The organism is Geomesophilobacter sediminis (assembly GCF_016458275.1).
In the GTDB taxonomy this organism is placed as follows: domain Bacteria; phylum Desulfobacterota; class Desulfuromonadia; order Geobacterales; family Geobacteraceae; genus Geomesophilobacter; species Geomesophilobacter sediminis.
On sequence record NZ_JAEMHM010000026.1, the window covers coordinates 1 to 57,671 of the forward strand.

At 61.8% G+C, this 57,671-nt stretch carries 51 protein-coding genes (1 of these 51 running past the window's edge); 44 read left to right on the forward strand and 7 right to left on the reverse strand.

Going from position 1 to position 57,671, the window contains the following annotated elements; genetic code table 11:
* The 9 genes from JFN93_RS25380 to JFN93_RS23005 form a co-directional block, all read left to right on the forward strand.
* A partial coding sequence (locus JFN93_RS25380; protein WP_215907849.1) for a hypothetical protein occupies positions 1-212 on the forward strand: 212 nt, incomplete at its 5' end.
* Positions 196-534, forward strand: a complete 339-nt coding sequence (locus tag JFN93_RS22970; protein ID WP_199386728.1) for a YbbC/YhhH family protein — start codon at positions 196-198, stop codon at positions 532-534. The genes JFN93_RS25380 and JFN93_RS22970, both read left to right, overlap by 17 nt.
* A gap of 182 nt (positions 535-716) precedes the next feature.
* Positions 717-1,019: a hypothetical protein gene (locus JFN93_RS22975; RefSeq protein WP_199386729.1), complete on the forward strand. Its 303-nt coding sequence runs from the start codon at positions 717-719 to the stop codon at positions 1,017-1,019.
* A 417-nt stretch (positions 1,020-1,436) separates the two neighbouring features.
* A complete protein-coding gene (locus JFN93_RS22980) occupies positions 1,437-1,658 on the forward strand; it encodes a hypothetical protein (protein ID WP_199386730.1) in 222 nt (73 codons plus the stop codon).
* A gap of 957 nt (positions 1,659-2,615) precedes the next feature.
* Complete coding sequence (locus JFN93_RS22985) at positions 2,616-3,725, forward strand: substrate-binding domain-containing protein (protein ID WP_199386731.1); 1,110 nt, start codon at positions 2,616-2,618, stop codon at positions 3,723-3,725.
* A 21-nt stretch (positions 3,726-3,746) separates the two neighbouring features.
* Positions 3,747-6,665, forward strand: coding sequence for a PAS domain S-box protein (locus tag JFN93_RS22990; RefSeq protein ID WP_199386732.1), 2,919 nt, complete (start codon positions 3,747-3,749; stop codon positions 6,663-6,665).
* Between the two features lie 379 nt (positions 6,666-7,044).
* Positions 7,045-7,620: a hypothetical protein gene (locus JFN93_RS22995; protein ID WP_199386733.1), complete on the forward strand. Its 576-nt coding sequence runs from the start codon at positions 7,045-7,047 to the stop codon at positions 7,618-7,620.
* A gap of 193 nt (positions 7,621-7,813) precedes the next feature.
* Positions 7,814-8,470: a hypothetical protein gene (locus JFN93_RS23000; RefSeq protein WP_199386734.1), complete on the forward strand. Its 657-nt coding sequence runs from the start codon at positions 7,814-7,816 to the stop codon at positions 8,468-8,470.
* A gap of 460 nt (positions 8,471-8,930) precedes the next feature.
* Positions 8,931-9,797, forward strand: a complete 867-nt coding sequence (locus JFN93_RS23005) for a Rossmann-like and DUF2520 domain-containing protein (RefSeq protein WP_199386735.1) — start codon at positions 8,931-8,933, stop codon at positions 9,795-9,797.
* A 669-nt stretch (positions 9,798-10,466) separates the two neighbouring features.
* On the opposite strand, the gene JFN93_RS23010 is transcribed toward JFN93_RS23005, so the two are convergent.
* Positions 10,467-12,812 carry a methyl-accepting chemotaxis protein gene (locus JFN93_RS23010; RefSeq protein WP_199386736.1) on the reverse strand — a complete coding sequence of 782 codons (2,346 nt, stop codon included), beginning with the start codon at positions 12,810-12,812 and terminating at the stop codon, positions 10,467-10,469.
* 330 nt (positions 12,813-13,142) lie between these two features.
* Between JFN93_RS23010 and JFN93_RS23015 the strand changes: the two genes are divergently transcribed.
* The 3 genes from JFN93_RS23015 to JFN93_RS23025 all read left to right on the forward strand — a co-directional run bounded on the left by JFN93_RS23015 (position 13,143) and on the right by JFN93_RS23025 (position 16,924).
* Positions 13,143-13,922 (forward strand): glycerophosphodiester phosphodiesterase, encoded by a 780-nt coding sequence (locus tag JFN93_RS23015; RefSeq protein ID WP_199386737.1) that lies wholly within the window; start codon positions 13,143-13,145, stop codon positions 13,920-13,922.
* Positions 13,919-16,090 (forward strand): alpha/beta fold hydrolase, encoded by a 2,172-nt coding sequence (locus JFN93_RS23020; protein ID WP_199386738.1) that lies wholly within the window; start codon positions 13,919-13,921, stop codon positions 16,088-16,090. Before JFN93_RS23015 ends, JFN93_RS23020 begins: the two co-directional genes overlap by 4 nt.
* A gap of 165 nt (positions 16,091-16,255) precedes the next feature.
* Positions 16,256-16,924, forward strand: coding sequence for an HAD family hydrolase (locus tag JFN93_RS23025; protein ID WP_199386739.1), 669 nt, complete (start codon positions 16,256-16,258; stop codon positions 16,922-16,924).
* Here JFN93_RS23025 and JFN93_RS23030 read toward each other — a convergent pair.
* A complete protein-coding gene (locus JFN93_RS23030; RefSeq protein WP_199386740.1) occupies positions 16,884-17,324 on the reverse strand; it encodes a GSU0071 family protein in 441 nt (146 codons plus the stop codon). The genes JFN93_RS23025 and JFN93_RS23030 overlap by 41 nt on opposite strands.
* 236 nt (positions 17,325-17,560) lie before the next feature.
* Here JFN93_RS23030 and rsgA point away from each other — a divergent pair, with 236 nt between their 5' ends.
* The 6 genes from rsgA (at position 17,561) to hypF (ending at position 26,134) form a co-directional block, all read left to right on the forward strand.
* Positions 17,561-18,472 (forward strand): ribosome small subunit-dependent GTPase A, encoded by a 912-nt coding sequence (gene rsgA / locus JFN93_RS23035; protein WP_328754564.1) that lies wholly within the window; start codon positions 17,561-17,563, stop codon positions 18,470-18,472.
* A 47-nt stretch (positions 18,473-18,519) separates the two neighbouring features.
* Positions 18,520-19,215: a spermidine synthase gene (locus JFN93_RS23040; protein ID WP_199386741.1), complete on the forward strand. Its 696-nt coding sequence runs from the start codon at positions 18,520-18,522 to the stop codon at positions 19,213-19,215.
* A gap of 263 nt (positions 19,216-19,478) precedes the next feature.
* Positions 19,479-21,326, forward strand: coding sequence for an MEDS domain-containing protein (locus tag JFN93_RS23045; RefSeq protein WP_199386742.1), 1,848 nt, complete (start codon positions 19,479-19,481; stop codon positions 21,324-21,326).
* Positions 21,327-21,436: 110 nt separating this feature from the next.
* A complete protein-coding gene (locus JFN93_RS23050) occupies positions 21,437-22,351 on the forward strand; it encodes a sensor histidine kinase (protein ID WP_199386743.1) in 915 nt (304 codons plus the stop codon).
* 57 nt (positions 22,352-22,408) lie between these two features.
* Positions 22,409-23,650: a sensor domain-containing diguanylate cyclase gene (locus tag JFN93_RS23055; protein ID WP_199386744.1), complete on the forward strand. Its 1,242-nt coding sequence runs from the start codon at positions 22,409-22,411 to the stop codon at positions 23,648-23,650.
* Positions 23,651-23,845: 195 nt separating this feature from the next.
* Positions 23,846-26,134, forward strand: coding sequence for a carbamoyltransferase HypF (gene hypF, locus JFN93_RS23060; RefSeq protein WP_199386745.1), 2,289 nt, complete (start codon positions 23,846-23,848; stop codon positions 26,132-26,134).
* 114 nt (positions 26,135-26,248) lie between these two features.
* Here hypF and JFN93_RS23065 read toward each other — a convergent pair whose 3' ends face one another.
* Positions 26,249-26,521, reverse strand: a complete 273-nt coding sequence (locus tag JFN93_RS23065) for a PilZ domain-containing protein (protein ID WP_199386746.1) — start codon at positions 26,519-26,521, stop codon at positions 26,249-26,251.
* 200 nt (positions 26,522-26,721) lie between these two features.
* On the opposite strand from JFN93_RS23065, the gene JFN93_RS23070 reads away from it, so the two are divergent.
* The gene (locus JFN93_RS23070; protein ID WP_199386747.1) at positions 26,722-28,050 is read left to right on the forward strand and encodes an aspartate aminotransferase family protein; all 1,329 of its coding nucleotides are present in this window, start codon (positions 26,722-26,724) and stop codon (positions 28,048-28,050) included.
* 125 nt (positions 28,051-28,175) lie between these two features.
* Positions 28,176-29,021 carry a J domain-containing protein gene (locus JFN93_RS23075; RefSeq protein ID WP_199386748.1) on the forward strand — a complete coding sequence of 282 codons (846 nt, stop codon included), beginning with the start codon at positions 28,176-28,178 and terminating at the stop codon, positions 29,019-29,021.
* A 142-nt stretch (positions 29,022-29,163) separates the two neighbouring features.
* Here JFN93_RS23075 and JFN93_RS23080 read toward each other — a convergent pair whose 3' ends face one another.
* Positions 29,164-29,997 (reverse strand): response regulator, encoded by an 834-nt coding sequence (locus JFN93_RS23080; protein ID WP_199386749.1) that lies wholly within the window; start codon positions 29,995-29,997, stop codon positions 29,164-29,166.
* 136 nt (positions 29,998-30,133) lie between these two features.
* Positions 30,134-31,342, reverse strand: coding sequence for an ammonium transporter (locus JFN93_RS23085; protein ID WP_236021931.1), 1,209 nt, complete (start codon positions 31,340-31,342; stop codon positions 30,134-30,136).
* Positions 31,343-31,642: 300 nt separating this feature from the next.
* Between JFN93_RS23085 and JFN93_RS23090 the strand changes: the two genes are divergently transcribed.
* From JFN93_RS23090 to JFN93_RS23130, 9 genes are all read left to right on the forward strand, one after another.
* Positions 31,643-32,563, forward strand: coding sequence for a hypothetical protein (locus tag JFN93_RS23090; protein WP_199386750.1), 921 nt, complete (start codon positions 31,643-31,645; stop codon positions 32,561-32,563).
* Between the two features lie 283 nt (positions 32,564-32,846).
* Positions 32,847-33,245: a CoA-binding protein gene (locus JFN93_RS23095; RefSeq protein WP_236021932.1), complete on the forward strand. Its 399-nt coding sequence runs from the start codon at positions 32,847-32,849 to the stop codon at positions 33,243-33,245.
* 21 nt (positions 33,246-33,266) lie between these two features.
* Positions 33,267-33,698 (forward strand): hypothetical protein, encoded by a 432-nt coding sequence (locus tag JFN93_RS23100; RefSeq protein ID WP_199386752.1) that lies wholly within the window; start codon positions 33,267-33,269, stop codon positions 33,696-33,698.
* Between the two features lie 286 nt (positions 33,699-33,984).
* Complete coding sequence (locus JFN93_RS23105; protein WP_199386753.1) at positions 33,985-34,809, forward strand: ABC transporter ATP-binding protein; 825 nt, start codon at positions 33,985-33,987, stop codon at positions 34,807-34,809.
* Positions 34,810-35,814: a DmsE family decaheme c-type cytochrome gene (locus JFN93_RS23110; RefSeq protein WP_199386754.1), complete on the forward strand. Its 1,005-nt coding sequence runs from the start codon at positions 34,810-34,812 to the stop codon at positions 35,812-35,814.
* 20 nt (positions 35,815-35,834) lie between these two features.
* Entirely contained in the window at positions 35,835-37,946 is a 2,112-nt protein-coding gene (locus tag JFN93_RS23115; protein ID WP_199386755.1) for a hypothetical protein, read from the forward strand.
* Positions 37,940-38,920, forward strand: coding sequence for an ABC transporter substrate-binding protein (locus tag JFN93_RS23120; RefSeq protein WP_328754565.1), 981 nt, complete (start codon positions 37,940-37,942; stop codon positions 38,918-38,920). Before JFN93_RS23115 ends, JFN93_RS23120 begins: the two co-directional genes overlap by 7 nt.
* 16 nt (positions 38,921-38,936) lie before the next feature.
* Positions 38,937-39,323, forward strand: coding sequence for a response regulator transcription factor (locus JFN93_RS23125; protein ID WP_199386756.1), 387 nt, complete (start codon positions 38,937-38,939; stop codon positions 39,321-39,323).
* 23 nt (positions 39,324-39,346) lie between these two features.
* The gene (locus JFN93_RS23130) at positions 39,347-39,736 is read left to right on the forward strand and encodes a hypothetical protein (RefSeq protein ID WP_199386757.1); all 390 of its coding nucleotides are present in this window, start codon (positions 39,347-39,349) and stop codon (positions 39,734-39,736) included.
* A 4-nt stretch (positions 39,737-39,740) separates the two neighbouring features.
* Here the strand turns inward: JFN93_RS23130 and JFN93_RS23135 are convergent, their stop codons facing one another.
* Positions 39,741-40,205 (reverse strand): metallophosphoesterase family protein, encoded by a 465-nt coding sequence (locus tag JFN93_RS23135; RefSeq protein ID WP_199386758.1) that lies wholly within the window; start codon positions 40,203-40,205, stop codon positions 39,741-39,743.
* 114 nt (positions 40,206-40,319) lie between these two features.
* On the opposite strand from JFN93_RS23135, the gene sppA reads away from it, so the two are divergent.
* The 13 genes from sppA (at position 40,320) to JFN93_RS23200 (ending at position 52,739) form a co-directional block, all read left to right on the forward strand.
* On the forward strand, positions 40,320-41,210 hold the full coding sequence (gene sppA, locus JFN93_RS23140; protein ID WP_199386759.1) for a signal peptide peptidase SppA: 891 nt from the start codon (positions 40,320-40,322) through the stop codon (positions 41,208-41,210).
* Positions 41,211-41,430: 220 nt separating this feature from the next.
* Entirely contained in the window at positions 41,431-41,967 is a 537-nt protein-coding gene (locus JFN93_RS23145; RefSeq protein WP_199386760.1) for a YceD family protein, read from the forward strand.
* A 14-nt stretch (positions 41,968-41,981) separates the two neighbouring features.
* On the forward strand, positions 41,982-42,164 hold the full coding sequence (gene rpmF / locus JFN93_RS23150; protein WP_199386761.1) for a 50S ribosomal protein L32: 183 nt from the start codon (positions 41,982-41,984) through the stop codon (positions 42,162-42,164).
* Between the two features lie 33 nt (positions 42,165-42,197).
* On the forward strand, positions 42,198-43,223 hold the full coding sequence (plsX, locus tag JFN93_RS23155; RefSeq protein ID WP_199386762.1) for a phosphate acyltransferase PlsX: 1,026 nt from the start codon (positions 42,198-42,200) through the stop codon (positions 43,221-43,223).
* A 77-nt stretch (positions 43,224-43,300) separates the two neighbouring features.
* Positions 43,301-44,236: an ACP S-malonyltransferase gene (fabD, locus tag JFN93_RS23160; protein ID WP_199386763.1), complete on the forward strand. Its 936-nt coding sequence runs from the start codon at positions 43,301-43,303 to the stop codon at positions 44,234-44,236.
* Positions 44,233-44,973: a 3-oxoacyl-[acyl-carrier-protein] reductase gene (fabG, locus tag JFN93_RS23165; RefSeq protein WP_199386764.1), complete on the forward strand. Its 741-nt coding sequence runs from the start codon at positions 44,233-44,235 to the stop codon at positions 44,971-44,973. Before fabD ends, fabG begins: the two co-directional genes overlap by 4 nt.
* Positions 44,974-45,085: 112 nt before the next feature.
* A complete protein-coding gene (gene acpP / locus JFN93_RS23170) occupies positions 45,086-45,319 on the forward strand; it encodes an acyl carrier protein (RefSeq protein ID WP_012531540.1) in 234 nt (77 codons plus the stop codon).
* 135 nt (positions 45,320-45,454) lie between these two features.
* Complete coding sequence (fabF, locus tag JFN93_RS23175; protein ID WP_199386765.1) at positions 45,455-46,687, forward strand: beta-ketoacyl-ACP synthase II; 1,233 nt, start codon at positions 45,455-45,457, stop codon at positions 46,685-46,687.
* 1 nt (position 46,688) lies between these two features.
* Entirely contained in the window at positions 46,689-47,141 is a 453-nt protein-coding gene (rpiB, locus tag JFN93_RS23180) for a ribose 5-phosphate isomerase B (protein ID WP_199386766.1), read from the forward strand.
* A 97-nt stretch (positions 47,142-47,238) separates the two neighbouring features.
* Positions 47,239-48,486: a serine hydroxymethyltransferase gene (gene glyA, locus JFN93_RS23185; protein ID WP_199386767.1), complete on the forward strand. Its 1,248-nt coding sequence runs from the start codon at positions 47,239-47,241 to the stop codon at positions 48,484-48,486.
* Positions 48,487-49,092: 606 nt separating this feature from the next.
* Positions 49,093-49,365, forward strand: coding sequence for a hypothetical protein (locus JFN93_RS23190; RefSeq protein WP_199386768.1), 273 nt, complete (start codon positions 49,093-49,095; stop codon positions 49,363-49,365).
* 319 nt (positions 49,366-49,684) lie between these two features.
* Entirely contained in the window at positions 49,685-51,721 is a 2,037-nt protein-coding gene (gene acs / locus JFN93_RS23195; RefSeq protein WP_199386769.1) for an acetate--CoA ligase, read from the forward strand.
* Positions 51,722-51,854: 133 nt separating this feature from the next.
* Positions 51,855-52,739 carry a radical SAM protein gene (locus JFN93_RS23200; RefSeq protein ID WP_199386770.1) on the forward strand — a complete coding sequence of 295 codons (885 nt, stop codon included), beginning with the start codon at positions 51,855-51,857 and terminating at the stop codon, positions 52,737-52,739.
* 459 nt (positions 52,740-53,198) lie between these two features.
* Here the strand turns inward: JFN93_RS23200 and JFN93_RS23205 are convergent, their stop codons facing one another.
* Positions 53,199-53,660 carry a hypothetical protein gene (locus JFN93_RS23205; protein WP_199386771.1) on the reverse strand — a complete coding sequence of 154 codons (462 nt, stop codon included), beginning with the start codon at positions 53,658-53,660 and terminating at the stop codon, positions 53,199-53,201.
* 347 nt (positions 53,661-54,007) lie between these two features.
* Between JFN93_RS23205 and JFN93_RS23210 the strand changes: the two genes are divergently transcribed.
* Together JFN93_RS23210 and JFN93_RS23215 are read left to right on the forward strand one after the other, a co-directional pair.
* Entirely contained in the window at positions 54,008-56,401 is a 2,394-nt protein-coding gene (locus JFN93_RS23210; RefSeq protein ID WP_199386772.1) for a DNA internalization-related competence protein ComEC/Rec2, read from the forward strand.
* A 64-nt stretch (positions 56,402-56,465) separates the two neighbouring features.
* Positions 56,466-57,671, forward strand: partial view of a GGDEF domain-containing response regulator gene (locus JFN93_RS23215; protein WP_199386773.1) — the 5' portion only. Its footprint extends 159 nt past the window's final position; the window shows 1,206 of its 1,365 coding nt (coding positions 1-1,206); its start codon is at positions 56,466-56,468; the stop codon falls past the right edge of the window.

Below are 57,671 nucleotides of genomic sequence, written 5' to 3' on the forward strand. Positions count from 1 at the left end.
GAGCACCTATTTCGACCACCCAAAAATACGCCAAATCCACAGCTGGCGCTACTTTAGAGTCTATGGGACAGCAGTGGGGACAGGCTGAATTTTATAATCAACCAACGAGAAAGGAAAGCAGCCTGCCCCCTTTTCTTAGCCTGGGAGGAGGCTTTGACTCAGGCTTGTCCCCCCCCAGTGATTGGAGTATCGCTCATGGTTATAAGATATAATTTGTTGCTAATACCTTTTACAATTTTCTTCTTCTACATTGTGACATTTGCGTCAGAGAAAGAACCAGGATATGTTCCGCCAGCAGGCTTTGTGCCCGACAATGATACAGCCGTAAAAATTGCTGAGGCAGTTGCGATCCCTATTTATGGAAAAGCGAAGATTGAAAAAGAGAAACCGTTATCTGCTGAACTTAAAGGAGATGTGTGGACGGTTACAGGTACATTTCATGGAAATATGTTCTTTGGGGCGCGTGGAGGAGTAGTGATTGTAGAGATTAGTAAGAGGGATGGCAGGATAATTTCTGTCATCCACGAAAAGTAAAAGAGTAGAGGACAGTAAGTACGGCTTTACTGGAAGGGAACCGGATGAGACGGGACTTGTCTACTAGAGGAGAGGGGACGCTGGTTACTTCGTTAAGTTACTGTGGGAACTTAATCAAATGACCAACGGCCCCTGCTGGCTGGCGGAGGCTATGTCAACGTTTATCCTGGAGGAAGGAAGAGATGAAGTCTGAAACGGTAATTCTTGAAGCCCAAGGTGTTGTGTTTTTTTCCCAACATGATGAAGCCGCTTTTTTTGAGTGGTTGGGTAAGCTGGATTGCGTAACTAACTATGAGGGGGCAGGCATCGCTATTGATATTTCAGTAGAGAAGGACAAAGTTGACGAAGTCCAAATGAGAGAGCTGCTTTCGCTATTCAATAGGTACAAAATTAATATGAATGAATTGGCAGTCCTCGACTGCCCTGAGTTTTCAACGTGGCTGCACGATGAAGGCGGGTACTGGTACAAATCAATGTTCGGATAGCGGGAGCGGTGGCGCCGTACCAAAATGGCTCCGCTGCTAGATGAAATGTTCCGTGCAAAATGATTTGATCCAAGAGGGCCTGACCTGCGTATTCCGCGGCAAGCCCGCCACCGATTCCGACAGGAACCGGTAGGTCACGGGTACCGAGAAGGACCTTTGCTTCGGAAAAGACGTGGCCCCGCCCTCCTCTTTTGCCACATTATTTTTTGCTCACGTGACCCTCTCCCACTATAGTTGGTGGCAAAGCAAAGCCTTTCGGCCAGCAACGATGCTCGGCGCACCCTTCGGGGGGGCCGGGCATTTTTGTTTGCAGGGGGGGGCACCGCGCCGGTGGCGCCGGGCCCGCCCACCCCGGTAGCGGCCAACTGGCTCGGCTGGGACCTTGGTCCCTATCACTGACACTGGAGGTAGGCGGTTATGTCATGGACTCAGGAAAAGCCGGTTGCCGCCGGCAAGTACTGGTACGTTGCCGGCGGTACCCACCACAGCGATCCCCGGCAGCCGGCGATCACTATCGTGGCGATTCGGCCGGACGCCAACGGAAACCTGGTCGCGTTGCAGCACGGCGTGGAGGGGAGCATTCCCATCGAGACCCTCAACGGCAAATGGTACGGCCCCTTGGAGCCCCCGCGGGGGTAGGGGGGGCTTCCGGCGATATCGACCAAAAGAAAGGCACCCGGTGGGAACCGGGTGCCTTTCCTCAGCCAGGATCGGAGGTGCGGCTGCCGGACGATAGGGGGACGCCCAGGACGATAGGGGGACGCCCATGGAATTATGCGTTCCTCGTGAACTCGTAATACACCGCCATCACCGGTATCCTTCTGAGTCAGTGCCAGGGTGAAAAAGAAGCCCGGAACGCAGCTTGCTGCGCTCCGGGCTTTGTTTTCTGTGTAGATGTTACTGCGCGAATCGGTTGTGGCGTTTCGTTCCTCAACTTGACGTACGACTTTGCCCCTCAAGAAGATGCCCTCCATTACCGCCGGCACTGCATGCCGTCTTTCCCAGCCACAATGAGCCCCTGTTGCACCACGACGCAATTCCCCCTCAGAACCCAATGCTTCTCGGTGTGATCCACCCCCTTACTATTGATCAGAAGGTGCCTTCTTCAGAGAACCCCCTTCTCTCGCCGTAGAGCTTCTTTCTTCTGGCGAAGAAACCACTCTTTGGCTTGAGTCATTGGGTCCTCCTGACTGTCCTTGTTCAAGGACCAAGGCCAGTCCCCCCAGCCCACCTTTGTCAAAGGGGCAGTAAGCAGGGCCGGTTTGCCATTCCCGGGTTACCAATGAGACAGTTGTGTGGCATTTTATGAGTAGTATGTTATGATCCTAACTTGCCATTGGCACTCACAAATTTTCCCTGATACATTAATTTTAGAATATAAAATTTGTTAATTGTTTTTCGTGTAAGAACCGGGGTCCAGGCTGGCAAAGTGGTAATCTCCCCCAACCTCGGAAGAGACTTTGCAACTTGCCAAGCCTGACCAGTTAGTTCCAGCGGTTAGTTCCCGACAGTTCCACTGGACCCCCGTTAGTTCCCCCGTTTGTCCCTCCAACCGCGTAGTAGATTCGGATGATTGCCGAGTTAAAGGGGGTGACGATGAAAAACAAGTCGTTCTTAATAGGGACGGTCGGGGTCGCTGCCACACTGCTGTACAGCGTGGCGGTTGCCCAGGATTCATTCGTTGCCGAGGCGAAGCGCTATACAGACCTCGTTTCCAAGCCCAATCTACCCTGGAACGGGCCGACCACCGGACCGTCCGCCCAACGCAACAAGTCCGTCATTTATGTCAGCGCTGACCAGCGCAATGGCGGGGCCCGCGGAGTCGGCAAGGCTGCAGCGGAAGCGGCAAAGGTCATAGGCTGGCATTTTCGCCTGATCGACGGTCAAGGCACGGTGTCTGGTAGAAGGAATGCCTTGAGGCAGGCGGCCAGTCTCAAGCCGGACGGCATCATACTCGGCACTGTCGACGCTCAGGAGCAGGCCGATGAGATCAGAGACATCGCGGCAAAGGGTATCAAGATAGTGGGGTGGCATGCCTTGGGTAAGCCGGGGCCTGACCGTAGCATGCCGATCTTCACCAATCTCGCCACGGAACCGACTGATGTCGGCAAGGCCGCCGCGATGTATGCCGTGGCTGACTCCAATGGCACGGCAGGAGTGATCATCTTCAACGATCCCATCTACGCAATTGCCAACGAAAAGACCAACGCAGCAATCAACACTCTGCGCAAGTGCGCGGGATGCAGGGTGCTGATTGTTGACACTACCCCTTTGAAAAATACCGCAACAGCCATGCCGCAGCGTACTGCATGGCTGTTGCGGAGCTATAGCGGGAAATGGACGTATTCAATTGCCGTCAATGATCTCTACTTTGATGCCATGCCACCCACGTTTATTGCCGCCGCGATTCCCGGCAACGGTTATCCAAGGAACATATCCGCTGGGGATGGCAGCGAGCTTGCGTTCGAGCGGATTCGCAAGAACCGCTACCAGATCGGCACGGTCGCCGAACCGCTCCGACTTCATGGCTGGCAGGCCATTGACGAACTTAACCGCGCCTTTGCCGGGCAGAAGGATAGTGGCTATTCGGCCCCGGTTCACCTGGTGACTCCTGCCAATATCAAATTCGACGGCGGCAAGTACAACGAGTTCGACCCGGATAACGGTTACCGGGAGAGATACCGAAAAATCTGGGGAGTGAAATAAGGGGTGGGAAAAAGGATCAGCATGTCCATCGACAGCGTGCTCCAGCATGCCGGGCGCACCATCTCGGGCTCCAAATTCATCAGGAGTGGCATTCTGCAAATTCTTGCATGGCCTCTGCTGTGTCTCGCGCTGGCCGCGGCGCTCTGGTATTGGACCCTCTCGAAAATTGATGCGGAGAAGCGGGTGTGCGAGAAGAAAGCGCTCGCGGAAGCCTCGGAGCTGTGCAAGGACTACGTGCAGTATCTCACCCAGGCAATCGAACGGGCAAATCAGATCACCTTGCAGATGCAGTACGCCTGGGAACGGTCCCAAGGAAATCTGAATCTGCGGGAGTTGTCGCAGGGGGGGCTCTTTCGCGATCCCCAGATCATCAATGTGATCATCGTCAACCGGGAAGGGAGACCGGTAACAGCTATCCTCGGCAACCTGGCGAACGTCTCGTTTGCCGACAGGGATTACTTTACCTACCATAAAAACGATGACTCGAAAGCGCTTCTGATCGGGAAGCCGATCGTGTCACGAACGACAGGGAACCCTGTCATCTCGTTTACGCGCCGGTTGAACACGCCGCAAGGGATGTTTGATGGGATCGCGATTGTTGGCTTTGACCTCCACTACCTTACCGCCTTCTATGCCGGGGCCTTCCCGGGCAAAACGGGACTGCTGATGGCGGCCGGTCTGGACGGGACCCTGCGTTCAGCGAAATTCGGAAGTTCGACGCAAGATTCAAATGCTGCCATGCTGCGTGCCGTGCCGCTTTTCAATTTACCTGAAGGCACCTCGTATTTAAACGGTGAGCAATGGTTTGGCGACAAGCTGTCGCGCTATGTCGCCTGGAAAACGCTGGCGGAGTATCCGCTGGTCGCCATGGTGGGACTCTCCGAACAGGATTATCTTGCTCCCCATCAGAAAGTCTGGGCAGCCGACCGGAGAATGGCGACCTCGGGAAGCGTTATCCTGTTCCTGTTTGCACTGGCGGCCGCAAGAATGTCAAGAAACCTGGTCAGGAAAAAGCATCAGGAGGAGGAGGTGCGCAGGGCCTATCGTATCGCCACGGAAGGAGGGAGTGAGGCCTATTATATGTATGAGGCCCTGTACGACAAGAGCGGCGCCATCGTCGACTTTGTCGTGGTCGATTGCAACAAGCGCGGCGCGGAGTTCTACGGCATCCCGCAAAGGGAGCTCCTGCAGATGAAACTCTCCAGTCTCCACCCGGCGACGTATTTCAATGAGTTGATGGACATTTTCCGCGGGGCGATGGCATCGGGCTTCTATGAAGATGAGACACGAACGCCGCTGGAAAGCAGCTTGCACATCGAGTGGGAAAAGAGAAGGCTCGTGCGCTCCGGCAACGGACTGGCCGTGACGGTGCAGGACATCACCGAGCGCAAGCGGTCAGAGGAGGATTTGCGGCAAGCTCTAAAGTTGAATCAGCTTATTATCAACAGTGCACAGGAAGGTATCGTCGTTCACGACCGTGATCTTTATTATCGGGTTTGGAATCCCTATATGGAGAAGATGACCGGGAAAAAATCCGCTGAAGTAATAGGGCGATTGCCTCAGGATGTTTTCCCGGTTCTGGCAGAAATTGGTGTGTTGGAGAGGCTGCACAAAGTTATTGCTGGAGAGTCGGTTGATACTGCCGAAGTCCAAATTCAGTTTCCGAATAACGGGAAAACCCTCTGGGCGTCTTATATCTGCTCGCCAATACTTGACAGCGAAGGAAATATCATCGGCATTATCCAGACGGTGCGGGATATCACCGAACATCGAAAGACCGAAGTTAAGTTTCAGCAAGCTCAGAAGATGGAGTCAGTTGGCCGACTCGCCGGAGGAGTAGCCCACGATTTCAATAATATGCTCACTATTATTGTTGGCAATGCCCAACTTGGGCTTATGAAAGCAGATCAAACAAATCCAGTTTATCATCACTTGGAGGAAATCCTTAACGCTGCAGAGCGTTCCGCTGAAGTCACCAGACAATTGCTGACATTTTCCCGCCAACAGGTAGTAGAACCAAAAATACTTGATCTCAACGATGCCGTTTCCAGTATGTTGAAAATGCTTCAGCGACTCATGGGTGAGGATATTGATCTTGTCTGGAAGCCCGGCAAAAAACTTCTAAGGATAAAAATCGATCCATCCCAACTGGATCAGATAATGGCAAATCTTTGTGTCAATGCACGGGATGCCATTTCAGGTGTAGGGAAGGTTGATATCAAAACGGAAAATTTTACTATCGACAACACTGGGTGGGATGAGCGCACCGATGTCTCACCGGGCGAATACGTAGTACTTTCTGTGTCCGATAATGGATGTGGCATACCAAAAGAGGCTATCGCACATATTTTCGAACCATTTTATACCACCAAGGAAGTTGGGAAAGGAACCGGACTAGGCTTGGCAACGGTCTATGGCATCGTTAAGCAGAATGGTGGGCAAATCAAAGTGTACAGCGAACCGGGGCAGGGGACTATTTTCAGAATTTATCTTCCTGGTGTAACAGATGTAGTTACCGAGTCAAATGACAAGCCAGCTCTCGTTGGGGGCAACGAAACAATTCTACTGGTAGAAGATGAAGCTGCAATTATGAACCTAGGCACTACGATGCTTTCCAAGTTGGGATATAAGGTATTGTCAGCCAATTCGCCCGAAGAGGCAAAGGAACTTGCCGAGAAGAATCAGGGAAGAATAGATCTATTGGTTACCGACATCATCATGCCTGGAATGAATGGACGTGATCTGTCGAGAAATTTGCTTCAGTCCAATCCCAACATGAAATGTTTGTTCATGTCCGGTTATACTGCCGATGTTATGGCTGATCGAGGTAACATAGATAAAAACATGATTTTTTTGCAAAAGCCGTTCAATATTGACTCTCTATCGGTAAAGGTTAGGGAAGCATTAATAGGCAGGAAAGAGTCAGATCCCAATGGGTAAATCCAGGGGGCTACCCGGCGACTTTGATAGGTTCCGCAAGCCAAACGAGATGCCCTCCATTACCGCCGGCACTGCATGCCGTCTTTACCAGCCACAATAAGTCCCTGTTGCACCACGACGCAACTCCCCCCAGAACTAAATGCTTTTCGGTGTGAATCACCCCGTTGTTCACCATAAGTACATCCTTCAGGGACCCCCCCCCCTCTCTCGCCGAAGAGCTTCCTTCTTCGGGCGAAGGAAGCCACTCTTAGGCTTGAGACGCCTCTTCCCCGGGCGGAGAGCCCCCTCCTTTAGCTGGAGAGAGGTCTTCTCCGACTGAAGAGCCTCCTTCGGCGACTTCAGAGCCTCCCTCTGCGGCTTCGGAGCTACCCTTTGCGGCTTGAGAGCCTCCCTCTGCGGCTTCGGAGCCACCCTCTGCGGCTTCAGAGCCTCCCTCTGCGGTTTCGGAGCCTCCCTCTGCGGTTTCGGAGCCTCCCTCTGCGGTTTCGGAGCCTCCCTCCGCGGCTTCGGAGCCACCCTCTGCGGCTTCGTAGCCACCCTCTGCGGCTTCGTAGCCACCCTCTGCGGCTTCAGAGCCACCCTCTGCGGCTTCGTAGCCACCCTCTGCGGCTTCGTAGCCACCCTCTGCGGCTTCGGAGCCACCCTCTGCGGCTTCGGAGCTACCCTCTGCGGCTTCAGAGCCACCCTCCGCGGCTTCGTAGCCACCCTCTGCGGCTTCAGAGCCACCCTCTGCGGTTTCGGAACCTCCCTCTGCGGCTTCGGAGCCACCCTCCGCGGCTTCGGAGCCTCCTCTGCGGCTTCGGAGCCTCTCTCCGCGGCTTCGGAGCCACCCTCTGCGGCTTTCCGAGCCACCCTCTGCGGCTTCCAAGCCACCCGCTCCGACTTGAGAGCCACCCTCCTCGGCTTGAGAGCCACCTCTTCGGCTGAAGGGCCTTCTTTCTTTTTCTTCGGCTGAGGAGGACGGTCATCCAATCTTGGAGGGATGGCCCTCCGTTTGATGAGAAGGTTTCAGACTTCGTACTGGCAGGGTTAGAGGGGATGCCTGACCAAATTAATATCGCGGGACCCTTGAGTGGTTTTTCGGCGGAGCTATACTTCGCAATCGATGGGGGGGGGTGAGAGTCCACTAATTATGATGGAGGGCTGCTATGATCGATTTACTCGACCTAAGGTTTTACGATCTAAACAACGACAATCTTGTTTTGCGTGGTGGAAATATCGCGGATCTCCTGATTGAGCATCCATTTTTCCGCAATTACCAATGGTCTACGGATGTTGCTCCGGATCCGCAAGAGTTGAAAGGGCTGGTGACCACGCTCTGGGAGAAGGTAAGGGCGGCGAATACCGGTCATCGGAACTGGATTACCGAGCGAAACCAAGCCCGGGAAGATTTGATCACTGGCCTTACCCTTATCGGGACGTACATACAAATGGTGGCAGTCCGGAAGAAAGATTTAAGTATTCTGGAAAACACCGGATTCCGGTTGAAGAGCAGGGCGGCGACACGCGTCGTCGTTGCGCAGCCGGAATATCCCCCGGTCATCAAGAGTATCAAGCGTGGAGGTAAGCCAGGCTCCGCAGTGATCAGGGTGAAAGCTCATCCCGGCAAGGTCAGCTACGTCCTGTCCATGTGCAAAGGGGACCCGGTCGACGAATCGTCTTACAACGTAGTCGTGCAGTTCGTTACCAGCACGAAGGAGCTACAAGACCTGGAGCTGGCCACCAAGCTGACTTTTCGACTCCAGTACGACGTCGACGGCAACCGCAGCGACTGGTCCGCCCCAGTATCCTACATCGTCACCTGATCCCACGGCTCTCGGATTCCCCGGGCGCCTGGCTTACGCATTCGACAAGACTAGGTGTGGGTTATCTCGAAAGGGTTGAACCCTAGAAGCAAATCCCCCTAAATCCCCCTTCGCAAAGGGGGACTTCATCGGGCTTGGGACGCCCTGAGCGCCTAGCTTACCCACTTGAAAAAATTAGGTGGAATATGGAAAGCGGCAAGGGTATCTTCACGCACCTTGCCGCTTTTTTTTCATCCTGGAATTCTGGGGAGTCAAGGTGGTGTTCATTCGAAGGACGAGACGAGGCGCTACGTTCCCCCCTTCGCAAAGGGGGGAACGCGAGTTCTCAAGCAGCGCTTGGTGGAAATATACTGTAGGTTCCCCGGAATTCTCGGAAGCTCCGTTTTTTTGATTCATCGCTTTTGAACTGTCTACTGATGGGAATTTACATAGCTGGGAGGGAGGTCAGGGAGTGCTTGGCATGAAAAGGGTTACCATCATCGGCTGTGGCAAGGTCGGCAAAACGCTGGGAAGGCTCTGGCATCGGAATGGCGTCTTTGCCATTGGGGAGATCCTGAACCGCTCGCCGGAAAGCGCCGCGGACGCTGCCGCGTTCATCGGCGCGGGGACTCCCGTCGCTGACTTTTCGGAGCTCGGTCCGGCGGACGTTTTTCTCATCGCCGCCGCCGATGGCGCTCTTGCTTCCTGCGCCGAGAGCCTCGGCCGCACTGGCTTGGTCTCTGGTGGAAGCGTCGTCTGCCATCTCTCCGGCGCGCTCCCCAGCTCCGTCTTGCTCCCGGCGGTTATTTCCGGGGGAGCCGTCGCCAGTGTCCATCCGGTGCGGAGCTTCGCCGATCCCGCGGTTTCGGCGGAAAGCTTTGCCGGCACGTGGTGCGGCATGGAAGCCGACCCCCGCGCGCTTCCCCTCTTGGAGGAAGCCTTCGCCGCCATCGGCGGCATGCCTTTCTCGATCGACCCGCAATACAAGACGCTCTACCACTGCGGTTCGGTCATGGTCTGCAACTACCTCAACGCGCTGATAGAAGCCGGCCTTCGCGCCTACGGCAAAGGTGGGCTGTCCCGGGAAACGGCATTGCAGGTGATGGAGCCGCTGGTGCGGGGGACACTGGATAACGTATTTCGGGTCGGTCCGGCCGAGGCGCTAACCGGACCGATCTCGCGGGGGGATGCCGAGGTGGTCGGGCGGCAGATCGCGGCGCTCGACGGGTGGGAGCCGGAGCTGGGGCGCCTCTACCGGGATCTGGGAATGGTGGCGCTGGAACTGGCTGCAGAACGGCAGGGGGCACCGGAGTTGGAGGCGGTGCGGGAGGTTCTTTCGACCAGTTAGAACCTCAAAACCAAATCCCCCCTGACCCCCCTTTGCCAAAGGGGGGGATCAAAGGACGGAACTTCTTTTGGGGGATAATCCCGTTCAGTTAAGAGAGCGCCATTCCTGGCGCGATCCGCCGGAGGCGGTGGCAACGGTTGCCGTTAATCGCGCCTGAAAAGGCGCTCCCACAAGGGAAATTCGGATTCCATTATGTTGAGAAAAAGGGGGCATTCCTGTGCGATACCGGTCGGGAAATCGCGACAAGAATGTCGCTCCTACAGGGGGGCGCTCCTCAACCTAACTCACAAGAGGGGGGGCTTGGGCAACGGTTGCCGTTAATCGCGCCTGGAAAGGTGCTCCCACAGGACAGGGGAGGGAACAGGGTGGTTATTTGAGGACCGACGGAGAAGCGGAGATTTGATCGCGAAAAGAATGGCGCTCCCTGTATAACTGGCATGGAGCTGCCATTTCTGTGGGAGCGCCATTCCTGGCGCGAACCGCCGGAGGCGGAGACAACGGTTGGGGGCATTCGCGCCTGGAAAGGCGCTCCCACAATGTACGCAGCAATTAGACTCCATCGCGACAAGAATGTCGCTCCTACCGGGGGCTTCTAAAAACAAGGGCGCCGGACCACTCCGCTTTGCGGGTGGCCCGGCGCCCTTGTTTTGTTACCGTCGGTGCCTTCTTCTAGAACCGCTCGAACTCTCCGAGTGCCTCCTCCTGCAGGGCGAGATCCACGCCGGCTCCGTTGCTGGCAAGCAGCTGCTTCGCGTTGCTGCCCCGCGGCTCTTTCTGCGCGGACTTGCGGGGGAGGCTCCGCTGCGGGGAGCTGCCCCGCGCTTTTCCTGATCTCGCCTGGTCGCCGACCGAGAAGAACGAGATGGCATCCTGCAGCTGTTCCGCCTGGCTGGAAAGTTCCTCGGCGGTGGACGCCATCTCCTCGGCAACCGCTGCGTTTTGCTGGATTACCTGGTCGAGCTGCTGGATCGCCCGGTTGATCTGGTCGGCACCGGAATCCTGCTCGCGGCAGGCGGCGGAGATCTCCTGGACCAGGTCCGCCGTCTTGTTGATCTTGGGCACCATCCCGTCCAGCATGATACCGGCCTTCTCAGCCACCTCGACACTCGATGCCGAAAGTTGGGAAATCTGCCCGGCCGCCTTCTGGCTCCGCTCCGCGAGCTTGCGCACCTCGGAGGCCACCACGGCAAATCCCTTGCCGTGCTCCCCGGCCCGGGCCGCCTCGATGGCCGCATTGAGCGCGAGCAGGTTGGTCTGGCGCGCGATCTCCTCGATGATCCCGATGGTCCCGGCGATCTCCTTCATCGCCGCGACCGTCTTGCCTACCGCGTTCCCGCCGTCCTGCGCCTCGACCGCCGACGTTGCTGCGATCTTCTCGGTCTGCAGGGCGTTGTCCGCGTTCTGCCGGATGTTGGATGACATCTGCTCCATCGAGGAGCTCGCTTCCTCGGCGGCCGCGGCCTGCTCGCTGGCCCCCTGGGACATCTGCTGGGAGCTGGAGGAGAGTTGCTGGCTGCCGTTGGCGACGTTGTTCGCCGCCTCGGTGACATCGGTCACCACGTCGCGCAGCTTGCGCACCATTGCCGAAAGGGCCAGCATCAGGGCGTCGTTCTCCGAGCGGGGGACGAGTTCGATACCGAGGTCTCCCGAGGCGACGGTCCGCGCCGCGACGGTGATTTTGCCGGAGGCGTCGATCAACTGGTTCAGGTCGTTTTTGATCTCGTTGAAGTCGCCGCGGTAGGAGGCGGTGATCGGCGGCGGGATCTCGCCCCGTGCCACCTTGCGCACGCACTCAGCGGCCACGCTCAAAGGCCCGGTCACTGCATCGAGGGTGGCGTTCACGCCGTCGATGATCTTCCGGAAGTCTCCCTGGTGGCGCTGGCTGTCGGCCCGGGTGGCGAGCTTGCCTTCCAGGGCGTCGGCGCAGAGGAGGTTGGCGTCGGCGATGAGGAGGTTCACCGCGTCGATGCAGGTGTTGATGTTGTTTTTGAGAACGTTGAAGTCGCCCTGGTAGTTGTCGGTAATCTTCGCGGGGACGTCGCCGTGCGCGATCCGCTCTACGTAGGTGGCCGCGACGTTGAGGGGGGTGATGACGGCATCGAGGGTGGCATTCACCCCGGCCACGATCTGGTAGTATTCCCCCTCGTGCTTGCTGGCGTCGGCGCGGACGTCGAGCTTGCCCGCAGCGGCGGCCTGGGCCAAAAGAGTTGCGTCCGCAGCCAGCGCCCCGATCCGCCGGGCCATCTCCTGCATCGCTGCCAGCAGCTCCCCGGTTTCATCCCTGCTCGTCTCCCCGATCTCGACCTTGAGGTCGCCGACCGCCAGACGCCGCGCCAGGGCCACCCCGACGGCAAGGGGGCGCGTGATGCTCCTCGTGATGACGAAGCTGACCGCGACGCTCATGAGGATGATGGCCGCCAGAAGGGCGGCAAGGACGATCTCGGCGCGCTGGGTGCTCTGCTGCAGCCGCTGCTCTTCGCGCTGGGTCGCCTCTTTCTTCTTTTCCGCCAGGGACTTCGATTCCGCCTCCAGCCGGTGGATCGCGTCCTTGTACTCTTCGATGGCGCGGTTGGCCTGCTGCGTGGTCGTGATCCGGTGTTGCTGCACCTGGCCCACCACCTTGGCATATCCCGCTTCGTAGCCTTGCATCTGCTCGCGCATCGTCTTTACGGCCTGGAGCTCATCGGCACGGGTCAGCTCCTTTTCCAGCGCGCCCAGCAGGTTGGCCGCCTTCAGTTGTTTTTCCTGCCACTTTTTCTGGTAGTCCGCGACCTTTTCCGGACTGTCGATATTGATGAAGCTGTCCTTTTCATAGCGGCGGAGTTCGTTCACCTTCACCGCGATGTCGGTCGCCAGTTCGGTGGTCTTCACCTCCTGCTCCAGGACCCGTTTCATGCCGCCGGTGATGGTGCTGATCCCCCAGAACCCGGCTCCCCCCAGTGCGATGACCAGCAGGACCACGGTGCCGAAGCCCAGGCCCAGGCGCGGGCCGATCTTCATGTCGTTTAGTTTCATGCTCCTCTCCTTTCCGCTGCTCCGGGGCGGCTGCTCCGGTCCTCAGATGGTGTCCTCCCCTCATCGGCAACGCCCGCGGCAACTTTAGCCTTTCTTACGGGAAAGTAATGTCATTCCGGAATGTTACATAAGTGTGACATCGTGGTTCTATCCCCGGTGGGGCGCTGGTAGAGCCAGACCTGGCCCGCTCGGAGGAGGCCGTTTTGGCTCCCGGTCCGGTGATGCCCTTCTGGCAGGTGGCTCTCCTTCTTTTTGCTTTACCTTTGCCGGCCGGCATCCGATTATGAGTGTGGCCCCTGCTGTTTCTCGGGCGCAAGAAAGGAATCGGCCATGTCCTCGACACCTCTTGTCATCGGGCACCGCGGCGCCTCGCGGGATGCCCCGGAAAACACCCTGGGCGCCTTCCGGCTCGCCTTCGAGCAGGGGGCCGACGGCATCGAAGCCGATTTTCGCCTGACCGCCGACGGCGCCATCGTCTGCCTGCACGATGACACCACCGGAAGGACCGCCACGAAGGACCTCGAGGTGCGCCAAAGCACTGTGGCCGAGTTGCGCGCGCTGGAGCAGCGCCGCTGGCAGGGGACCCCCTGGAGCGGCGAGTGGATTCCCACCCTTGCGGAGGTGCTCGACGAGCTTCCTCCGGGCAAGCGGATCTACGTGGAGCTGAAAAGCGGGACGGAAATCGTCCCGGAACTCGCGACGGTGCTCGCGGCCAGCCGGGTCGAGCCGGAGCGGGTCCGCTTCCTCAGCTTCAGCGCCCCGCTGATCCAGCTCTTGAAGGAAACGCTCCCCGGCTACCGCGCCTGCTGGCTCACCGACTACCGCTGGCGCGGCAGCTGGTACCCCAGGCCGGAACAGGTGGTGGCGACCCTCCAGAGGATCGGTGCGGACGGGCTGGCCAGCCGGGGGCACAAGGTCCTGGATGCCGCATTCGTTGCCCGGCTGCGGGAGGCGGGGATGGAGGTCCACGTCTGGACCGTGGATGATCCGGCCGGGGCGGGGCGCTTTGCCGCGCTGGAGGTGGACGCCATCATGACCAACCGCCCGGGATGGCTGCGGCGGCTCCTTTCCCGGGCTGCTGCGAGCGGAGCCTCGGGAGGGGAGCGATGAACGCCTACGCCTACCTTGCCACCGGGCGGATGATCTCCCTCGCCGAGGGGCTCTCCAAGCTGCGGATCCGGGTCCACGGCCGGGAGAACCTTCCCAAGGGGTCCATCGTCTTCGTGGTGAACCACTTCACCAGGATCGAAACCCTCATCCTCCCGTACCACATCCATCAAGCCACCGGGGCTACCGTCTGGTCCCTGGCCGATGCCTCCTTCTTCGAGGGGCCCTTCAGCAGTTTCCTGGAGCTGGTCGGAGCGGTATCCACCCGGGACCCGGACCGCGATCGCCTGGTCGTGAAGAGTCTCCTTACCGGGGAGGCGAACTGGGTCATCTTCCCGGAAGGGAGGATGGTAAAGGACAAGGGGGCGGTGCAGCGCTCCTTTTTCGGCACCGGAAAAAACGGCCGGCCCCATTCCGGCGCCGCCGCGCTCGCCATGCGTACCCAGTTCTACCGGCAGCGGCTGCAGGCCCTGGCGCAGCGCGCCCCCGAGGAGGCGGCGCGGCTCCAGGAGCTGTTCCAGATCACCGATCTCGCTCCGGTCGTCTCCGGCAAGACCTGGATCGTCCCGGTAAACATCACCTACTATCCGCTCCGGGCCCACGAGAACCTCCTCACCTCCGTCGCCGATTTCTTCATGAAGACGATCTCCAGCCGCCTGCGGGAGGAGATGCTCACCGAAGGGAGCATGATCTTCAACGGGGTCGACGTGGACATCCGCTTCGGAGAGGCGCTCGACGTCTCCGCGCAACTCACCGATTCCGACATCCAGAGTGACATCGCCTCGCCCAAGCCGCTCGATTTCGACGACCGGCTCTATTCGCTCCCGGCGATGCGGCGTGGAGCCGTCCGGCTGATGGACCGGTACATGGCGGCCATCTACGGGATGACCACCGTCAACCACGACCACCTCTTCGCTTCGCTGCTGCGGGCGCTTCCCTTTCGGACCATCACCGAAGACGATTTCCGGCGCCGGGTGTTTCTCCTTGCTTCGAGTTGCCTGAAACGAAGCGGAGTCGCCTGCCATCACAGCCTGGACATCGGACAGGTCGCCCTGCTGACCGACGATCGCTACAACAAGTTCCGCGACTTTTTCCTGCTGGCCCAGGAAACGGCGGTGCTCACCCGGCGTGACGGAGTCCTGGTCAAGGACCGGGATCGCCTGTCGGCGCGCACCGATGTGCATCGGATCCGGCTGGAGAATCCGATCGGGGTCATCGCGAACGAGGTGGTGCCGCTGGGATTTTTGCAACGGGAGGTCCGGATCATGGCGTGGCTTCCGGAGTGGGTGGTCCGGCGCCGGGTCGCCGAACTCCTGGAGCGCCAGGCGCGGGAGGAATTCGAGATCGACTACGCGGCTTTTTACCGTCCCGGCGAGACCAAGGAGCGCTCCGTCGGGGCGCCGGTGCTCTTGCGGGGGCGTTCGCGGCGCGTCGGGGTGGTGCTGGTGCACGGCTATCTTGCGGCGCCCCGGGAAGTGGCCGAACTCGCGCAGTATCTGCAGCAGCAGGGATATTGGGTCTACCAGGTGCGCCTGAAGGGGCACGGCACCTCGCCCGAGGACCTTGCCCGGCGCAAGGGAAAGGAATGGGTGGAGTCGGTGGATGCGGGGTTTGCCCTGATGAATGCCCTCTGCAGCAAGGTGGTGGTCGGCGGGTTCTCCTTCGGTGGCGGGGTGGCGCTCGACTGCGCCAGCCGGATCCCGGTCGCCGGCGTCTTCGCCGTCAGCCCGCCCCACCGGCTGCGCGACATCTCATCCCGCTTCGCGCCTGCCCTCACCGCGTGGAACCGGGTCATGGAGCTCTTCAAATACCAGCTCGGCAAGAAGGAGTTCGTGCAGACGATGCCGGAGCGGCCCCAGATCAACTACGCCCGCCTCCCGGTCGTCGGGCTGCAGGAGCTGGAGCGCTTCATGCGCGAGTTGGAGCCCAAGCTCCCGCAGATCCGGGTTCCGACCCTGGTGCTGCAGGGGGACCTCGATCCCGTGGTCGATGCGCGCGGCTCGCGGCGGCTTTTCGAGCTGATCGGGAGCCGCAACAAGGAGTACCTGAGCTTTCCGCGCACCCGGCACGGGATCCTTGCCGGAGAAGGGGCGGCGGAGATCCACGCAGCGATTGTTTCCTTTCTCGAACGGATCATGGAGGAGTCCCCCGCCGCAGAACTGCCGCAGTGACTTGGCGCAGGCAGGCCCGGTCGCATCTTGTGCCTGCACTTTCCGTCGTTTCCCGCCCCCCACGCTTTCTGGAAAGGGGCCTCCCCCGGTGATTTTCCCCCGGTGGCGGGGTCATCTTGACTGAACCGCTGTTCTTTTCCCCGCTCTTCTGCTACAACGGTGGGTATGCACAGCCCCCATCTCCCCCTGGACATCCTGCGCAGTAGCCACTGGGTCTTCGACCTCGACGGTACCCTCACGGTCGCCATTCACGATTTCGCGCAAATCCGGCAGGAGCTCGGGATTCCCGAGGGGGACGACATCCTGGTTCACCTTGCGGGACTGCCGAGTTCCGAAGCGCTCCGCAAGCAGGAACGCCTGCTGGAGATCGAGCTCGAACTGGCGGGAAGGACGGAGCCGGCGCCGGGGGCGGTTGATCTGGTGACAGCTCTTTCCCGGCGCGGCGCCCATATGGGGGTGCTGACCCGCAACACGCGCGGCAACGCGCTGCGCACCCTGGAGCGGATCGGGGTGCTCCCCTATCTGGACCATGCGGACGTACTGGGGCGCGACGAGGCCCGGGCCAAGCCCGATCCGGACGGCATTTTGCAGCTGGCGGCGAAGTGGGGGACTCACCCGGAACGGGTGGTGATGGTGGGGGACTACCGGTTCGACCTGGAAACGGGACGCGCGGCGGGGGCCGCGACGGTACACGTGGATACCACCCGGTCCTTTCGTTGGCCGGAGCTGACCGACCTGGCGGTGGGAAGTCTCGCCGAACTGGGCGGGGCGCTCCTTGAGACGGGTGCTGGAATCAGGCGAGCTGTTCCAGTTCGTCGTCGACGATCTGGATGATTTCGGTATAGATGGCGATCATGACGTGAAGGTCGCACCATTTTTTGGCGACCGAACGGATCAGGTACCCGGCGTTCACTACCGCACCGGAGAAAAGGCAGATGCCCAGGGTCTGCTCCTCGTCGATGGACATGAGCACCCCCCCGTAGACGGCGAGGCTGATCATGGTGGCGAGCCAGGCCAGTTCCGGTCCCTTGAAGGGGTTGAGCATCACCTTGGCGAGATCGATGTAGTAACGGCTGAGGCCGAGAACCTTGCGCAGGGATTCGACGATCTCTTCCCGTTGCTGTTTCAGGTACAGGCAGGCCAGAAAATGGGAAAGGGCCTTCTTTTTGCCGTGGGGAGTCATCCGCTCGGTGACGTAGAACTCTATCGCCTCGTCAATACTTTCCTTGTTCATGGCGGCACCTCATGCTCAAGATCTACTGCAGAGCGTCAGACGGTGCAATTCTCATCGGGCGCCTTCTGACATAACTTCGGGCTACATGCTTAAGAATATGGTGGATAAAGAAGAATCTGTCAACGGACCCGTGTGGGAAATATAGGAGAAAAGGCCGTGGTTGGGAGCCGGCTGGCGCCTTTGAGAGAGCGTCGGGCGGCATCCTGTGACAGCGGCAGCGCGGAGTGCATGTGAATGTGAAGAAAGACGCAGTGAGCAGCAAGCATGACCTCCCCGGGGTGATCGTCTCCCACTTCGGAATTTCGGTCGAGGTTCTCTTCCCGGACGGCGAACGGCGCATGGTACGGGTGAAACGAAATTCCGGCCATGTCGTGGGTGATCTGGTGACGGTCCGGGGCGAGGTGCTGACCCGTCAATCGCGGCAATCCGAGCTGCGCCGCCGAGACGTCCGCGGCGGGATCCACCTGGTCGCCGCAAATCTCGATGTGCTCGGTATCGTGGTCGCTCCCCTCTCCCCGACCGGGTTCATCGATCGCGCCGTCGTGGCTGCCCGCGCCGCAGGCCTCGAACCGTTTGTGGTCGCGAACAAGTGCGACCTTCCCGGTGGGGGCGATTTCGCCGCCGCGGTACGGCAGACCTACGACGAGCTTCCCGTGTTCGCCATCAGCGCGAAAACCGGGGAGGGGCTCGCCCCGCTGCGCGAGTTCTTCCATCAAGAGCACCGCGGCGCCTTCGTCGGGAGTACCGGGGTCGGGAAAAGCTCGCTTTTGAACGCGCTTTGCCCCGGGATCGATCTGAAGGTCGGGGAAGTGAGCGAATATCGGCGCCTCGGCCGGCATACCACGACCGTCTCGTCGCTGCACCGGCTACCCGAGGGGGGGGAACTGGTCGACACCCCCGGTTTTCGCGACTTCGGCCTGGTCGACATCTCCTCCGAGGAAGTAGCCCACTATTTCCCCGGTCTGGAGAAGGCGGAAACGGCGTGCCGGTTCAACAACTGCCGGCACCGCTCCGAGCCGGGCTGCGCGGTGGTGCCCCTCGTCGAAAAAGGTATCGTCACGGCCGAGCGGTACCGCACCTACCTCACCGTTTTAGGCGAAGCGGAGGCTGCCGAAGAGGCGGCGCGACGCGCCCCGCGCCGAAGCTGATTCCGGTCGGCCCGGCAGTATCAAGCATCCCGCAGGAGATTATATATATGGCACAACCGTGGAAGGTTCTGGACCGGATCGAGACCGAGGAGGGGCCCCTGGAGCTGCGGCAGCGCGGCGCGCGGGACTTCCTCATCACCATAGGGACGCAGGTCCTGATGAACAGCGCGCTGCACCGCTCGGAAATGGCGCTGGGAGAGTTGGCCTGCGGTCATCTGAAGGATGCCGCGGCCCCGCGGGTCCTGGTGGGGGGGCTCGGGATGGCGTTCACTCTGCGCGCGGTGCTGGACCAGCTCCCTCCCACCGCCGAGGTCGTGGTGGCCGAGCTGAACCCGGTGGTGGTGACGTGGTGCCGGGGCCCGCTCGCCGAGCTGACGGCAGGGGCGGTGAACGATCCCCGGGTAAAGGTCGAGATCGGGGACGTCGCCGCGATCATCCGGAAGCGCTCCGGTTCCCCGGAACGTTTCGATGCCGTGGTCTTCGACCTCTATCGCGGCCCCCACGCGAAGACCGACAAGATCGCCGACCCGCTCTACGGCTCGGTGGCCATCGAGGTTACCCGCTCGGTGCTCAAGACCGGCGGCATCTTTGCCATCTGGGGCGAAAACTACGACGCCGCCTTTGACAAGCGCCTGCAGGCTGCCGGATTCTCCGTTTCCAGTCACCGCCCCGGATACGGCGGGCTGCGCCACGTGGTCTTCCTTGCCAAGATGAAAGCGCGGGAGGCGGGGCGGCGCCGCTGACCAGCCCGCCCCCGCTGACCAGCCCGCCCCTGCTTCCCCAGCAGTTCCCTCTTCGCCTGCACCCTTTCCCACCGCACCCGCTTCCATCCCTCCCGGACCAATCCCCCTCCCCAGGCCGCCGGCGGCATCGTGCCGGCGCAACCAGGCGTGGCACCGCTCGAAAACCCCAGTCCTCGTACGCATCTTCATTGCATAATCCAAAGTCGCCGGTATATTTAAAAACGTTTCACAAAAACTTTCTAATGTGAACGTGGAGGGCGGCAATGCAACAGAGCACCCGAGAGCCTGTCGAACGTCAGCCCGTGGAGGAGATCCCGAGCCACGACCATCTGTGCCTCCTCTACCAGGGGGAGGCGGAACTCATCCCGGCGGTGGTCTCCTTCATCGAAAAGGGGGTGAAGGGGGGCGAGCGCTGCCTGTACTTCAACTCCGGCGAGCAGCTCCTGGACCGGGTTCTTAAAAACGCGGTGGCGGCCCAGAAAAGCGGCGTGAAGGTGCTGGTCTCCTTGTCCCGCGAGGAATCCTGGACCCGTGGCGGAGGCTTCGACGTCGGCCGGGTCATCGCCTATCTGACCGAGCTGGCGATGGCAGCGGGGAGCGAAGGATTCAAGGGGGTTCGTTTCATCTGCGACATGGGATGGGCGGTTTCCGAGCGGGTGGGGGGGGAGGTCCTGATGGACTTCGAGGCGCGGTTGAACGGCTTCGTGGTGCAGCATCACGCCTCCGTGCTTTGTCTTTACAATCGCACGGTCTTTGCTCCGGAGCTTCTCCTGGAGATCGTGAAGCTGCACCCGAACCTCGACTTCGGCGGCAAGATCTGCCCAAACCTGCTGCACGTCCCTACCGAGCAGTTCCAGCATCCCTCGCGCCGTGCCAGCGAACTGGAGATCTTCATCGGGGCGATGCGACGGGCCTCTGCTGCGGCCCTGGAAGCCAAGCAGCTGCGCCAGGAGCTCGAGCAGGCCTACGCGGCGCTGGCGCGGAAGATCTACGAGAACTGGCAGGAAGAGGACACGCTGCGGGCCAGCGAACAGCAGATCCACGAGCAAGATGATGCCCTGAAGGAACATAAACGTCGGCTGCGCACCATCCTGCAGCATCTCCCCGCGCTCCTGGCCGCCTTCGACGCGGACCACCGGTTGGTTTCCTGCAACCACGAGTTCGAGCGCGTCACCTCGTATCGCGCCGAGGAGGTGATGGGGAAGCGGATGCGCGACCTCTTCGATCCGGAGGCGGCCGAGGAGATGAGCGCGGCGCATCCCGCGTCCGGCGGCGACTACCGCGGGCGGGAGTGGCAGATCCGTACCAAGGACGGCGGCTTAAGGTGCGTCTCCTGGTCCAACATCTCAAAGTACGTGACGATAACCGGCTGGCCCAACTGGATCATGGGGATCGACATCACCCAGCGGGTGCGGGTCGAGGACCGGCTGCGCGGCCTGAGTTCCGAGGTGAACCGTCACTCCCGCGAACTGGAGGGTTTCAGCTATGCCGTATCCCACGACCTGAGCGGGCAGGTGGCCAAGATCAGCGGATTTTGCCGCGAGATGCAGGAGGCCTGCGGGGCGGCTCTGCCGCAGTCCTGTCAGGCCATGCTGCAGCAGATCAACGACGCGAGCGTGGAGATGGTGGAGCGGATCATGGCGCTGCTTCGGTTCACCATGCTCTTTTCCGGGGATCTTTCGCCGGAGGACGTCGACCTGAGCGCCATGGCCAACGAGATCGCGGCGCGGCTTGCGGTCCGCGCCGGTGAACGGCCGGTGGTCTTCAACATCGAGGAGGGGATCGTCGTGCGTGGCGACGAAAAACTGCTCCGCCTGGCGATGGAGCAGCTTCTGGAAAACGCGTGGAGCTCGGCTTTGCGCGAAGACCATCCCGTCATCCATTTCGGCACCGCGCAGGTGGAGGGGGAGCGGAGCATTTTCATCAGCGACAATGGCGCCCGCGAAGAGGCCGGCTATGACAACCCGTTCGATCCGGGGTGGGGCGGGACTTCGCCGCTGGGGCGCGGCATCGGCCTGGCGACGGTGCACAAGATCATCTCCCTGCATCGTGGCAAAATCTGGGCCGCTGAAACCGGGGCCAAGGGGGCGACCCTGTACTTCCGGGTCTAGCGCCGGGACGGTCGGTCGTGGCTCAAGGGGAGCTTTTCCGAGTTCGCAAACGCAGGTGCGGGGCCGGCCGGGGAGTGCGGAGTCGCAAGGACCATCAAGGGGGTGTCCTTATGACCGGGATGCTGGAGGAAAAGGGATTGGCAGAGGGAAAACTGCTGAACGACAAGCAGATGGTTCCGGAGGTACTGAACAGCTCGTACGCCGTCGACCTCAAAGCTGCCGTCCATACCTCCCTGCAGAGCATACGGAACATGCTTACGGAAAAACCGAACAACGAGGATATCGATGCGCTTACCCAGCAGATCGAGCGGCTTTTGACCGAGCAGACCGACCGGCTGGAATCGATCAACCGCGACCTGGAGGCGTTCAACTATTCCGTGGCCCACGACCTCTGCGCGCCCCTGACCCGGATCTGCGGCTTCACCAGGGCGCTCCAGGAGCAGTACGGCGACCGGCTGGACAGCCAGGGGTTGGATTACCTGGAGCGCATCTTCAAGTCGTCGCAGCACATGAACGAACTGGTCGAGGCTCTGCTGCAGCTCTCCCAGCTTTCCTACCAGAATATCAAGCGGGAGGTCGTCGACCTTTCCGAGATTGCCGCCGACACGGCACAGGAACTTCGGTCGAGCGCTCCGGACCGGATCGCGGAGTTTCTCATTCAGCCCCGGATCCGTACCTTCGGCGACGCCAATCTCCTCGAGATCGTGATCAAGAACCTGATGCGCAATGCCTGGAAATTTACCCGCACCCGGGCCACCACCTTTATCGAGTTCGGTGCCCGCGATGTCGCCGCAGACAAGGCGTGCTTCGTGCGCGACAACGGGATCGGATTCGACATGTCGGATTGCGAGAAAATGTTCCACGCCTTTCAAAGGCTCCACAACGGTACCGATTTCCCGGGTAACGGCGTGGGGCTGACTACGGTGCAGCGGATCATCAACCGTCACGGAGGACGAATCTGGGCGGAAGGTGAGGTCGACAAGGGTGCGACCTTCTACTTCACCCTTCAGTCATGCATAACCTGACGCGAAACCGTGCCACGGTTCAGCTGAGGGGCGCGGCGCCAGGCAGGGAGAGAAACGATGAGGGAAGAAGCGATCAGAGCGGTTCTTGTTGACGACGGACAAAGGGGTGGGGCGCTGCTGAAGTTGCTGAACGGCTATGCGCGAACAGTGGCCACCTCGGCCGAGACGGCTTTGGCTAAGCTGAAAAGTGGGGGGGTGGACCTGGTCGTCCTCAGTTGTGCGGCCAGAGAAGCCTCCCTTTTGATTCCCCACATCAAGGGGGTCCCGCATCTGCTGATCGAGTGGCGCATCGACGGCCCCTGCTGTGTCTCGACCAGTTGCCGCGATCCAAAAAGTGGGGCAGTGGAGCCGCTCCCTTCGGTCATCGCGGAGTTGGTCGAGCAGGTCCGGTCCGCGTTGGGAAGACCCGCCGGCAGTGACCCCCTTTGTGACGCGGTGGTCACGGTTACCGAGGAGAACCGGGTGGAAGGGGTGAGTCCCGCGGCGGAGCGGATGTTCCAGTACCCCGCGCACGAGCTCCTCGGCAACGATGCGGGAATGCTGTTGCCCCTCTGCCTCCCCACCCCCGACTCCGGTGGCCAGGGGTTCGAAACGGTGGCAACCCGGCGGGACGGCACCCGCTTCCCGATCCTTTTGACTGTGGAGGAGATGGTTTGGGGGGGCAGACGCCGTTATGTGGTTTCCTTGCGCGACCTGACCCGCAGGACCGATCCGCTTGAGGTCATGGCGCGCCATGCGGTTCGTGATGAGCTGACCGGGCTCTTCCACCACAACACCCTCCCCGGGTTTCTCGATCAGGCCCTGACGCGGGCGGAACGTTTTGCGACCACGATGGCGCTCCTCCTTTTGGACGTTGATCATCTGGCGATCATCAACGAGATGCACGGTCGGGAAACGGGGGACCAGGTCCTGGTCGCGACCGCCCGGATGGTGGCCTCGAGCCTGCGGGACGTGGACTGGGTGGTGCGGTCAAGTGGTGACGAGATCGCGGTGATCCTGCAGGAGAGTTCCGAGGCGAAGGCCGCGGCCACCGCGGACCGGATCCGGCGTTCGATCGCCCACCTTCCGATCACGGTGGCCGGCAGTGCCGACCGTCACGTTCCGGTCCGGGTAACGCTGAGTATCGGCATGGCCCTCTTTCCAGTGCACGTGGCAAAGGCAGAGTCCGTGCTGAGTGCAGCCGCCTCCGCTCTGGCTGAGGCAAAGGGCCGGGGGGGGGACTGCGTGGTGAATTATCATGCCCCGGCGGCATCCCTCCAACCCGTTCCGCTGCACCATTCCGACTCCGACGGCAGCTGAGCTGCTGCCGGGCCGCTGCTTGCCCCCCTTTTTCCGCAGCTACCTTGCCGCCTCGGCCGGCCGGATCAACCCGGTCGGCCTTTTTCGTCTCTCTCCCGCATGCCTTGACCTTTCCCCGGCTTTACGCTAACTTGCCAACCCTGGAACCCCGGCTTTACATCAGACGCGCCGGGACCGGAAGGGGGACTCCTGCCGATGGCAGCAACGGGGAGAACACGTGTCGACGTCGGCGGGATCGTGCAGGGAGTCGGATTCCGCCCCTTCGTCTACCGCCTGGCCAGCCGCCACCGGCTCGGGGGCTGGGTCCGCAATACCGGCCACGGGGTGGAGATCGAAGTCGAAGGCACGGACGCCGCGCGTACCGCCTTCTGCCGGGCGTTGACCGAGGAGGCGCCGCCGCTTGCCGTGATTTCCTCCGTGCAGACCCGGGAGCTTGCGCCCGAGGGAGAGGAGGGCTTCCGCATCCTGGCCAGCGAGTCCCAGGCCTCCGGTGCCGTCGTCGCCGAGATCCCGCCGGACTGCGACGTCTGCGATGATTGCCTGGTCGAGCTCTTCGACCCGGCGAACCGGCGCTACCACTACCCGTTCATCAACTGCACCAACTGCGGCCCCCGTTTTTCCATCATCACCGGCGTTCCCTACGACCGTCCGGCCACGACCATGGCCCCCTTTGCCATGTGTCCGGAGTGTCTCCGCGAGTACCACGATCCAGCCGACCGCCGCTTCCACGCCCAGCCCAACGCCTGTCCCGTCTGCGGTCCCCGCCTGCGCCTTCTGTCCCCGGACGGAGCCGAACTGGAGGGCGATCCGGTCGCCCGCGCCGCCGCTGCCCTACGGGCCGGGGCCGTCGTCGCCGTCAAGGGGACCGGCGGGTTCCATCTCGCCGTCGACGCCGGCTCCGCCCCGGCGGTCGCCGAACTGCGCCGAAGAAAAAAGCGCGACGAGAAGCCGTTCGCGCTGATGGCGCCGGATCTGGAGGCGGTGCGCAGCTTCGCCCACTGCTCCGATGCCGAGGGGCGGCTGCTGTCGGGGGTGGAGCGACCGATCGTCTTACTGAGAAAACGGGAAGGCGCCCCCGTCTCGCCGTTGGTTGCCCCCGGCAACGGGTGGTTCGGGGTGATGCTTCCCTCCACGCCGCTGCAGCACCTGCTGCTTCGCTGCGGTCCGATCCCCCTGGTGATGACCAGCGGCAACGTCTCCGATGAGCCGATCATCCACCGGGATGCCGTCGCCTTGCGGCGCCTCACCGGGATCGCCGACCTCTATCTCACCCACGACCGCGAGATCCACACGCGAAGTGACGACTCCATTCTCCGTTTCATGCACGGCGAGCCGCTCCTTTTGCGCCGCTCGCGGGGGTACGTGCCGCGCGTCCTGCCGCTCCCGGCGCCCCAGCCCAGCGTGCTCGCCCTGGGGGCCGAGCTTAAGGGGGCGGTCTGCCTCACCCGGGGAAAGGACGCCGTCTTGAGCCAGCACCTGGGAGACCTGAAAAACCCGGCGGCGCTGGCCGGGCTCGAGGAGGCGGTGGCCCACCTGCGCCGGTTGCTGGAGGTGGCACCGACCCTCGTCGCGCACGACCTGCACCCCGACTACCTCTCGTCCCGGCTCGCCCAGGACATGGATCTCCCCAAGCTGGCGGTGCAGCACCACCACGCGCATCTCGCGGCCTGCATGGCGGACAACCGGCTCGATGGCGAGACCATCGGGGTCATCTTCGACGGCACCGGCTACGGACCGGACGGGACGGTCTGGGGGGGAGAGTTCCTGGTCGGCGGGTATGCCGGTTACACCAGGGCCGGCCACCTGAGCCGGGTCGGGATGCCGGGGGGCGATGCCGCGGTGCGGGAACCCTACCGAATGGCCCTCTCCTGGCTGTACCGGATCCACGGCGCCGCGCTTTTCGACCGACCCCACCCCTTGGTCGACCTCGTTGCCCCCCAGCAGCAAAGCCTTTTCCTGGCCATGCTGGAAAAGGGGATCAACACGCCGCAGACCTCGAGCTGCGGCCGGCTTTTCGATGCGGTTGCGGCGCTGATCGGGCTGCGCACCAGCGTCCACTACGAAGGACAGGCGGCAATGGAGCTGGAAGCGTTGGCGGAAGCGGGGCGATCTTTCGCCCCCTACCCCTACCGGATCGACGGCGACCCCTGCTTCGAGGTCGATTTCCTCCCGTGCCTTGCCGCAATCGACGACGACCTGGCCCAAGGGCGGTCCCGTGCCGACATCGCCCGCACCTTTCATCGGACGGTGGCCGAAGCGGTACGCGCATCGTGTGGCCGGATCGCTGCCGCGACCGGGCTTACCCGGGTAGTCCTTTCCGGCGGCGTCTTTCAGAATCGGCTGTTGACGGAGGAGGTTTCGGAGCTTTTGCAGGAGGGGGGATTGGAGGTCTTCCGGCATCGGTTCGTGCCGCCCAATGACGGAGGGATCGCCCTGGGGCAGGCGGCGATCGCCGGTTACCGCGCGGGAGTCAACGGTAGGTAGCGGCAGGAGCGCCGGAAGTGTCGCCAACCCCGACGGTGGCGGCACTTCGACGGCCTGGAAGGGAGCACGCCCCGGCCGGTTCGCCGGGGCTCAGGTGCGGGGGCCCGTGGCGGGTCAGTCGAGGAGGGTTTTTTCGAACTGCAGTCCGACCCCCTGATCGGTGACCCGGATCACCTTGGCCTTCAGGTCACAGAGGACGTGCGGGGTCAGGGAGTGGTAGATGGTCACCGCAACGGTGTCATCGATATCGATGCGGTGCTGCGTCTTGATGAACACACCCTTCATACTCAGGTTTTCCACTTCCCCCTCGTGCACGGATTCCTGGTGCAGGAGGTTTGCCTTCGCGTGCAGAGCCAACCGAGCAAAGTTTCTTTTTTCCTTGTACATAGGCTCCTCCTTGGCGTTGGCGATGCTTGGTTTTAATTATATTTGTATGGTTAAAAAGCTTTGTTAGCTTAATATAATTTTTCTGCGATTGCAAGCGCTCACTCGGAAAAGTTCCCCGGCCCGCAAGCCCGCATCTGTTGCGGTGGCAAAGCCTCCTGCTATCATCTTCTGATCGTCAAATTAATGTGCTGGGAGGCACCATGGATACGGCATTCGGGGTCAGCGCACGGGCCGAGAAAGTTTTCCCACCCGTCCTTCATCACTACCATTCCTTCACCATCGCAAAGGCGCATGGCTGTACCGTTGTTTCGACCGACGGGAACCGCTACCTCGATTTCTCTTCAGGACTTGCCGTCTTGAACGTCGGTTACGGCCACCCGGAGGTGCTGGCGGCGGTTCACCAGCAGGTGGACCGCTTCGTTCACACCGGGAGCATCTACCATAACGAGAGCACCACCGCTGCCGCCGAGGAGCTCGTCTCCATCACGCCGTCGGGCCTGGACATGCTTTTTTTCGGCAATTCCGGCGCGGAGGCGGTGGAGGCATCGCTCAAGCTCTCCCGCTACGTCAGCGGTCGGCAGGCGATCGTTTCCTTCACCGGCGCCTTTCACGGCCGGACCTTCGGCGCCCTCTCGGTCACCACGAGCAACTCGTCCTACCGCAGGCGCTACCACCCGCTGCTCCCGTCCGTCTACCAGCTCCCGTATCCCGCCTGTTTCAACTGTCCCCTGGGGCTGAACCACGGTTCCTGCGGCACCCGGTGCCTGCAGGAAGCGATCCGGCTCTTCGAGCGCCAGGTCCCGCCCGACGAGGTGGCCGCGGTGATCATCGAGCCGTTTCTCGGCGAGGGGGGGTACTATCCGGCGCCCCCGGAGTTCCTCCAGGGGCTGCGGACCATCTGCGACGAGTACGGGATCCTGCTGATCTTCGATGAAGTGCAGTCCGGGATCGGCCGGACCGGGAAGTGGTTCTTCTGCGAGCATGCCGACGTCACGCCGGACATCCTGGTGGTCGCCAAGGCGCTCGCGTCCGGATTTCCGCTCGGCGCGGTGGTCGCCGGCCAGCACCTGATGGCGCAGTGGGAGCCGGGGGCGCATGGTTCCACCTTCGGGGGGAACCCGGTCGCCTGTGCCGCGGCCCGTGCCACGCTGCAGGTGATCAAGAAGGAAGGGCTCCTGGCCCGGGGCGCCGAGCTGGGGGAACGCGCCCTGGCGCGGCTCCGCACCTTCGCCGACACCTGTCCGTGGATCGGTGACGTGCGCGGCTACGGGTTGATGATGGCCATCGAGATCGTCGATGAAAACGGCGCCCCGGATGGGCCGCGCTGCTCGCTTTTGATCGAGGAGTGCCTGCGCCGTGGTTTGATGGTCATCAACTGCGGCATGAAGCGCAACATCGTACGGATCATCCCGCCGCTGACGGTGACCGACGCCGAGCTCGACGAAGGGCTCACCGCACTGGGGGCGGGGTTGGAGGAACTGGATCGCAGCAGCCTCTCCCGTGCTCCGGTCACCGTCGCGGCCGACTGAGCGCGACCGCCTCCTCCAGGCCGTGCGGGCAAAAGAAAACCTTTATCTGGCGCTGCGGATAAGCTAGACTGCTTGCGGACCTTTCCGGCCCCGGAAAGGGATGAAAGCGGAGGTTGTCAAGGGATGTGGCGGGCAGTGACGGGGATGAGACGGTGAACCACGAACTCGAGCATTGCTACCGGGTGCTGGGATTGTCGTCTTCCGCGTCGCCTCGGGAGCTGCGCCGCGCCTACCGGAACCTGGTGCGTTCCTGGCACCCGGACCTGTTCACCCATAACCCGCGGGAGCAGGCAGTGGCGCAGGAGCGGCTGAAGGAAATCAACGCGGCCTACCACCTGATCCAGGAGCACCTCGCGGCAGCAGGGCCCGCTCCCGTCGAGCCGCCCCCAACCGCGCCTCCCGCGCCTCCTCCCCGCCCCCAAGCACCACCGCATCGTGCGCCATCCCCTCCCCGAGCGGCGCCTCCGCCGTCGGTTCCCGCCGTCAACATCTTCCCCTTCTTCACCGCCTGGGAAAACGGGCTCTTCCTGCTCTTGGTCGCGGCGGTCTGCTACTTCGTCAACGCCAGGTACCCGAGCCTCGCGGCCGGGGCCGGCCATGCCCTCCGGCTCCTGATTGTCCCTCTGGCTTTCGCGCTTCTGTGCAATTCGCGGCTGGGGAGCCACCGCTGGGCTTGGCGGATGTATGTCGCGGCGACCTTGGTCTTTTCCTTATGGCTGCTTGTCGATCTGCTGACCTTTTCGGCCGCGGTGCAAAACGAGGCGCAGACACCGGGTTACTACGACTCGTACGGCGGCGGGGCTGGATTCCGCGGTCCGCTGGCCGACGCCCCCGCACCTTTCTCGCTGCCGGGGCAGCGCTCCCCCGGGCCGATGGGACCGGCGGCTCCGCTGGTACCTGCTCCTGCCGCGCCCCTGGCTCCGGTCGAGCCTGCCGCTCCCGCGGCCCCCATGGTGGCTCCCGCCCGCTGAACCCGGCGGAAGAGTCCCGCCAGGCGCTGATTTCCCGGAAAAGTTTTTCCCCGCAAAAACGTGAGGGCCGCGTCCTGCTCTCTCCGCTTGGCGGATCTGAGCTGAACGCGGCCCCGTGGGTTCGGCGGCTGCTTTATCTAGGTTAATCCTGCTGGTTTACGATCTCGAAGGCGCGGTGCACCCGGGCCACCACCCGGATGGCCATGGCGGGCTTGGCGATAAAATCCTGGAACCCTGATTTCAGCGCACGGTGTTCCTCCTCCGGCGAGGCTTTGGAGGTGAGAAGGATCATCGGGATGGCGTGGGTGGCGGGGTTGGCCTTGATGGCGCGCATCAGGGCATAACCGTCCATCCTGGGCATCACCGCGTCGCAGAGGATGAGATCCGGCTTCTGCGAGAACGCGATGCGCAGCCCCTCAACGCCGTCGTTGGCGGTGAGCACCTCATACCCTTCCCGCATCAGCGCCGACTCGATGCTGGAGGTTACCTGGGGTGACCCGTCGGCGATGAGGACCTTGTGCGCACCTGCCTCAGACGGGCCCGCCTCGCCGTTGAGGTAGTGCTGCCGGATCGCTGCCATGATGTCGTCGCGGGTGGCAAGCTCGACCAGGATCTTAAGCGAAGTCTTCTGGGCCAGGTATTCGAGCGTTTCGGTATCGAACGGGTCGGTGACGGCGACGGTCAAAAGGTCTCCCTCGTGCTTCAGCGGGAACACCAGTCTTTGGTAGGCGATTTCTTCGGGGATGAGTGCGAGGAGGTCGGGGGAAAACTCGCGGGAAGCCATTTCCTTTGCTATTGGAAAGTTGAACTGTTTTCCCAGGGCTTCGGCAAGCTCCTCCTGGGTGATCACACCCATCTCATCAAGAACGACCCCCAGCCTCTTTCCGGAGCCCTTCTGCCGCTCCAGAGACCGCTCCAGGGTCTTCATCGTGATGATGCCGGAATCGACCAGCAGCTCTCCGAGGTGTACTTTCATGATGTCTCTAGACCCTCTCCGGTAATTAAGACGAATTCATTCCCGGCAAATATACCTGTAATTTAAAAAAATTCAAAATAAAAAAGGCTCCTTAAAGGGGCCTTTTTTACTGCAGCGTATTTGTGAGGGTAGTGGATTAGCGGATGTGATCCTCGGGGTAGGCGCCGATCTGGTGGATGGAAAGGTCGGCCCCGGCGAATTCGTCTTCGGGGGTGAGGCGGATGCCCACCGTCTTGGAGAGGACGCCGTAGACGATGAAGCCGTTGAGGAGCGCAAAGGCCACGGCGGCAACCGTGCCCAGGCACTGCGAGACGAAGGTGACGCCGCCCAGTCCCCCCAGCGCCTCGTTGCCGAAGATGCCGGCCGCGATCCCGCCCCAGGAGCCGATCACCCCGTGCAGGGGCCAGACGCCGAGCACGTCGTCGATCCGGAGTTTCTCCTGCTCGATATGAAAGCCGAAGACGAAGATGAGCGAAGCGATGGCGCCGGTGGCCAGTGCCGCCAGCGGGTGCATGATGTCGCTGCCGGCGCAGACCGCGATGAGACCGGCGAGCGCGCCGTTGTGCACGAAGCCCGGGTCGTTCTTGCTCGCGACCAGCGCCGCCAGCACCCCGCCGACCATGGCCATGAGGGAGTTGACGGCGACGATGCCGGAAATCTTCTCCAGATGCCCGGCGCTCATGACGTTGAAGCCGAACCAGCCGACGGCCAGGATCCAGGAGCCCAGGGCGAGGAAGGGGATGTTGCTGATCGGGATCGGGTGCGATTTCTTGCTCACGTAGCGCCCCATGCGCGGTCCGAGGATCAGCACCGCGGGGAGGGCGAGCCAGCCGCCGATGGAGTGGACCACCACGGAACCGGCATAGTCATGGAACTCGGCGCCGCCGATCTTCTTGAAGAGGTCCTGCAGCAGGGAGGTGTTCTGCCCCCAGATCATCGACTCGAAGAACGGGTAGGTGAGGCCGGCGAAGATGGCGCCGGCGAAGACCTGCGGCCAGAACTTGGCGCGCTCGGCGATCCCGCCGGAGATGATGGCCGGGATGCAGGCGGCAAAGCAGAGGAGGAAGAAGAAGTGGGTTATGTCATACCCCTGGGTGTTGCCCAGGAGATCCTTGACCGGCTTGAGGAAGTTGATGCCGTAGGCGATGGGGAAACCGACGAGGAAGTAGACGACCGTGGAGACCGACCAGTCGGTGAGAATCTTGACGAAGGCATTTACCTGGTTCTTCTTCCGGACCGTTCCGACCTCCAGGAAGGCGAAACCCGCATGCATGGCGAAAACCATGACTGCGCCGAGCATGAGGAAAAGTACGTCGCTGCTGCTGCCTAAAACTGACATGGACATCTGTGGTATTACCTCCGTTGGTAAATGGCCGCCTCGTCGTTGAGGAAGGACGCCTCGGGCAAGCAAGGTTTTGGCCAAAACGGTAAGTGGTTGAAAGTTCGGGGAATGGCTGCCGGGGTGCCCGCGGGCAGGTTCCGGGTGCTGCCTAAAAAGGCAGCACCGTGCCCGAAAAGTAGGCAGGGGAAATAACCGTTGACCTCGCAGCATCGAAAAGTTAAATTCAGCGAAGATCACGGGTGGCCGGGCGCAGTCAGCCGGGCCGCCGGAAGGAGAACGACCATAGACAGCAAAACGACCCCGATGGTGGGCATTGTATATTATGAGGCGCCGGCGGACGCCGTTCTTACCGCCCGGGACGGGAAGGTCGAGCTCAACTACGGCTCTCTCCCGATCCCGCTGCTCCAGGCGGATCACGATGCGCTCGAAGGCGAGCTCCCCTCCTACGATGCCGTCGGCCGCGGCCTGTACCATGCGCTGCGCTGCGATCCCGATTGCCACCATGCCGCCGCCTATGCCCGCCTGATCAAGGAGGGGTACCCGCACTACCTCTCGGAGCTGGCCGGACACATCATCATGCTGGGGGAAAAGGAGGTCGATCCTCCCTACCTCGAGCGCCGGATCAACTACCTGAAGATCTTTGCGCTCATGGAGCCGGAGAACGCGCAGTTCCCGCTGGAAACCGGCGCCTCTTTCCTCGAAATCGGGGTGACCTTCTCGGCCCTGGAAAACTGTACCGTTACCCTGTTCAAGGCGGAGCGTTACCTTCGCAAGGGGCTTGAGCTCGATCCGGGCAACCTCAAGGGAATCTCCGATCTGGCCGAAGTCTCCTTCCTGCTCGGCAAGTACGAGGCTGCGGCGCAGCTGTGGCAGAAGCTGGTGCCGGAAGTGGCTCCGAAAGCCGCCGCCGACTTGCACGCGCGCCTGGAGAAGATCGCCGCCCGGGAACTTCCCAAGGTTCCCGCGGTCGACTACCTGCAGGCGATAGCCGGTGCGGTGAGCCTCAAGGATGCCGGTTCCTATCATGAAGCGGTCGCCATTCTCACCGACGTGATGGCCGACGCCCATTTCTGCATGGAGTTCCCGCTGCCGCAGATCCCGTACCTTTTGGCGCTTTGCTGCCTCGATCTCGGCTCGAAGGGAGAGGCACGGGATTTCCTGAATCAGGCACTGCGGATCAATCCGGAATTTGCCGAGGCGCAGCAGGCCCTGGACAACCTTTAAGGGCAGGAGGGATCGATGGCAGGATACAGCCCGGCGGACTGGCTTTTCATTGCGGGGGTAATGGCGGTGATCTTTTTCTTCGTTACCATCAGCGGGATGAGGAAGAGATGACGGTGCAGTGAGCAATGCAATGAGCAGAGAGCAATGAGCAGAGAAGCAGTCCCGGTTTGACAAGAGGCTTCACAGCTGTAGCATCAAGTACTCGTTCGAGATGACTACAACCAGCATCAGGTTTTGCGCTCGTTGCTCATTGCCGGATGCTCATCGCCCAACGGGGGTCGTTATGGCCGACATCAAAGAAATACTGAACACGTATCGCACGGTGGCGGTGGTGGGGCTTTCGCCGGATCCCGGCAAGCCGAGCCACGAGGTCGCCGCGTACCTGCAACGGGCGGGCTTCCGCATCATCCCGGTGAACCCCGCCTGCGCCGAGATCCTCGGCGAGCGCTGCTATCCGGAACTCTCGGAGATCCCGGGTGAGGTGGAGATCGTCGATGTCTTCCGCCGCTCCGAGTTCGTCCCGGAGATCATGGAACAGGCGATTGCCAAAGGCGCCAAGGTCTTCTGGATGCAGGAAGGGATCGTCAACGAACCGGCCCGCCGCCGCGGCGAGGAAGCCGGTCTCGACGTGGTCATGGACCGCTGCATCCTGAAGGAGCACAACCGGCTCTCCAGAGGGTAGCCCGGTACCAGGGAGGGGACGATGGACTACAAGAAAACGTCGCCCCTGGGGCTCGGCGCCTTGGCCGCGGTCTACCTCTTTTTTCTCCTTTTGTCCGCTTCGAGCTACGGCGATCCGTTCATCTTCATGGGGCGGATCTACTCGGGGACGACCGCCCAGGCGATGGTGATTGCCGACACCATCCTCTCCCTTTATCTCCTCCTCGGAATTCTGAAACGCCAGCTCCTTACCTGGTGGTTACTCCTTGCCTACAACCTGATCGACATCGGAAACGCCTTGGTCAATCTCGCGCTGGTTCCCGCGAAGACCATCGAAACCCTGGCCGGAACCCCGGTTCCCGAGGAGTCGCTCCGTTTCAACACCCTGGCCGCCACCTTCGCGCTCATCCTGCTCAACCTGTTCATCTACCGCCGCCGGCGCCTTTTCGTCAACCGCTCCCCGTATCTCTTTTAGTTCCCACCGCTCCTGGTTTTCCTTCCTCTGCCGCACTTTCTGGCAGCACCCTCAACTGTTTCAGTCACCGTTGGTGCCCCTCAGATGTTTCCCGCATCCGCTGGCTGTTTCATTCCCATCCATTTCATTGCTTTGGCCAAACTTCGGTTAGCCATTATAAACATTCCCGCTTGCCAGTAGCGGCGCTTGTCTGGTACTATGCAGCACCCCTCCCCATGGGGGTCACCCGGCCCGCTTCCGCAGTGCACGCGGACGGACGGGGCATTCACCTGGAAAAGGAACCCGCGTGTTCGCGAAGCTCATGCATGGCCTGGCCGGATCCTTTTTTCACGAGGACGAGAGCTCAGCAAACCTCCTGGAGACCAGGGGGGTAGATATCAAGGTGGAGGCGCTGAACAAGTACTTCGGCGAGACCCACGTGCTCAAGGACATCAACCTCGAGATCCGCGCCGGGGAGACCTTCAGCATCATCGGTCCGTCCGGTACCGGCAAGAGCGTGCTCCTCAAGCACATCGTGAAGCTGGAGAGCCCCGACAGCGGCCAGATCTTCGTCGACGGGATCCCCATCTTCGGCGAGAAAAAGACCTCCGCCCGCGATTACCGTTATTCCATGGTCTTTCAGTCCTCGGCCCTCTTCAACTCCCTGACCGTCGGCGAGAACGTCGGCCTGTGGCTCAGGGAGAAGCGGGTCTGCAAGGAACAGCGCATCCGCGAGATCATCCGGGAAAAGCTCGACATGGTCGGCCTGGCGGGCAAGGAGGATCTGAAGACCTCGGAGCTCTCCGGCGGCATGAAGAAAAGGGTGGCCATTGCGCGCTCCTTGGCGATGAACCCGGACCTGATCCTGTACGACGAGCCGACCGCGGAGCTCGACCCGGTCACCACCGACGAACTCGCCAACACCATCCTGAAGCTCAAGGAAACCACCCGCAATACCACGGTCATCGTCACGCACGACCTCAATTTCGCCCTGTACATCTCGGACCGGATCGCGATGATGCACGGGGGCACCATCGTCGAGGTGGGGACCCCCGCGGAAATCAAGCGGAGCCAGAATCCGATCGTGCGGGGCTTTATCTACACCACGACCAAGGGAATCAGGGGAGAGTAGATGGCTGAAAGCTCCGGCGCTCGCCGCATCAAGCTGATCCTGCTTACCGCGCTTATCGGCGCGCTCGGCGCCTCCTGCGCTGACCTGAAGCAGAGCCGGTCGCTGCTTCCCATGCGGGAGTACGAGCGGATGATCGTCGGGCGGCTCGACGCCGAGTACGTCGGGACCGCGAACTGCGTCTCCCGCTGCCACGCCCACGACAAGATCACCGACGATTTCAGCCACAGCGTGCACGGCGAACAGATCAAGCCGGAAACCGGCCTTCCCCTGGTCAACTGCGAGTCCTGCCACGGTCCGGGGAGCCTTGCCATCGAAAAGCTCGAGGACGACCCCGAGAAGAACACCCTCCTGAAGAAACCCTGCGACTACGGCAAACTCCTCGACATCCGGCACCTCCCCCCGATGGCGCAGTCGCTCATCTGCCTCAAATGCCATTCCGCCGCCTCGACCCCGGCACTTTCCCACTGGAACGCGAGCAGCCATGCCTTGAACGACGTGAGCTGCTTCGACTGCCATTTTCTGCACCGCGGGCCGCAGCAGAAGGTCAGCCGCACCGAAATGGCCGAGCTCTGCTTCCGTTGCCATCCCGACGTCCGCGCCGAGAACAACCTCTATTCGCACCATCCCCTGCGCGAAAAGAAGATGGCCTGCACCGACTGCCACGAAGTCCACGGCAGCACCCAGGACAAGCTCCTCAAGGGGAACAATCCGAAGGAGACCTGCACCCGCTGCCACATGGAAAAGCAGGGCCCCTTCGCCTTCGAGCACGGTGACGTCACCGAGAACTGCCTCAACTGCCACACCCCCCACGGCTCGGTGAACCGGCCGCTCCTGAACGCGGCGCTGCCGTTTCTCTGCCTGCAGTGCCACACCGGTCACCTGGCGAATAACAGCCCGGGGACCAAGCAACTTTTCACCAACCGGTGCACCGACTGCCATTCGCAGATCCACGGTACCGATACCCCTTCCCAAGGCCGCGCCGGCCTGGGTAGCATGCGTCAGTGAGCCTGTAAAGGAGCAAAACGGTGATCAGACCCCCCGAACTTGCCCGCCGCGCATTGTTTCTGCTGCTCTTTGCCGCGTTTCCGGCTCTTCCGGCGCTGGCGCAGGGAGAGCCGGCGGAACAGAAGGAGCCGATTCGCGAACTGCCACGGACCGAAAGCGGTGACCCCGCTGCCGGCACCGACGAGGACCATGCCGCGGAAATCCGGGAGGAAAAGGGGGGGTATCTCGGCTACCGTTTCCTGAGCACCGAAAAGTTCGGCGGGCGCGCCCTCGACTATGGCCTGCTCCGCTCCAGCAAAAGCGGTGGCCTGTTCTTCCGCCGGTTGGAAAAGGACCGCAGCTTCGAGCTCGAAGGGGACTTCCTCAACGAGAAGGAATATAACGGCGACCTCTACTACGATTACCGCGGCGATTATCGGGTCCATTTGCATACCGATTCGCTGTTCCACAACCTGGACCGGCAGCTGCTCGTTGGCCAGAACCCGAATCTTCCCTCTCCTAACCCGATCACCCCGATTGCCAACTTTTCCGTCCTCTCGGTTCAGGGGGACTCTCCGTCTACTCAATACGGCATCGGCGTCTCCCAAGACCTCGCCACCTTCCGGTACCGGCTCCACGACTTTCCCCTGCATGTGAACCTGGGGTACTGGAGGCTGGTGCGCGAGGGGGACGTGCAGCAGAGGTTTGCCGACGTCAGCTTCGATAATGCCGCCAACACCGTCTACGCCCGTCCGCGCCATGAGAACCAGGTCACCCAGGAAGGGAGCGTCGGTTTTGACGCGCACCTGGGCTGGGTCGACCTGATCTACCAGTTTCAGATCCGAGTTTTCGAGGACCGTCAGCCCCCTCCGGTGGACCCGTTTGACGTCGGTTCGGGGGGAGGGGTGCATTCCCTGGTGCACAACGAAAATCCGGACAGCCGCTTCATGTCCCACACCGTGAAGGCCCACTCCACCCTTTCCGACGGCATTGTCGGGAGCGCGTCATACAGCGTCGCCATCCGGGAAAACCGTTCCGGCCTTGCCGGTGCCGTCGGGGGAGACAACGGCCGTACCACGGTGCAAAACGTGGCCGGGGATTTCACCTACACCCCCTGCAAGGAATTCACCGCCGCCTTGAAGTACCGTCGCCAGGACCTGGACCGCGACGGTTTCGGCACCCTGGGGACCACCGTTTTCGGGCCGGGTGAGCCGAAGCCGGGAGTGGAGAGCACCAAGGACCTGTTCATCGGTACCTTCTCGGTGCGGCCGGCCTTGAACCTATCCTTGACCGGCGAGTACCGGGGCGAGATGGTGAGCCGGACCAACGTCTCGTCCCTGCCGACCCCGACGACCTGGGCGCTGCCGGAAAACAGCGCCACCCAGACCGGATCGCTGGCGCTGCTCTACCGGCCGCTGCGCGGCTCGCGGGTCACGGCGAAGTACATCTACCAGACCACCGACCACCCTGCCTACGGGAACTCCTTTCAGCAAAAGCACCAGGGCGAGGTGCTGGGCGCCTACACCGGGCGGCGCTGGGGGATGAGTGCCAACGCCATCGTGAAACGTGAGTGGAACGACGACACGAACCGCTTCGCCTTCCTCTTGCAACCGGGGCCGCTGGTCCCCATGGAGTTGACCTCGATGCGGGAGCGCCGCAGCCAGAATGTGAGTGCCAACCTCTGGTACGCCCTGACCGAGCGCATCAACCTCACGGCCCAGTACGCCTACCTGCACACCTTCGTGGACCAAGGGAGCTACTTCACTTCCTTCAGCCCAACCCAGGTCGGCTCCAGCTTTACCAGCCGGGCGCGGGTCGCCGGGATCGGGGCGAGCGCCAACGTAACGGAGCGCTTTGATCTCGGGCTGGACCTGCAGCGGATCTGGTCGGCATCGTCGTTTGACCCGCAGGGCGTGGCCATCGATCCGGCCAACACCAACCCGCTCGCGGTGGACACCACCGGCATTCGGGAACTCACCGCGCAGAACACAACCATCTCGCGGGTTTCGGTGCGGGGGGGATACCGCTTCACCAATAACGTCAGCGCGAGCATCGAGTACATCCTGCGCGACTACAACGAAAAGAACGTGGTATACAGCAATTACAACGGCACGGTGCACAGTGTCGTTGCGTATCTTTCTTCCAAGTGGTAGAGGGGCGGCTTCTGAAACTCTTCCGAATCGCATTACTGCTTCTGGCGCTTTGCTGCCTGCTTCCCGGCGGCAGCAGCATCGCTGCGGACAAGCTGATCGCGGTCCTTTTGACCTGCGACCTGCCGCGTTACCGCGATGCGCACAAGGCGTTCATGAAGGCTCTGGTGGCCAAGGGTTACGACCAGAGCAACGTGGAAGTGATTACCCAGACCCCGAACCCCGATCCCATCTCCTGGGCCAACAGTATCCGCAAGTTCAACGCCATCGGCGCCAACCTGATCGTGACCTACGGCGCTCCGGCCACCGCGGTTGCGGTCCGGGAGGCGGCGGACATCCCGATCGTCTTTGCCGACGTCTACGGCCCGGTGGAGGCCGGGGTCGCCAAGAGCATGCAATCGGCCGGCAAGAACCTGGCCGGGGTGAGCTCGAAGGTCCCGCTGGTCACCTTGGTGAAGACCGCCTCCGAACTCAAGACGGTGCGCAGCATCGGCGTTTTGTACAACGCGCGCGAGGAGGGGGCCCTGGTGCAGCTTCGGGAGATGACCCGGATCGCGACCCAGTTGGGCGCCGCGCTGACCGCGGTGAACCTGGGGGGGCGGACCGGGGTCGACCAGGGGCTTGCCACGCTCTTCGCCGCTAAGGTAGACTACATCTACGTGTCCGAATGCACCGCGGCCAGCCGCGGCTTCGACAAGATCGTGCACCGCGCCACCGAACAGAAGATTCCGGTCCTGACCCTGATGCCGGGAGGGGCCGCCCGGGGGGCGCTGATTTCCCTGGAGGCGGACCCGGCCGAGCAGGGACAGGCGGCGGCCGACTATGCCGCGCGTATCCTCGCCGGAAGAAAAGCCGGGCAGCTGCCGGTGATCACCCCGAAGAAGGTGGAGTTGGTCGTGAACCTCAAGGTCGCCCGCAGCCTCGATCTCCACGTTCCCTTCCCGGTGCTTGCCGCTGCCACCAAGGTGCTGAAGTGACGCGGCCGAGGTGTAGATGAGAAAGATATTGATCGTTGACGACGACGCGCTCTTCCTGGAAAAGCTGAAGGAGAAGATTGAGTCGCTCTATCCCCTGCTCGACGTGCAGACCTGCACCGATCCGTTCGCGGCCCTGGTGCCGCTCAAGGAGCAGCAGGTGGACCTGTTGCTGGTCGACCTCGAGATGCCGGGGCTGGACGGGACCAAGATCTTCAATTACGCGATCCAGGCCGGCTTGGACAAGAACCGGATCGTGATCCTCTCGGGGCGGGATTCGGACTACCTGCACGAGCGTTTTCCGATGGGGACCTGTCTGGCGGTGCTCAACAAGTACGAGGCCAAGCAGAAGGCGGTCCTCGACATGATCTTCAGTTCCATGCAGAGAAAGGCGGCCGGAGGGTGATCGGCCGGGAGAGAATATAAGATATGGCGAAGAAGATGTTTCTGACCCGGTACGCCCGGGTGCACAAACGGGGGGAGTGGGGGGAATCGCTGGCCGATGCCAGGTTTCTCCCCTTTTTCGAGGAACTGGCCGGCGAGCTGGAGCGCTACGGGATCACCCTGGAGGCGCGCGAGAACCCGGAGCACGTCATCGAGGTGAACAGCTACGTGGATCTGCTCAATGCGGTCCGCATCGGCTCCCCCTGCGACGGGATCAGCAACGTCTGCGTCGGGCACGTGATCGGGAAAAGCGAGAATCTGGATCCCTTGGAGGATATCCGCAAGGCGGTGAACCGGATCGCGTTCGCCCCGGAGACGGTGCCGCCGGACGATCACAACCGCCGGGTCTGCCACAACTGCGGCTGCGGCTGCTGAAGGCTCAATCGAAGGAGAAGAGCTCGGCTTCGATCCGGCCCGCTTCGATGGTGACGATGGCGTAGCTCCCCCGGTTCCCCTGCAGCGCTCCCGGGTTGATCAGCAAGATTTCGTCGTCTTGGTCGACCTGGGCGAGGTGGGTGTGGCCGTAAAGGACGACGGCGGCGCCTGCTTCCCTGCCGCGCCGGGCCAGATGGGCCAGTCCCCCTTTCACATGGTAGCGGTTGCCGTGGGTGATGAGAACCGGGGTGTTCCCGAAGCGGACCAGCCGCTCCTGCGGCAGGCGCGATCCCAGGTCGCAGTTCCCCGCCACCCGCAGCACCGGGATTTCCAGGACGTCCTCCAAAAGACGGGCATCCTCTTCCCCGTCGCCAAGATGCACCACATGATCGACCGCACCGGCCAGTTCGTGCGCCTTGAGGGCACGACCGTAGTTGCCGTGGCTGTCCGAGAGTACCAGAATCCTCATGAGTCCCCGCAGGCGGTTCCCCCTTGGCACCGCCTCTTTTTTATGTAATCTGTATCGCTGCCGCTGATAATGAGCTGCGTATTCATAAATGACAAGAGCTAATTCGGAGGTTTCATGAAAAGGGGATGGTTGCGCTGGGTAATCGTCATCTCCGGAGGGCTTGCCCTCCTCTTCATCGTCTGCGTCGGGGTCGCCACCATCCTCTTCGGTGACCGGGACGGTCTCTCGATGGGGGAGGGGGTGGGGTACGTCGAGGTGAAAGGGGTGATTGTGGACGGCCAGGAGACGGTCACCCAACTGCGGGCCCTGGAGAAGGACGACCGGGCCAAGGCGGTGGTTTTGCGGATCGAGTCCCCGGGCGGGGTGGTCGGCCCCTCCCAGGAGATTTACGAGCAGGTGAAAAAGCTCGCCGCCAAGAAGAAGGTGGTGGTCTCCATGGGAGCCGTCGCCGCCTCCGGGGGGTACTACATCGCCGCCCCCGCCACCGTCATCTACGCCAACCCCGGGACCATCACCGGGAGCATCGGCGTCCTGATGAAGTTCTCCAACGTCGAGGGGCTCATGGGGAAGGTGGGGCTGAAGGCGTTCACGCTCAAAAGCGGCAAGTTCAAGGACGTAGGCTCCCCGGTGCGCGAGATGACTTCCGAGGAGCGGAGCATGCTGGAAGGGGTGATCGACAGCACCTATGCGCAGTTCGTCCGGGCGGTGGCCCAGGGAAGAAGGCTCCCCGAGCCGAAGGTGCGGGAGGTGGCCGACGGCCGGATCCTCTCCGGGGAGCAGGCGCTCGCCGTGAAGCTCGTCGACCGGCTGGGCACGCTCCAGGATGCCATCGCCGAGGCGGGGCGGCTGGCGGGGATCAAGGGGGAGCCGGAGCTGATCCGCCCCCCGAAAAAGAAAAAGGGGCCGCCCTGGGAACTCCTGGTGGAGGGAGCCGCCAGCGGTCTCGGCAAGCTCTCCGGCTCCGGGGAGGGGCTCAGCGTGGATTACCGGATGGAGGGGCGGTAAGGACTTTCCGGTCCCAAGCTCCGGGGCCGAAGCTGACCGCGCCGGGACCGATTGGAGGGACCAGATGCATCCGTCGCTCGCTCTGATCCGGCCGCCGCAAGGGCCTCAGCGCCGATGCCGGGCAGCATCCCCCCTCTTTTTCGTCGTCCACCTTTTGCCTTGACAAAAAAATCGCGATCTATATACTGAGGTGCTTTGAAAAAAGTGGCGGGGGTATTACGTGAAGATTCGCGTTGAGGATGCCAAGAAGAAAACGCTTCAGCTCGCAGAGTCGGAGCCGGCATCGCACTACCCCGCTCTGGTCGAGCTGGAGGATGCCGGTGAAGCCCGGTTCATCGCTCCGGTGAACGTCGCGGTCCAGGCCTATTGGGAGTACGACCACCTCCGTGCCGAAGGCAAGGTCGAAACCCGGGTGGCGCTTTCTTGCTCCCGCTGCCTGGCCGACTTCGAGCGCGACCTTTCCTCCGAGTTCACCATCTTCTACACGCCGGGCGGCACGATGTCGGGCGACGAAGAGGTCGAGCTTTCCGAGGAGGAGCTGATCTCGGTTCCCTTTACCGGGGACGAGGTCGACATGGCTAACGAGATTTTCGAGCAGGTCATGATGGAGATCCCTTACAAGCCGCTCTGTACCGACGACTGCAAAGGGCTTTGCCCCAACTGCGGCGCCGATCTGAACCAGGGCGAGTGCGGCTGCGACCGCCGAGGGGTCAATCTTAAAATGAGTGCGCTGAAAGACCTGAAGATAGACAAGTAAAAAGGAGAGTAATCATGGCTGTACCCAAGAAGAAAACATCCAAATCCCGCAAGAACATGAGAAGGGCGCATGACTTCCTGACCGCTCCGACCGTTTCCACGTGCCCTCAGTGCAAGGCCCCCAAACTTCCCCACTGCGTCTGCCCTTCCTGCGGCACCTACAAGGGCCGTCAGGTTCTCAACGCCGAACAGCTGTAAGCGATCCCTGAAGTGGCTGTCTCCAGGGGTAATATGAGAGTTGCTGTCGATGTGATGGGGGGCGACAACGCCCCCCACGTCGAGATCGAGGGGGCGGTTGCCGCCGCACGCGAATTTGGCGTGCCGATCACGCTGGTCGGTGACCTGGAACGGGTCAAGGCCGAACTCTCTCGCTACGACGTCACCGGGCTCGACATCGAGTTCCAGCACGCCAGCGAAGTGGTGGGCATGCACGACTCCGCTTCCGACGCGGTGCGCAAGAAGAAGGACTCCTCCATCCGGGTCGCCTTCGAACTCGCCAAAAACGGCGAGGCGGCGGCGGTCGTTTCCGCCGGCAACTCCGGGGCCACCATGGCTGCGGGGATGTTCGTGCTGAAGCGGATGAAGGGGATCGACCGTCCCGCGATCGCCCAGCTTTTCCCGACCATGGTCGGCAAGACGCTCGTGCTCGACGTCGGCGGCAACGTGGACTGCAAACCCATCCACCTGGTCCAGTTCGCGGTGATGGGCGAGGTCTACGCCCGTTGCGTCCTCGGTGCGGCTTCCCCCCGCATCGGTGTCCTCTCCAACGGCGAAGAGGAGAGCAAGGGGAACGAGCTCACCCGCGAAACCAGTGCCCTCCTGCGCGAAACCTCCCTCAACTTCGTCGGCTACGTCGAAGGGCGTGACATCTTCAACGGCATGGTCGATGTGGTCGTCTGCGACGGCTTCGTCGGCAACGTCGTCCTCAAGCTTTCCGAGGGCCTGGTCGAGACCGTGGGCAAGATGCTCCGCGCCGAGATGAAGGCCAGCCTCCTCTCCCAGATCGGATACCTCTTCTGCCGCAAGGCCTTCGCCAATTTCAAGAAGACGGTCGACTACGCCGAGTACGGCGGGGCGCCCCTGCTCGGGATCAACGGGGTCGGCATGATCTGCCACGGCGGTTCCAATACCAAGGCCATCAAAAACGCCATCCGTTTTGCCTACGAGTACGCACTCAAAGGGGTGAACGACCAGATGGCGGAGAAGCTCACCGAGAGCTTCCCCGGAGCTCGCGACCGCGAGCAGGAAGCGAGCTAGTTTCCTGTTCCGGCGATCCTCCGCGCCGGCCTGACCAAATCCCAAGCAGACAATTTCACGAAAGAAAGGGTACATCCATGCAGACCTATGCTTTCATCTTCCCCGGCCAGGGGTCCCAGTTCGCCGGAATGGGGCGCGAGCTGGCGGAAAACTTCAAGATCGCCAAGGAAAGTTTCCAGGAGGCGGACGACGCCCTCGGTTTCTCGCTCTCCAAGCTCTGCTTCGAAGGCCCGGAAGAGGATCTGAAGCTCACCGCCAACACCCAGCCCGCCATCCTCGCCACCAGCGTTGCCGCACTCCGCGCGCTCAAAGGCGAAAGCCCGATGGCCGCGACCTTTTTCGCCGGGCACTCCCTGGGCGAATACTCGGCTCTGGTCGCCGCCGGCGCCATGGGGTTTGCCGACGCGCTGCGCACCGTCCGTGCCCGCGGCACCTTCATGCAGGAAGCGGTGCCGGTAGGACTTGGTGCCATGGCCGCGATCCTCTCCGCCGAGGCCGACGCCATCGCCGAGATCTGCGCCGAGGCGGCGCAGGGTGAGGTGGTCTCCCCGGCGAACTTCAACTCCCCGGGCCAGATCGTCATCGCCGGCCACGCGACCGCCATCAGCCGTGCCATCGAGATCGCCAAGGGTAAGGGCTTCCGCAAGGCGATGCTGCTGCCGGTCTCCGCACCGTTTCACTGCGCCCTGATGAAGCCGGCTGCCGACCGCCTCGCCGAGGCGCTCGCCCCGATCGCCGTCTCCGAGTTCGCCGCCCCGGTGGTGAGCAACGTCGAGGCGAAACCGTACTCCGATCCCGCCCGGGTGAAGGGCCTCCTCGTCGAGCAGGTCTGCTCCCCGGTCCGCTGGGACGAGTCGGTGCAGCAGATGGTCGCCTCCGGCGTCACCACCTTCGTGGAGATCGGCCCGGGCAAGGTGCTTGCCGGCCTGGTGAAAAGGATCAACAAGGAAGTCGAGACCGTGAACGTCCAGGACCTCGCCTCCCTGAAAGCCGTCGTCGGAGGTGCCCAGTGAGCCTTTCCGGTCAGGTAGCCGTGGTAACCGGGGCCTCCCGGGGGATCGGGCGCGCCATCGCGCTGAAGCTTTCCGGCGAAGGCGCGGCGCTCGTCGTCACCGCGACCAGCATCGAGAGCGCCCAGAAGACCGCCGACGAGATCATCGCCGCCGGCGGCAAGGCCCTCGCCCTCAAGGTCGACGTCTCGGTCACCGAGGAGGTCGAAGGCCTCTTCAAGGAGGCGGTCGCCGCCTTCGGGAAGGTCGACATCCTGGTCAACAACGCCGGCATCACCAAGGACGGCCTCCTGCTCCGCATGAAGGATGCCGACTGGGACCAGGTGCTCGACATCAACCTCAAGGGCGCTTTCACCTGCACCCGCGAGGCGGCGAAGCTGATGAGCAAGGCCCGCTACGGGCGCATCGTCAACATCACCTCGGTGGTCGGCGAGATGGGTAACCCGGGGCAGGCGAACTACTGCGCCTCCAAGGCGGGGATGATCGGACTCACGAAGTCGGTCGCCCGCGAGCTCGCCCGCCGCAACGTCACCGTGAACGCGGTCGCCCCCGGCTTCATCGAGACCGACATGACCGAGGCGCTCGGGGAAAAGGCCCGTGAGGCCCTGCAGGAGCAGATTCCGCTGGGACGACTGGGGGCGAGCGAAGACATCGCCTGCGCGGTTTCCTATCTCGTTTCCGCCGGGGCTTCCTACGTCACCGGGCAGGTACTTTCGGTCAACGGCGGGATGTACATGTAAGTAATCGCTGTAATAATGCAATACCCAAAAATGCTTTTGCAAATTCCCTTTTTCATGCTATGAATCAGGGACGTTCGCACAAGGACAACCAAATCAAATGGAGGGAGTATAGATGGCTTCGATAGAGAAACGCATCAAAGAAATAGTTGCTGAGCAGCTTGGGGTTGACGAGGCACAGGTTACCAACGAGTCCTCTTTCATGGACGATCTGGGCGCCGACTCGCTCGACACCGTGGAACTGGTCATGGCTCTTGAAGAAGAGTTCGAAATCGAGATCTCCGACGAAGACGCCGAGAAAATCCAGTCCGTCCAGGATGCGATCGACTACATCACCGATCACACCTAACAAGCAGCCAAAGGGGGAGTTCACTTCCCCTTTTTCGCGCCGCCGCGAGCGGCAGCACCTAAAGGGGAGTTCACTACCCCTTTTTCTTGTGCCGCAACGGCGGCGCTACGCTTTTGATTCAAAGGAGTCGAGTGTATGAGAAGAGTTGTCGTCACCGGGGTAGGGGTCGTATCCCCGCTTGGTACCGGTAACAGCAAAAACTGGGAGGCCATCACCTCCGGCACGTCCGGTATTGCGCCGATCACCCGGTTCGACGCCTCCGACCTTCCCGTCAAGATCGCGGGCGAGGTGAAGGATTTCGACGCAGAGGCTTTCATCGATAAGAAAGAGATCAAGAAGATGGATCTCTTCATCCAGTACTCGCTGGCTGCAGCGCAGTTCGCCATGGATGACTCGGGGCTTCAGATCACCGATGAGAACGCCGAGCGCGTCGGCGTCCTGGTCGGCGCCGGTCTGGGCGGGCTTCCGGCCATCGAGAAGTACCATTCGGCGCTGCTCGAAGGCGGTTACAAGAAGATTTCCCCGTTCTTCATCCCGATGCTTATCATCAACCTCGCTCCGGGGCACATCTCGATCCGCTTCGGCGCCAAGGGGCCCAACGTCTCGTCGGTTTCCGCCTGCGCCACCGGCACCCACTCCATCGGGGACGCCTACCACATGATCGCCCGCGGCGACGCCGACGCGATGATCGCCGGCGGCTGCGAGTCCACCGTCACCCCGCTGGGGATCGGCGGCTTCGCGGTCATGAAGGCGCTCTCCACCAACAACGACGACCCGACCCGCGCCTCCCGTCCCTTTGACAAGGACCGCGACGGCTTCGTCCTCGCCGAGGGGGCCGGCATCGTGATCCTCGAAGAGTACGAGGCGGCCAAGAAGCGCGGCGCCAAGATCTACGGCGAAGTGGTCGGCTACGGCCTCTCCGGCGACGCCTACCACCTGACCGCTCCGGCTCCGGGTGGCGAAGGCGCGGCGCGCTGCATGAAGATGGCCCTGCGCAACGCCGGGATCAACCCCGAGCAGGTCACCTACATCAACGCCCACGGGACCTCGACCCCGTTCAACGACCTGTACGAGACCATGGCGATCAAAGCCGTTTTCGGCGACCACGCGAAGAAGGTGATGGTCTCCTCCACCAAGTCGATGACCGGGCACCTGCTCGGCGCGGCCGGCGGCATCGAAGCGGTCTTCTCCCTCATGGCGATGAAAAACGGTGTCGTTCCGCCGACCATCAACTACACCACGCCCGACCCGGAGTGCGACCTGGACTACGTCCCGAACACCGCGCGCCAGGCGACCATCGAGTACGCGATGAGCAACTCCCTCGGGTTCGGCGGCACCAACGCCAGCCTGCTCTTCAAGAGGGTCTAGCATGATTGTCATCGCAAGCGATCACGGCGGTCTGGATCTGAAAGAGGCGATCAAGGGGCTTCTCGCGGAACTCGGTCTGGCGACCGAGGACCTGGGGACCAACAATGGCGATTCCGTCGACTACCCCGATTTCGGGGTGAAGCTGGCGCGTCAGGTCTCCGAAGGGAAGGCGGAAAAGGGGATCCTGGTCTGCGGCACCGGGATCGGGATGTCCATCGTCGCCAACAAGTTCCCGAAGATCCGGGCGGCTCTGGCCACCGACGTCTTCATGGCGACCATGGCCAAGGAGCACAACAACGCGAACATCCTGGTCCTCGGCGGCCGGGTGATCACCGCCGAGCTCGCCCGTGACATGGTGAAGGCGTGGCTCGACACCGAGTTCGCCGGCGGCCGCCACCAGGGCCGGCTGGACAAGATCGCTGCCCTGGAGCAGGAACTCGGGCTGCATGCCTGAACCGGAAGCATCAACAAATAGCTGAAACAAAACGGGACTCCTGTGGTCCCGTTTTCATTTACCACCGGAAATACCGTAAACGTTAGGAGAAAGAGCAATGTCCGTACTGGAAACATTTGACCCGGAAGTGGCCCAGTCCATCAGGAAGGAGACGGAGCGCCAGGAATACAACCTCGAGCTGATCGCCTCGGAGAACTTCGTCTCCCCGGCCGTCCTCGAAGCGCAGGGTTCCGTCCTCACCAACAAGTATGCGGAAGGATATCCCGGCAAGCGCTACTATGGCGGCTGCCACTATGTCGACGAGGTTGAGACCCTGGCGATCGAGCGCGCCAAAGAGCTCTTCGGAGCCGACCACGTCAACGTCCAGCCCCACTCCGGTTCCCAGGCGAACATGGGGGTCTACTTCTCGGTGCTCAAGCCGGGCGACACCGTGCTGGGCATGAACCTCGCCCACGGCGGGCACCTGACCCACGGCTCCCCGGTCAACTTCTCCGGCAAGCTCTTCAACATCGTCCCCTACGGCGTTTCCCGCGAGACCCAGACCATCGACTACGAGGAGTGCGAGCGCCTCGCGGTCGAGCACAAGCCGAAGATGATCGTGGTCGGCGCGAGCGCCTACCCGCGCATCATCGACTTCGAGGCCTTCCGCCGCATCGCCGACAAGGTCGGCGCGGTGGTCATGGTCGACATGGCCCACATCGCGGGCCTGGTTGCCGCCGGTCTCCACCCGAGCCCGGTACCCTATGCCGAGTTCGTGACCACCACCACCCACAAGACCCTGCGCGGACCGCGCGGCGGCATGATCATGTGCCGCGAGGACTACGCCAAGACCCTGAACTCCAACATCTTCCCGGGGATCCAGGGCGGCCCGCTCATGCACGTCATCGCCGCCAAGGCGGTCGCCTTCAAGGAAGCGCTCACCCCCGAGTTCAAGCAGTACCAGGGGCAGATCGTGAAGAATGCCAAGGCGCTGGCCGGCGCACTCATGGCCAAAGGGTTCAAGCTCACCTCCGGCGGCACCGACAACCACCTGATGCTCGTCGACCTCACCGAGAAGGGGCTGACCGGCAAGGTGGCTGAAGAGGCGCTGGACAAAGCCGGGATCACCGTCAACAAGAACGGCATCCCGTTCGACACCAAGTCCCCGTTCATCACCTCGGGGATCCGGATCGGCACTCCGGCCGCCACCACCCACGGCCTCAAGGAAGCCGAGATGGAGCAGGTTGCCGGCTTCATCGCCGACGTCCTGGCCAACGTCGAGAACGAGGCGAAACTCGCCGAGATCAAGGGCCAGGTCAACGCGCTCATGAAGCGCTTCCCGCTCTACGCCGACCGGCTGAAGTAGGGAAGGGCAGGCAGGCGAAAATCGGGGCTGGGGGCTAGGGACTAGGGGCTAGGGATACCTGCCTTTGGTCGAGCCGACATCTCCGGGACAACATGCAATAAAGAAGGGGGCTTTCGGGCCCCCTTTTCTTTTGGGTCTTCCGGGAATTGCAGGGAACCTTCAGTACATACCCATGGAGCGCTGCTCGAGAATCCGCGTCCCCCCTTTGCGAAGGGGGGACGCGGGGGGATTTGTCTTGGTTAGACCAAAACGATCATTCATCCTGGCTTCTGTGCCTGGAGCGGGCCTTTCGGCGCGGCAACGGACAGGGTGAGGATCGGCCTGTGACTATAGCGTTAAATATGATCCGTCCCTTGACCCGGCACCGTGCCGCCGTAGACTGTACCGGTACCGGTTGCTCATCGGTCGGATTGGCATAAGGACCGCGCTCTGTCAGCCAGCCCCCAAGCCCCTGCCCGCAGCACCACTCAAAAGATAAGCTGGGTCTGTGAAAACAAACGGTTGAGACAGTGCCCCAAAAATTTCCCCAGTTTTAATAAAGTACCCATTGCATTAGATATTAACGAGTGATAATGTGTGTGCGTCCATTTTGAGAGGAGGCCGACGATGCGTTATTTACTTTTATTGGCAATGGTCCTTGTGGCAGGTGAATGTCGTGCAGATGATCCTCTGGAGAGCCTGAACACCGTTCAGGATACTGTGCGGACCATGCGTCACGCTTTGCAAACCTTGCATCCTCCTCCCGAGGCAGCACCGCGAACCATGGAGTCGCGCCGGGACAACTATCCGCAACTTTGCACCGGGCACGAGACGGCGTCCGATCCGACTACCAGTCGCATGGAAACGTCCAAACCGGAAACCGGCGCAGAAAATAACTAGCGTCATCTACTGTGGGAGCGCCTTGCCGGCACGATCGGCCCGCGGCTGATCGCGCCTGGCAAGGCGCTCCCACAGCGTTGCGCCGCATCCGCGCTGATTCAGGATTCCGCTTTTATCTGCTGACTGCCGGCTTGTTCGCGCTGCGAGTTACTTGTCGCGATTAAGGTTGAAGATCGCGGCTGGAATACCGCTCCTGCACCGTCATTTCCTCCCCCCAAAGTCTCAAAGTCCCTTCCTCTTAAACCTCCATCGCTTCTGACTGCAGAAAATTCCTATTTAAAACACCATCGGTCTATAATGGGCAAAGGTGGTGTTAACTATGCGTACTCAAAAAGAAAGGGGCGTTTCCGAAGCGGAAATCGCTGTCCATTGGCAGGAAGAGGAATACTATCATCCGTCGGAATCTTTCATCCGACAGGCAAATGAAAAAGACCGCAGCATCTACCGGCGCTTCGAGATGGCCCGCTTCCCCGGGTGCTTTGCCGAATACGCCGAACTGCTCGACTGGTACCGGCACTGGGACCGGGTGCTCGACACCAGCGATCCTCCCTTCTGGCGCTGGTTCGCCGGAGGAAAACTCAACGTAAGCCACAACTGCGTCGACCGCCACCTCGCCGATCACCGCAACAAGGCCGCCCTCCACTTCGTCCCGGAACCGGAGGACGAACCGATCCAGCACGTAACCTTCCAGGAACTCTACGTAAAGGTAAATGAATTTGCCGCGCTGCTGCGCGACTTCGCCGGGCTGAAGCGGGGCGACCGGGTGACGCTGCACATGCCGATGATCCCGGAGCTTCCCATCGTCATGCTCGCCTGCGCCCGGCTCGGGGTGATCCATTCCCAGGTATTCAGCGGCTACAGCGCGAAGAGCGTGGCCGACCGCGCGGCCGACGCCGAAAGCAATGTGCTCATCACGGCCGACGCCTACTACCGGGGCGGCAAGCTCCTCGACCACAAGGCTCATGCCGATACCGCCGTCGCGCTCGCCGAAAAAGCGGGATTCAAGATTGACAAGGTCCTGATCTGGCAGCGCCATCCGGGACGCTATTCCAGTCCGACTCCCCTGGTTGAGGGGCGCGACTTCCTGGTCAACGAGCTGTTGAAAGACTTCCGCGGCCAGCGCATCGCACCGGAGGAGATGAATGCCGACGATCCGCTGTTCCTCATGTACACCAGCGGCACTACCGGCCAGCCCAAAGGTTGCCAGCACAGCACCGGTGGTTACCTAAGCTATGTCGCCGGTACCGCGCGGAGTGTCCTGGACATCCACCCCGGCGACGTCTACTGGTGCATGGCGGACATCGGCTGGATTACCGGTCACTCGTACATCGTCTACGGACCGCTGGCGCTGGGGGCATCGGTGGTGGTCTACGAAGGTCTCCCTGCCTGGCCGGACGCCGGGCGCCCTTGGCGGATTGCCCGGGACCTCGGCGTCAACATCTTCCATACCTCGCCGACCGCCATCCGGGGGCTGCGCCGGGCCGGGCCCGATGAGCCGGAGAAGTACGACTATCACTTCAAGTTGATGACGACGGTAGGCGAGGCGATCGAGCCGGAGGTATGGCGCTGGTACTACCATGTGGTCGGGAAGGATGAGGCGGCCATCGTCGACACCTGGTGGCAGACGGAGACCGGCGGTTTTCTCACCAGCACCATGCCGGCACTGCACCCGATGAAGCCGGGGAGCACCGGGCCGGCGATGCCGGGAATCTATCCGGTCATTTACGACGACGAAGGCTACGTCATACCGGAGCGATCCGGGCGGGCCGGCAACATCTGCATCGCCAACCCGTGGCCCGGAAGGATGCAGACCATCTGGAAGAACCGGGAGCGTTTCGTCGAGGCCTATTACAAGCGTTACTGCCGCAACCGGGAAAGCACCGACTGGCGCGACTGGCCCTACATGACCGGGGACGGCGCCACCCAGGAATCGGACGGCTACTACCGGATCCTCGGGCGGATCGACGACATCATCAACGTCGCCGGGCATCGGCTCGGTTCCAAGGAGATCGAGTCGGCAGCCCTTACGGTAGCCGAGGCGGCGGAGGCGGCGGTGGTGCCGGTTCCGGACGAGATCAAGGGGCGGGTCCCCGAGATTTATGTGTCCCTCAAGCCGGGGGTGGAACCAACCGACGAGCTGCGCCGGCGCCTGTCGGATGCGGTGGTGAGCGAGATCGGCGCCATAGCGAGGCCGAGATCGGTGGTGATCGTACCGGACATGCCCAAGACGCGTTCGGGCAAGATCATGCGCCGGATCTTGCTGGCGCTCTCCTGCGGCGAGCAGGTGGGGGATACCACCACATTGGCGAACCCGGAGATCGTCGAGGAGATCCGGAAGGTGGTGGGGAGAACCTGAAGAGTAAATTAGTCGCCTGCACGGTAGGCGCTCTCACCTTGCCAAGAGCAGAACCGGGATGGCTCCTCTTGAAGGTTGAGGGGCTGAGATGTTACATTGATGCCTTCCATCGCACCCGACTGAGGGCTTTTTCATGTTCAACTGCTCGGAGCCGCTGTACCGGCCTCCTTCCGAGGCGCAAAGCCTCATCTTCCAGATCACCATCGGTTGTTCCCAGAACAACTGTGCTTTCTGTGGCATGTACAAGTCGAAACGGTTCCGCATGCGTCCGGTTCCGGAGATCCTGGCCGAGATCGAGTCGATCCCGGCGCAGTACCGCTCGCGGATCCGGCGCGTCTTTCTCGCCGACGGCGACGCATTGGTCTACCCGCAGGAGGGGCTGGTCACCATCCTCGATGCCCTGAACCGCGCCTACCCGGCGCTGACTCGAATCGGCGCCTACGCCTCCCCCAACAGCTTGACGACGAAATCGGTGGCGGAGTTGGAGATGCTGCAGGCGAAGAAGCTCCGCATCCTCTATTTCGGCCTGGAAAGCGGCGATGCGGAAACGCTGAGGCGGGTGGCGAAGGGATTCGGTCCGGAGGAGATGCTGGAGCTTTGCCGGAAGGCGCAACAGGCGGGGATGAAGCTCTCGGTGACGGCGATTCTGGGTTTGGCAGGGAAGGAGCGGAGTGCGGAGCACGCGGCGGCGACGGCGCGCTGGGTCAGCGAGCTTTCACCGGAATACTTCTCGCTTTTGACCATGTTCTTGCGCAAAAACGATGATTACCTGCGTTCGATCCGGCCCTTGAGCCACGGCGAGGTGATCGAAGAGGCGCTGGCGATGCTGAAGGAGTTGACCCCGCAGCATACCATCCTCCGTTCCAACCACGTCTCGAACTTCCTCAACCTGGCCGGAAGCTACCCGAAGGACCGGGAGCGGCTGATTGAAACCGCGCAGGCGGCCTTGGAGCAGGCGAAGCGGCATCCGGAGTGGTTCAAAGAGATGCCGAGCTATAGCGAAGACGATCATTTCTGACGGTCGTCTCTGGATGCCGCCGATCTTGTCTCCCAGGGGGCCTACCCCTGTTGGAGCGCCTTTCCAGGCGCGAACAACCGCAACCGAGGTCACCGCCTCCGGCGGTTCGCGCCAGGAACGGCGCTCCCACTAGGAAGGCAACTCCGGTCCGTTATCGAAGGCGCGACATTCTTGTCGCGATTGACGGCTGCTGATCGCGCCTGGAAAGGCGCTCCCACAAATGCCGGCGGTCGCGGCGAGTGGCGTAATTCATCCATCAACCGGCTGGGTAAGTCGCGACAGAAATGTCGTTCCTCGCCGACAGGTAGGTTCAGGAATTGGTACGTACGGTGGCTTTTATCGTTGTTTGGGTGAAAAAAGGCGAGCCGGACGAAGACGGTTTTGGCGGGGCGCTTCAGGTTTGAAAGGTAGAGCGGCGGCGGGGAGCCGCCGCTCTGCAACGCCTGAAGGGGGTAAATGTTATCGTGCTACACCGCAGAGTTTGAGCTCTGTATCAAGCTTTTCCCGCGAGATTCCGAGAACCTGGCAGGCTTTGTCCCAGTCACTTTGGTAGCGGGTCATCACCATGAGCAGAAGGGCCTTCTTGAGCGAGGCGGACAGCTTGTCCATTACCCCGTAACCCTTGGTCTGGGCCAGCGCGTCGACCAGCGGCTCTAAACTGTCCCGAAAAAGTGCCGAGCTGTCTTCGACCACGCGCTTCTGGTCTTTCACCTGGAGCCGCTTCAGCTTCACGATGTTCCCTACGCATTCTTCCATGTTGTCCTGCACGAATCGCAGCGTATCCCAGTGGCTGTCCACCACCATGATCCGGCTGTCTTCCCTGGCATCGGCAGGGGCGTTCTTCTTGCGGAGCCTCACCTCCATGATGCAGTAGTCGAACCCACCTGATTTTTCCTTGGAGCTACGGTCGCGGTATGCCATTTTCAGTTCCCCCTTGTAGTGGCGTTGTTGATCACTACCATTACAACGGCCGTACCAAGCCGGATGCCTAAAACGAAAAAACTGTAAGTGGCCGATAATGCAAGTGAAATTCTCGCTTGTGGTGCTGGTTCCGGGATGGCCGCCAAGGGGCCGCTCTGTACCAAAGCTGAACAAGGATTTTCGAGCGCCGGCTTAACTAGCGTATTTACTGATGTTTTTTCCCTGATGTCGAACAGTGAACAGATACGGAGGGCTGAACAGAGGATTTTGCCGGAATTTGCACCGTAACATCCCTGTGTTATAGGTTGGGCTCTTTTAATCACTCAGGGGGGATGCCGGTGCGAGAGATGCCGCTCACAGCGCAGGGCAGGCCGTTGCTGTTGCCGCTTGCTTCGGTGGTCTGCGGTCTCACTTGTGCGGATCTGTTCGATCTGGCCGCTCCCCTCTGGAGTGCTGCTGCGCTTGCCTCTCTTGCCCTTGCTGGCTGCCTCACCCGTGGGGCCGCGGCCTTTCGTTATGCCGTCGCCATTCTTTTCTACGTATGGGGTGGCCTGGCGCTCCAGCCGATGCTGCATCCCGCCGCGACCCTGGAGCCTTACGTGGGAGAAGAGCGGCTTCAGATCGAAGGGGTGGTGGAGGGCCGCCCGGAGTCGACCGCTGCGGGCGGTGCCAGGCTCACCATCCAGGTGAACCGTCTCTTTCGCGAGAACGCCGCGATACCGGTGCGGGGAAAGCTCTTGCTCTTCATCAAGGAGGGGGAGGTTTCGTTTTTGGATGGCGACCGGCTCCTCTTTACCTCCCGGATGCACCGTCCTCATTCCTACGGTATCCCCGGCGAGTTCGACTACGCACGCTTTCTTGCCTACCGGTGCATTGCCGCCACCGCTTTTGTAAAAGACGCCTCCGAGCTGGTGCTGTTGCAAGAGGGGCAGGGGGTACCGCGCCACCTGGATGCCCTGGCCCGGAAGCTGGGCGCCTTCATCGATGCGAACGTCGCCAAGGAAGAAGCCGGTGTGCTCAAGGCGCTGCTGTTGGGGGAGATGGGGGGCGTAAGCTCCGATCTTGCCGATGCGTACACCAAGAGCGGGGTGAACCACATTCTTTCCATCTCCGGCTTTCACGTCGGAATCATCTTCACCTGCATCTACCAGCTCCTCTACCTGCTCGGACGTTGCTCCGAGACCCTCGCGCTGAGAAGCAATCTTCGCCAGTGCGCGCTCCTCGCCGCTCTCCCGGTGGTGGTCTGCTATCTTTTCCTTTCCGGGGCCGCCCCCGCCACCGTCCGCAGCGTACTGATGATTGCGGCGTGCGTTGCGGCGTTGGCATTGAAGCGTGAGGTCGACCCGGTCAACGGGATCATGGTGGCCGCGTTCCTGATCCTCGCCTTTGCACCGGAAAAGTTATTCGACCTCTCTTTTCAGCTCTCGTTTCTGGCCATCTGGGGCCTCGCGCTCCTGGCGCGTCCGGGGCGCTATCTCGCCGCTCGCTTCAAGGGGCTCACCGGATGGATCATGCTCCTCGTTGCCGCATCGCTCGTTGCCATCGCGGCCACCGCGGTGCCGGTTGCCTACTATTTCCACCGGGTATCGCTCATTGGGATCGTCACCAATATCGTAGTCGTGCCACTGATCGGATACGGCGCGGTCGTGATCGGGTTCGCGGCGCTGGTGCTGGGTTTGTTTGTGCCGCCGGTCGCAGTGCCGCTCTTGCACCTCGCGGCGTGGCTGGTGCGGCTTTCCGACCGGGCGATCCTCTATCTGGCCCGCGTGCCGGCGATCACCTGCTACCGGCCGGGCCGGATCGACATCCTCCTCGCCTGCCTGCTTCTCTGCGCGCTGACTTTCATCGTCAACCGGCGCTGGCGCGCGGGGACCGCCGCCTTCCTGGCCGGTGCCCTGATCTCGCTCGGCATTATGGAAGGGATCGAGCCGGTGAACGGAAATCTGTGGGTCTGGTTTTTGAGCGTGGGCCAGGGGGACTCGGCCCTGGTCCGGCTGCCGGACGGAAAGACGATGCTCGTCGATGGCGGCGGCAGCTTTCACCAGGGTGACCAGCGGGTGGGAGAACGGTTGCTGGCGCCGGCACTGTGGCGCCTCGGGGTGAGCCGGATCGACTGGCTGGTCCTTTCCCATCCCCATCCGGACCACCTTCAGGGCCTTTTGTATTTGGCGCTGAATTTTCCGGTGGGGGAATTTTGGGAGAGCGGGGTGGGATCGGAAAGTTACGAGTACGCGAAGCTGCGCTGGATTCTGGCGGCGCGTGGGGTACCGCGCCGAACCCTTTTCGGCGGGGAGCCGCCGGTGCCCATCGGGCAAGCGGCGGTGGAGCCGCTTTGGCCGCCGCTGGTGGCCGTGCCGACCGAAGACGAAAACGATACCTCGCTGGTTTTCCGGCTGAGGTACGGCCGCAGCTCGGTCCTTTTCACCGGGGACGTCGGGATGGACGGCGAGTCGGAGATCCTGGGCCGGAATCCCCGATTGCATGCCACGGTGCTCAAGGTGGCCCATCACGGGAGCCGCTACTCGTCAAGCCCGGAGTTCCTGGCTGCTGTGGCGCCGTCGACGGCGGTCATCTCGGCAGGATACGGAAACTCGTTTCGGCTGCCGTCTTCCGAGACCCTGGACCGGTTGCGGGCCCTGCGGATCCCGGTGCGGCGCACCGATTGCGAAGGGACGGTCGAGGTGGAGTTCGCCGCGGACGGCAACTGGCATGTTATCCCGCGGCGGGGGCATTTTGATTGAACTGTCGATAAGAATCTGGTAGTTTACGCCGATTAACGCCATGATGCATTCGGAGCGCTGCTGCATGCACAGGATCCTCATCGTCGAAGAAGACCGTTATTTTCGCGAGACCTTCTCGGAGCTTCTCGGTGAGGACGGGTACGCTGTCGAGGTTGCATCGACCGCTGAAGAAGCGCTGCATCTGATTGACAAGAACGACTACAAGGTGGTTATCACCGCGCTGAACTTGCGGGACAAGGATGGCATGAAGGTCCTGGCCGAGGTGAAGCGTAAGGATCCCGCCTCGTATGTCATCATGGTTACCGGGCATGCCGATGTGGAAACCGCGCGCCAGGCACTGAAGAACGGGGCCACCGATTACCTGATCAAGCCGATCAACCGCGACGAATTCCGGCACATCGTGGCCCAGTGCCTTGAGCAGCGCCGGCTTTTGGACGAAAACCTCGAGCTCAAGGAGCTGGTCAACCTCTACCAGGTGAGCCAGACCATCGCCAACTGTCTCGAGCTGGAACGGATCTATCCCTTGCTCATGGATGCGCTGACCAAGGAGATCGGGGTGGGCAGGGGGCTCGGTTACTTCTGCGAGGGTGGCCCGCTCAAGCTGCAGCATGTAAGAGGGATGGACGAGACCAAGGCCGCGCTTTTGGGGGAGATGATCCTCGCCAAGTGCGACCGCTCCGATGCAGGGGAGAACATCTGCCTCATCGAGCAGCTCCTTCTCCCGGACGATTTCGGGCTGCAGGTTAGCCAAGCTTTGTGCCTGGTCCTGCGCCACAAGGGAACCCTGCACGGAGTGATCGTCTTGCTGAACGACCCGGGAGTCCCTTTTCCCCCCGAGTTCAACCGCAAAAACATCACCTTCCTGCTGGACCAGTCCGCGCTCGCGGTGGAGAACGCCGCCCGCTACCACTACGCCAAGGATCTCCTCTACATCGACGAACTGACCGGGCTGAACAATTACCGCTACCTGGATGTGGTTTTGGAGCGGGAACTGCGCCGCCTCGAGCGCTACGGATCCGAGCTGTCGGTGTTGTTTTTGGATCTGGACCACTTCAAGCTGGTGAACGACGCCCACGGGCACATGGTCGGCAGCAAGGTCCTGCAGGAAGTCGGGATGCTGCTGCGCGCCAGCGTGCGTGACGTCGATGCCGTTATCCGCTACGGGGGGGACGAGTTCACCGTCGTCTTGATCGAGACCGGCATGGAAGGGGCGGCGATCGTTGCCGAACGTATCCGCAGCATGGTGGAGGCGTACCTCTTCGGGAATTCG

What these genes read in the sequence shown, in the direction of transcription:
- JFN93_RS22970 (WP_199386728.1), top strand. Translation starts at nt 196, where the DNA reads ATGGTTATAAGATATAATTTGTTGCTAATACCTTTTACAATTTTCTTC.
- JFN93_RS22975 (WP_199386729.1), top strand. Translation starts at nt 717, where the DNA reads ATGAAGTCTGAAACGGTAATTCTTGAAGCCCAAGGTGTTGTGTTTTTT.
- JFN93_RS22980 (WP_199386730.1), top strand. Translation starts at nt 1,437, where the DNA reads ATGTCATGGACTCAGGAAAAGCCGGTTGCCGCCGGCAAGTACTGGTAC.
- JFN93_RS22985 (WP_199386731.1), top strand. Translation starts at nt 2,616, where the DNA reads ATGAAAAACAAGTCGTTCTTAATAGGGACGGTCGGGGTCGCTGCCACA.
- JFN93_RS22990 (WP_199386732.1), top strand. Translation starts at nt 3,747, where the DNA reads ATGTCCATCGACAGCGTGCTCCAGCATGCCGGGCGCACCATCTCGGGC.
- JFN93_RS23000 (WP_199386734.1), top strand. Translation starts at nt 7,814, where the DNA reads ATGATCGATTTACTCGACCTAAGGTTTTACGATCTAAACAACGACAAT.
- JFN93_RS23005 (WP_199386735.1), top strand. Translation starts at nt 8,931, where the DNA reads ATGAAAAGGGTTACCATCATCGGCTGTGGCAAGGTCGGCAAAACGCTG.
- JFN93_RS23010 (WP_199386736.1), bottom strand. Translation starts at nt 12,812, where the DNA reads ATGAAACTAAACGACATGAAGATCGGCCCGCGCCTGGGCCTGGGCTTC.
- JFN93_RS23015 (WP_199386737.1), top strand. Translation starts at nt 13,143, where the DNA reads ATGTCCTCGACACCTCTTGTCATCGGGCACCGCGGCGCCTCGCGGGAT.
- JFN93_RS23020 (WP_199386738.1), top strand. Translation starts at nt 13,919, where the DNA reads ATGAACGCCTACGCCTACCTTGCCACCGGGCGGATGATCTCCCTCGCC.
- JFN93_RS23025 (WP_199386739.1), top strand. Translation starts at nt 16,256, where the DNA reads ATGCACAGCCCCCATCTCCCCCTGGACATCCTGCGCAGTAGCCACTGG.
- JFN93_RS23030 (WP_199386740.1), bottom strand. Translation starts at nt 17,324, where the DNA reads ATGAACAAGGAAAGTATTGACGAGGCGATAGAGTTCTACGTCACCGAG.
- JFN93_RS23040 (WP_199386741.1), top strand. Translation starts at nt 18,520, where the DNA reads ATGGCACAACCGTGGAAGGTTCTGGACCGGATCGAGACCGAGGAGGGG.
- JFN93_RS23045 (WP_199386742.1), top strand. Translation starts at nt 19,479, where the DNA reads ATGCAACAGAGCACCCGAGAGCCTGTCGAACGTCAGCCCGTGGAGGAG.
- JFN93_RS23050 (WP_199386743.1), top strand. Translation starts at nt 21,437, where the DNA reads ATGACCGGGATGCTGGAGGAAAAGGGATTGGCAGAGGGAAAACTGCTG.
- JFN93_RS23055 (WP_199386744.1), top strand. Translation starts at nt 22,409, where the DNA reads ATGAGGGAAGAAGCGATCAGAGCGGTTCTTGTTGACGACGGACAAAGG.
- hypF (WP_199386745.1), top strand. Translation starts at nt 23,846, where the DNA reads ATGGCAGCAACGGGGAGAACACGTGTCGACGTCGGCGGGATCGTGCAG.
- JFN93_RS23065 (WP_199386746.1), bottom strand. Translation starts at nt 26,521, where the DNA reads ATGTACAAGGAAAAAAGAAACTTTGCTCGGTTGGCTCTGCACGCGAAG.
- JFN93_RS23070 (WP_199386747.1), top strand. Translation starts at nt 26,722, where the DNA reads ATGGATACGGCATTCGGGGTCAGCGCACGGGCCGAGAAAGTTTTCCCA.
- JFN93_RS23080 (WP_199386749.1), bottom strand. Translation starts at nt 29,997, where the DNA reads ATGAAAGTACACCTCGGAGAGCTGCTGGTCGATTCCGGCATCATCACG.
- JFN93_RS23085 (WP_236021931.1), bottom strand. Translation starts at nt 31,342, where the DNA reads ATGTCCATGTCAGTTTTAGGCAGCAGCAGCGACGTACTTTTCCTCATG.
- JFN93_RS23090 (WP_199386750.1), top strand. Translation starts at nt 31,643, where the DNA reads ATGGTGGGCATTGTATATTATGAGGCGCCGGCGGACGCCGTTCTTACC.
- JFN93_RS23095 (WP_236021932.1), top strand. Translation starts at nt 32,847, where the DNA reads ATGGCCGACATCAAAGAAATACTGAACACGTATCGCACGGTGGCGGTG.
- JFN93_RS23100 (WP_199386752.1), top strand. Translation starts at nt 33,267, where the DNA reads ATGGACTACAAGAAAACGTCGCCCCTGGGGCTCGGCGCCTTGGCCGCG.
- JFN93_RS23110 (WP_199386754.1), top strand. Translation starts at nt 34,810, where the DNA reads ATGGCTGAAAGCTCCGGCGCTCGCCGCATCAAGCTGATCCTGCTTACC.
- JFN93_RS23125 (WP_199386756.1), top strand. Translation starts at nt 38,937, where the DNA reads ATGAGAAAGATATTGATCGTTGACGACGACGCGCTCTTCCTGGAAAAG.
- JFN93_RS23130 (WP_199386757.1), top strand. Translation starts at nt 39,347, where the DNA reads ATGGCGAAGAAGATGTTTCTGACCCGGTACGCCCGGGTGCACAAACGG.
- JFN93_RS23135 (WP_199386758.1), bottom strand. Translation starts at nt 40,205, where the DNA reads ATGAGGATTCTGGTACTCTCGGACAGCCACGGCAACTACGGTCGTGCC.
- sppA (WP_199386759.1), top strand. Translation starts at nt 40,320, where the DNA reads ATGAAAAGGGGATGGTTGCGCTGGGTAATCGTCATCTCCGGAGGGCTT.
- rpmF (WP_199386761.1), top strand. Translation starts at nt 41,982, where the DNA reads ATGGCTGTACCCAAGAAGAAAACATCCAAATCCCGCAAGAACATGAGA.
- plsX (WP_199386762.1), top strand. Translation starts at nt 42,198, where the DNA reads ATGAGAGTTGCTGTCGATGTGATGGGGGGCGACAACGCCCCCCACGTC.
- fabD (WP_199386763.1), top strand. Translation starts at nt 43,301, where the DNA reads ATGCAGACCTATGCTTTCATCTTCCCCGGCCAGGGGTCCCAGTTCGCC.
- acpP (WP_012531540.1), top strand. Translation starts at nt 45,086, where the DNA reads ATGGCTTCGATAGAGAAACGCATCAAAGAAATAGTTGCTGAGCAGCTT.
- fabF (WP_199386765.1), top strand. Translation starts at nt 45,455, where the DNA reads ATGAGAAGAGTTGTCGTCACCGGGGTAGGGGTCGTATCCCCGCTTGGT.
- rpiB (WP_199386766.1), top strand. Translation starts at nt 46,689, where the DNA reads ATGATTGTCATCGCAAGCGATCACGGCGGTCTGGATCTGAAAGAGGCG.
- glyA (WP_199386767.1), top strand. Translation starts at nt 47,239, where the DNA reads ATGTCCGTACTGGAAACATTTGACCCGGAAGTGGCCCAGTCCATCAGG.
- JFN93_RS23190 (WP_199386768.1), top strand. Translation starts at nt 49,093, where the DNA reads ATGCGTTATTTACTTTTATTGGCAATGGTCCTTGTGGCAGGTGAATGT.
- acs (WP_199386769.1), top strand. Translation starts at nt 49,685, where the DNA reads ATGCGTACTCAAAAAGAAAGGGGCGTTTCCGAAGCGGAAATCGCTGTC.
- JFN93_RS23200 (WP_199386770.1), top strand. Translation starts at nt 51,855, where the DNA reads ATGTTCAACTGCTCGGAGCCGCTGTACCGGCCTCCTTCCGAGGCGCAA.
- JFN93_RS23205 (WP_199386771.1), bottom strand. Translation starts at nt 53,660, where the DNA reads ATGGCATACCGCGACCGTAGCTCCAAGGAAAAATCAGGTGGGTTCGAC.
- JFN93_RS23210 (WP_199386772.1), top strand. Translation starts at nt 54,008, where the DNA reads ATGCCGCTCACAGCGCAGGGCAGGCCGTTGCTGTTGCCGCTTGCTTCG.